The organism is Paraburkholderia humisilvae, assembly GCF_902859855.1.
GTDB classification, from domain to species: Bacteria; Pseudomonadota; Gammaproteobacteria; order Burkholderiales; family Burkholderiaceae; genus Paraburkholderia; species Paraburkholderia humisilvae.
In genome coordinates, this window is the sequence record NZ_CADIKH010000027.1 from 57048 (window position 1) to 103101 (window position 46054).

General features: G+C 63.7%; 40 protein-coding genes, 1 other RNA gene and 1 pseudogene (1 of these 42 running past the window's edge). 29 read left to right on the top strand and 13 right to left on the bottom strand.

Annotated elements, in window-relative coordinates:
• From HV796_RS25460 to HV796_RS25470, 3 genes are all read left to right on the top strand, one after another.
• Positions 1–110, top strand: the end of a protein-coding gene (locus tag HV796_RS25460; protein WP_175229267.1) for a cation:proton antiporter. The gene continues 1648 nt to the left of window position 1, outside the view; only the last 110 of its 1758 coding nucleotides appear in the window; its start codon lies beyond the left edge, outside the window; its stop codon occupies positions 108–110.
• Positions 111–323: 213 nt separating this feature from the next.
• A complete protein-coding gene (locus tag HV796_RS25465; RefSeq protein ID WP_175229268.1) occupies positions 324–1847 on the top strand; it encodes a gamma-glutamyl-gamma-aminobutyrate hydrolase family protein in 1524 nt (507 codons plus the stop codon).
• Positions 1848–2056: 209 nt separating this feature from the next.
• Entirely contained in the window at positions 2057–2689 is a 633-nt protein-coding gene (locus HV796_RS25470) for a DUF2968 domain-containing protein (protein WP_246356036.1), read from the top strand.
• Between the two features lie 163 nt (positions 2690–2852).
• On the opposite strand, the gene HV796_RS25475 is transcribed toward HV796_RS25470, so the two are convergent.
• The 3 genes from HV796_RS25475 to HV796_RS25485 form a co-directional block, all read right to left on the bottom strand.
• Positions 2853–4028: a hypothetical protein gene (locus tag HV796_RS25475; protein ID WP_175229270.1), complete on the bottom strand. Its 1176-nt coding sequence runs from the start codon at positions 4026–4028 to the stop codon at positions 2853–2855.
• A gap of 213 nt (positions 4029–4241) precedes the next feature.
• Positions 4242–4793, bottom strand: a complete 552-nt coding sequence (locus tag HV796_RS25480; RefSeq protein WP_175229271.1) for a GNAT family N-acetyltransferase — start codon at positions 4791–4793, stop codon at positions 4242–4244.
• A gap of 147 nt (positions 4794–4940) precedes the next feature.
• The gene (locus HV796_RS25485; RefSeq protein ID WP_175229272.1) at positions 4941–6791 is read right to left on the bottom strand and encodes a tetratricopeptide repeat protein; all 1851 of its coding nucleotides are present in this window, start codon (positions 6789–6791) and stop codon (positions 4941–4943) included.
• 441 nt (positions 6792–7232) lie between these two features.
• Between HV796_RS25485 and HV796_RS43445 the strand changes: the two genes are divergently transcribed.
• Complete coding sequence (locus HV796_RS43445; protein WP_246356032.1) at positions 7233–9110, top strand: FAD-dependent monooxygenase; 1878 nt, start codon at positions 7233–7235, stop codon at positions 9108–9110.
• A 119-nt stretch (positions 9111–9229) separates the two neighbouring features.
• Here the strand turns inward: HV796_RS43445 and HV796_RS25495 are convergent, their stop codons facing one another.
• The 4 genes from HV796_RS25495 to HV796_RS25510 are packed head-to-tail and all read right to left on the bottom strand — an operon-like array spanning position 9230 to position 14497.
• Positions 9230–9475 carry a formate dehydrogenase subunit delta gene (locus tag HV796_RS25495; protein ID WP_175229273.1) on the bottom strand — a complete coding sequence of 82 codons (246 nt, stop codon included), beginning with the start codon at positions 9473–9475 and terminating at the stop codon, positions 9230–9232.
• Between the two features lie 8 nt (positions 9476–9483).
• On the bottom strand, positions 9484–12417 hold the full coding sequence (gene fdhF, locus HV796_RS25500; protein WP_175229274.1) for a formate dehydrogenase subunit alpha: 2934 nt from the start codon (positions 12415–12417) through the stop codon (positions 9484–9486).
• 26 nt (positions 12418–12443) lie between these two features.
• Positions 12444–14000: a formate dehydrogenase beta subunit gene (locus HV796_RS25505; protein ID WP_175229275.1), complete on the bottom strand. Its 1557-nt coding sequence runs from the start codon at positions 13998–14000 to the stop codon at positions 12444–12446.
• The gene (locus HV796_RS25510) at positions 13997–14497 is read right to left on the bottom strand and encodes an NAD(P)H-dependent oxidoreductase subunit E (RefSeq protein WP_175229276.1); all 501 of its coding nucleotides are present in this window, start codon (positions 14495–14497) and stop codon (positions 13997–13999) included. The genes HV796_RS25505 and HV796_RS25510 overlap by 4 nt, the downstream gene beginning before the upstream one ends.
• Before the next feature lie 135 nt (positions 14498–14632).
• On the opposite strand from HV796_RS25510, the gene HV796_RS25515 reads away from it, so the two are divergent.
• Both HV796_RS25515 and HV796_RS25520 read left to right on the top strand, forming a co-directional pair.
• Positions 14633–15724, top strand: coding sequence for a substrate-binding domain-containing protein (locus HV796_RS25515; RefSeq protein WP_175229277.1), 1092 nt, complete (start codon positions 14633–14635; stop codon positions 15722–15724).
• 179 nt (positions 15725–15903) lie between these two features.
• The gene (locus HV796_RS25520) at positions 15904–16173 is read left to right on the top strand and encodes a hypothetical protein (protein WP_175229278.1); all 270 of its coding nucleotides are present in this window, start codon (positions 15904–15906) and stop codon (positions 16171–16173) included.
• A 159-nt stretch (positions 16174–16332) separates the two neighbouring features.
• On the opposite strand, the gene HV796_RS25525 is transcribed toward HV796_RS25520, so the two are convergent.
• Positions 16333–16692: a COG4315 family predicted lipoprotein gene (locus HV796_RS25525; protein WP_175229279.1), complete on the bottom strand. Its 360-nt coding sequence runs from the start codon at positions 16690–16692 to the stop codon at positions 16333–16335.
• A gap of 245 nt (positions 16693–16937) precedes the next feature.
• On the opposite strand from HV796_RS25525, the gene HV796_RS25530 reads away from it, so the two are divergent.
• The gene (locus HV796_RS25530) at positions 16938–17129 is read left to right on the top strand and encodes a hypothetical protein (RefSeq protein WP_175229280.1); all 192 of its coding nucleotides are present in this window, start codon (positions 16938–16940) and stop codon (positions 17127–17129) included.
• A gap of 133 nt (positions 17130–17262) precedes the next feature.
• On the opposite strand, the gene ssrA is transcribed toward HV796_RS25530, so the two are convergent.
• From ssrA to ompA, 4 genes are all read right to left on the bottom strand, one after another.
• Positions 17263–17632: a transfer-messenger RNA gene (gene ssrA / locus HV796_RS25535) on the bottom strand.
• 134 nt (positions 17633–17766) lie between these two features.
• Positions 17767–18480, bottom strand: coding sequence for an HAD family hydrolase (locus HV796_RS25540; RefSeq protein WP_175229281.1), 714 nt, complete (start codon positions 18478–18480; stop codon positions 17767–17769).
• A 35-nt stretch (positions 18481–18515) separates the two neighbouring features.
• Positions 18516–19214 carry a bifunctional 2-polyprenyl-6-hydroxyphenol methylase/3-demethylubiquinol 3-O-methyltransferase UbiG gene (ubiG, locus tag HV796_RS25545; protein ID WP_175229306.1) on the bottom strand — a complete coding sequence of 233 codons (699 nt, stop codon included), beginning with the start codon at positions 19212–19214 and terminating at the stop codon, positions 18516–18518.
• A gap of 216 nt (positions 19215–19430) precedes the next feature.
• Entirely contained in the window at positions 19431–20078 is a 648-nt protein-coding gene (gene ompA / locus HV796_RS25550) for an outer membrane protein OmpA (RefSeq protein ID WP_175229282.1), read from the bottom strand.
• 587 nt (positions 20079–20665) lie between these two features.
• Here ompA and gyrA point away from each other — a divergent pair.
• The 17 genes from gyrA to cysM all read left to right on the top strand — a co-directional run bounded on the left by gyrA (position 20666) and on the right by cysM (position 40317).
• A complete protein-coding gene (gene gyrA / locus HV796_RS25555) occupies positions 20666–23311 on the top strand; it encodes a DNA gyrase subunit A (RefSeq protein ID WP_175229283.1) in 2646 nt (881 codons plus the stop codon).
• A gap of 136 nt (positions 23312–23447) precedes the next feature.
• Positions 23448–24080, top strand: a complete 633-nt coding sequence (locus HV796_RS25560) for a DUF2059 domain-containing protein (RefSeq protein WP_175229284.1) — start codon at positions 23448–23450, stop codon at positions 24078–24080.
• Positions 24081–24236: 156 nt separating this feature from the next.
• Positions 24237–25319, top strand: a complete 1083-nt coding sequence (gene serC / locus HV796_RS25565) for a 3-phosphoserine/phosphohydroxythreonine transaminase (protein WP_175229285.1) — start codon at positions 24237–24239, stop codon at positions 25317–25319.
• 57 nt (positions 25320–25376) lie between these two features.
• Positions 25377–26459 (top strand): prephenate dehydratase, encoded by a 1083-nt coding sequence (gene pheA / locus HV796_RS25570; RefSeq protein WP_175229286.1) that lies wholly within the window; start codon positions 25377–25379, stop codon positions 26457–26459.
• Between the two features lie 104 nt (positions 26460–26563).
• Positions 26564–27676, top strand: coding sequence for a histidinol-phosphate transaminase (hisC, locus tag HV796_RS25575; RefSeq protein ID WP_175229287.1), 1113 nt, complete (start codon positions 26564–26566; stop codon positions 27674–27676).
• A 64-nt stretch (positions 27677–27740) separates the two neighbouring features.
• Positions 27741–28688 carry a prephenate dehydrogenase gene (locus HV796_RS25580; RefSeq protein WP_175229288.1) on the top strand — a complete coding sequence of 316 codons (948 nt, stop codon included), beginning with the start codon at positions 27741–27743 and terminating at the stop codon, positions 28686–28688.
• A 21-nt stretch (positions 28689–28709) separates the two neighbouring features.
• Positions 28710–30014, top strand: coding sequence for a 3-phosphoshikimate 1-carboxyvinyltransferase (gene aroA / locus HV796_RS25585; protein ID WP_175229289.1), 1305 nt, complete (start codon positions 28710–28712; stop codon positions 30012–30014).
• 66 nt (positions 30015–30080) lie between these two features.
• A complete protein-coding gene (cmk, locus tag HV796_RS25590; protein ID WP_175229290.1) occupies positions 30081–30764 on the top strand; it encodes a (d)CMP kinase in 684 nt (227 codons plus the stop codon).
• Between the two features lie 259 nt (positions 30765–31023).
• The gene (rpsA, locus tag HV796_RS25595) at positions 31024–32754 is read left to right on the top strand and encodes a 30S ribosomal protein S1 (protein WP_175229307.1); all 1731 of its coding nucleotides are present in this window, start codon (positions 31024–31026) and stop codon (positions 32752–32754) included.
• Between the two features lie 22 nt (positions 32755–32776).
• Positions 32777–33109: an integration host factor subunit beta gene (locus HV796_RS25600; protein WP_175229291.1), complete on the top strand. Its 333-nt coding sequence runs from the start codon at positions 32777–32779 to the stop codon at positions 33107–33109.
• 324 nt (positions 33110–33433) lie between these two features.
• Positions 33434–33727 (top strand): LapA family protein, encoded by a 294-nt coding sequence (locus HV796_RS25605; RefSeq protein ID WP_175229292.1) that lies wholly within the window; start codon positions 33434–33436, stop codon positions 33725–33727.
• Positions 33728–33791: 64 nt separating this feature from the next.
• On the top strand, positions 33792–34967 hold the full coding sequence (gene lapB, locus HV796_RS25610; RefSeq protein ID WP_175229293.1) for a lipopolysaccharide assembly protein LapB: 1176 nt from the start codon (positions 33792–33794) through the stop codon (positions 34965–34967).
• A 182-nt stretch (positions 34968–35149) separates the two neighbouring features.
• A complete protein-coding gene (locus tag HV796_RS25615) occupies positions 35150–36565 on the top strand; it encodes a UDP-glucose dehydrogenase family protein (RefSeq protein WP_175229294.1) in 1416 nt (471 codons plus the stop codon).
• Positions 36519–37538: a D-glycero-beta-D-manno-heptose-7-phosphate kinase gene (gene rfaE1, locus HV796_RS25620; RefSeq protein ID WP_377692862.1), complete on the top strand. Its 1020-nt coding sequence runs from the start codon at positions 36519–36521 to the stop codon at positions 37536–37538. The genes HV796_RS25615 and rfaE1 overlap by 47 nt, the downstream gene beginning before the upstream one ends.
• Positions 37539–37640: 102 nt before the next feature.
• A complete protein-coding gene (gene rfaD, locus HV796_RS25625) occupies positions 37641–38633 on the top strand; it encodes an ADP-glyceromanno-heptose 6-epimerase (protein ID WP_175229295.1) in 993 nt (330 codons plus the stop codon).
• 107 nt (positions 38634–38740) lie between these two features.
• Complete coding sequence (locus tag HV796_RS25630) at positions 38741–39103, top strand: ComEA family DNA-binding protein (protein WP_175229296.1); 363 nt, start codon at positions 38741–38743, stop codon at positions 39101–39103.
• Between the two features lie 311 nt (positions 39104–39414).
• Positions 39415–40317 (top strand): cysteine synthase CysM, encoded by a 903-nt coding sequence (gene cysM / locus HV796_RS25635; protein ID WP_175229297.1) that lies wholly within the window; start codon positions 39415–39417, stop codon positions 40315–40317.
• A gap of 119 nt (positions 40318–40436) precedes the next feature.
• Here the strand turns inward: cysM and mltB are convergent, their stop codons facing one another.
• Positions 40437–41690, bottom strand: coding sequence for a lytic murein transglycosylase B (gene mltB, locus HV796_RS25640; RefSeq protein ID WP_175229298.1), 1254 nt, complete (start codon positions 41688–41690; stop codon positions 40437–40439).
• A 213-nt stretch (positions 41691–41903) separates the two neighbouring features.
• Here mltB and HV796_RS25645 point away from each other — a divergent pair, with 213 nt between their 5' ends.
• The 5 genes and pseudogenes from HV796_RS25645 to HV796_RS25665 form a co-directional block, all read left to right on the top strand.
• The gene (locus tag HV796_RS25645) at positions 41904–42827 is read left to right on the top strand and encodes a histone deacetylase family protein (RefSeq protein ID WP_175229299.1); all 924 of its coding nucleotides are present in this window, start codon (positions 41904–41906) and stop codon (positions 42825–42827) included.
• Between the two features lie 48 nt (positions 42828–42875).
• Positions 42876–43718, top strand: a complete 843-nt coding sequence (locus tag HV796_RS25650) for an enoyl-CoA hydratase (protein WP_175229300.1) — start codon at positions 42876–42878, stop codon at positions 43716–43718.
• 180 nt (positions 43719–43898) lie between these two features.
• Positions 43899–44933 carry a methionine ABC transporter ATP-binding protein gene (locus HV796_RS25655; protein ID WP_175229301.1) on the top strand — a complete coding sequence of 345 codons (1035 nt, stop codon included), beginning with the start codon at positions 43899–43901 and terminating at the stop codon, positions 44931–44933.
• Positions 44923–45576 carry a methionine ABC transporter permease gene (locus HV796_RS25660; protein WP_175229302.1) on the top strand — a complete coding sequence of 218 codons (654 nt, stop codon included), beginning with the start codon at positions 44923–44925 and terminating at the stop codon, positions 45574–45576. Before HV796_RS25655 ends, HV796_RS25660 begins: the two co-directional genes overlap by 11 nt.
• Positions 45577–45916: 340 nt before the next feature.
• Positions 45917–46054: pseudogene (locus tag HV796_RS25665) on the top strand (electron transfer flavoprotein subunit beta/FixA family protein); the annotation flags it as partial.

Here is a 46054-nt window from a genome sequence, read left to right on the forward strand (position 1 = left end):
TCGTGTGCGCGGCGGTACTGGTGACTGTGCTGTGGCGCTGGTTCGTGCGCATTCATGCATCGATGCAGATTGCGCTGCGCGAGACACTTGATGAGCAGCCCGATCCTTGACGGGGCGATTTCGGGTCGTGCTGCGGGTATGCGCTCGCGAGCTTCATGCGCCGGGCTACGGGCTTGCAGCGCGGTGACGCGATGTAACGTGTGGTGAACCCGGGTGTGACCGGATGTGACCAAATGTGTGCTGGTTTGCCGGTCACCGCGTGCTGGCGGATAATCAGGGTATATCCATTCGTTCGCGCGCCGCTGCGTGCCTGACATATCGTCATGAGCGAAAACAAGCCCGATAACGCCGGACCGTCCGGTACGCCATCCGCCACCATTCCGCCGGACGCTTCAACGTCCGCTACCCATTCCGCTTCGGCTTCAGGTTCCGCTTCGCCGGCCGGTTCACAGGCTGGTTCACAGACCGCTTCACAGGCTGCTCCACCGTCCGGTTCGAAGGACGAAGCAACGCCGGCGGCGTCCACCCCGCTGGCGGCCAAAGAAGCCGCCGCCACCGATGCTCCCGAAAGCGCGTCCAATGTGACACCGCAACGCGCGGCCGGCGCGGCGCAAACCGGTGCGATGTATCAGGGCCGTGCCGCGGCGAGCGGTGCGACGGTCGAGCGGCCGGCTCCGCTACGTGGGCAGCAATCGGCGTATGCAACCGAAGCGCCCCGGCCCGCGGTGGGTGCCGCGGCATCGCCTTTGAATGCTCCGCCGAGCCCGCAGCTAACTCCACAGCCGTCCGCGCCAAACCCGGCGGCCGTGGCGGCCGCTGCCGATGCCGCTAGCACGCAGGCCGCCGCGGCTGCCGCAAGCAGTGCCGCCGGCGAGGGCGCAGCGGCCGGCTCGCCACCGCCCGGCTTCGGCGCGGCGCCGGATTTCGGCGCCTACCATCCGCCGCCGCCGGGCTCGATTCCGCCGAACCCGGCGTATCTGCGGCGCAACGATTCGGCGTGGTCGGTATTCGGCCGTGTGCTCGCTGCGCGTGCACGGCGAATCTTCGATCGCGCGGGCCAGCGAATCACGCAACGTACCTTGCGCATCGGTGTGTCGGCGCGACTCTTCCACCCGGAACCCGGCGCGAAGGGACTGCGCGGCAAGACGCTGCAGTATCTGGAGGAATCGATCGCGCACTGGGTGATGTCGCGCGATGTGCTCGTGTTCATGATTCCAACCGTCGGCCACGAAGGGATGCTGCACCCGAGCAACATCCGTTTGCGCGACTATGCAAAGACTCTCGACGGACTGCTGCTGCAAGGCGGCGCGGATGTGTCGCCGCAGTCGTACGCGGAAACGTCGACGCGTCCCGAATGGCCCGGCGATCGCGTGCGCGACATGTACGAGCTCGAGCTGCTGCATGAGTTCGTCGAATCGGGCAAGCCGGTGCTCGGTGTGTGCCGCGGCTGTCAGCTGATCAACGTCGCGTTCGGCGGCACGCTGTATCAGGATATTGCGACCGATGTGCCGACGGCCGGCGTGCATGTGAGCGAGCAATACGATCAGCATCGGCACGCGGTTCACTTTCCGGAGGGTTCGACGCTCGCGAACATGTTCCCCGGCCGGCAAGAGGCGATCGTCAACTCGATTCACCACCAGGCGGTGAACGTACTGGGGCGGGATCTGAATATCGAAGCGGTGTCGGCGGAAGACGGCATCATCGAGGCGGTTCGCTACCGGCGCGCGCCGTTCGTGGTTGGCGTGCAGTGGCACCCGGAGTTTCACCGCGCAGGCGGCGCCGAACTGCTCGATTGCACGCCGCTGCTCGATACGTTTCTGCGGGTCGCGCGCGAAACGCGTTTCTGATGAGTCCTGGCGTTGCGGCGGGCGTGGCTCGCCGGTGACTGACCGGCCGATGCCGGTCGCCGCACGCCACTGATCCGTTGTTTTATCTCGATTTAAAGTCCCGTCAAACCTCGTTTTTTCACTGTCAAACCGCGCGATAATCCACGGCTGTTTTCTGGAATCGCATGGAGCATGCAGTGAACAAGCACCCGTTATCGGTTCGGCGCGCGATGCTGCTCGCAGTCGCCTGCGCGACGGTTCTGTCGCCGGGCGCCACCTTCGCAGCCTCCGGGTTCGACGCCGCGGCCAATATGGATCACGCAGGTATCGGCGCGAACCCCGCCGACGCTGGCGCGCACGGGGACGTCGCCGAACTGACCCGGCTGATTCAAAGCGCGTCGCTTAACGAATTGCGTACGACGTACAACGGCGGCTATGGCGCGTCGCTCTTTTTCCACGCGCGGGATCTAACCTACTACGTCGCGCTGTTTCAGGACAAACATTTCTGGCGCGTGATCAAGCTGCCGGACGAAGCGCGCGCGGAAGAGATCTACGTGAGCTTCGCGAAGCAGACTGAACAACTCGCCGACGTCGACATTCGGCGAACGAAGCTGCAGGCGCAGACCGCTTATATCGAACGGATGATCGGGCTGTCCGAAGACCGCGCTAAACGTCTGCAGGCGGATCTCGGCGTCGCACGCGATCAGCAGGCGAAGGTGGCCGAATATCAGCGCCAGGCGCGCAGCGAAGCGCTCGTGCTGCGCGATGAAAAGGAAAAGGCGCAATCGCAGTTGCGTCTGTTGCAGCAACAGGTGCAACAACTGCAGCAGCAGAGCGAAGCAGGGTTGCCTGCGGCAAGGTAGCGGGTAGCGCATCGGGTTGAGGCGTACCCTGAAACGTCAATATTCCGGTCGAAGTGCCGGGCTGCTGGCGGGTGGTGGTAAGAAAGCGCGTGTGCAGCCTGAGTGTGCTGTCTGATTGACGCGCCTCGTGCCGAGAAAAAGTGGGAGGGGCCTAAGACGATGGTTATCGGGAGAAGAGCTCCGGCACCTCGGTCACGCGCCGCTGCGACATGTGGTTCATCCACGAAGTGTCATTGGCGATCACGTTGTTGCCTTGTGGGCGTTGCGTTGGTGTGGCGTTTGCACCGGGGGTTGCAGCGGAGTTTACATGATAAGTGCGTGCAGACATCATCACCGATCCATAATCGTCGCTCGTAAGCGCAGACGGTGTCGGCGGCGAATACTCGCCCGCCGGTGACGGTTTCGCGTTCGTTTCCGCCGAACGGCTCACGGCCGACCGGGCCAACGCTACTGCGTCGCGGCCCGTCCATGTCGCGGTCTTGCTGTGGTGTGGGGTAACCGGTGCGGCTTCGCGTGACGCGACCTTGATTTTGAGTGGCGACGCAGTGGCCGAAGCGGCCGTCGCTTGCGGCGCATCGTCGTGCGCTGTGCTTGCCGTGGCTCGACTGCCGGCAGGCGAACCCGTCGCGTGCGCGTGGGCCGGCGCGACTGAACCCGGTTGCGACGCTTTTGCGAATGGTCTCGACGCGAACGAATCGACATTCGCGACCGTGCTTGTATCGACAGCATGAACGTTGTCGCGATCTGACTTGCCGACTCCGGTCGACCGGGTCTCGTGCGAAACCGGGTTGCCGGACCGGTTGACGCTCGCAACTGCCGCCACGCGCGGCGTTTCGATTTGGGCGGCGCGCGACGGCGCGGGCGTATGCGTCGCCGGGGCCAAGGTGTTTGTGTGTCCGCGTTGCGGAAGGTCGAGCACGATCCACGCAAGCATCGCCGCGCCGCCGATTGCCACTGCGCTGCCCAGTCGCAGGTTCGACGGGCCGTGCGACGCGCGCATAGCGGGCTGCACGGTCCGCATGCCGGCTGCCGATACACCACAAGAAGCCGCTACGCCGCCGGCTTGCGCTGCGGCATCCCCCTTCGCGGTAACAGGCGCGCTTGCCACGGCCCGCGCGGGGTGCGGCTCCCATTTGCACATTGAGCGAATCGCCTGTGACGACAGACAGAACGTGCGCAATATCGCCGCGTACAGCGCCTTTAGCTCGATGCGCAAGCTGACGTTAGGCGGCAGCAGCGCCCATTCGCGTCCAAACGATTCAGAGATGGCACCGAGTGGACGCAGCGAAGGCAGCGCCACGGCACCTTCGACCGGAATGAAAGGGATACTCGTGGACATCGCTCGGCAAGCCTCCGTCTGAAAAGAGATGCGTGGCCTTGCCGGGATCAGGAAGGGTTGGCTGGACACGCATGCCGGCCTTTGGGATCGACGGTGTCTCAAAATAGCCAGCGAGTGCGTGATGATGCCGTGGCCCGCGCGTCCGCACGATCGGACGAGTCCGAAAACGGGCGGCGCGAAGGCCGTGACTGGCCCGCGCGTGGGCAGCCTGCTTTATCTGTGTGGTGCGAGGCGCGGTGCGGCGTCGTCGAGGCGGTACAGATAGCGAAGCATCGTGATATCGACGCCGCCGACGCGATCCGGCTCCGTGCCTGACAGCCGCCAGCCGCGCCGCTCATAGAATGCGATCGCGGCGGTGTTGCCTTCGATCACATACAGGCACAGTTGCGTTTCACCCTGCTCGCGCGCCCAGCGCTGTACCGCGTGCATCAGCAGGCTGCCCGCGCCGTTGCGTTGATGGGCTGGCAACGCATGCAGATTGTCGAGCAACGCACCCCACGGCGAGCCGGGCTGGCGTTCGACGCACGCGAACGCGATCGGCTCGGCGCGGCGTTCGGCGATCAGCACAAGGCGCTGTTCCGCGCCGGGGGCGTTCATCCGTGCGTGCCAATAGGTCGCGCGTTCGCGAACCACTTCGCTATCGAGGAAATCGTCCGGCAGCAGCCCGCGATAGGTCGCCTGCCAGCTCGCCGCATGGATCGACGCGACGAGATCGGCGTCGGCTGCGCTCGCGGCGCGCAGCGAAAGTGAAGGGGTGGCATGCATCGAGCTGGGATCGAGCGGAAGTCCGGGACGAAAACGTGGGGCAGCGTGTCGAGACGCCCATACGACGATTCTATGGGCCGCGATGCGCCGCCGCCAGTTTCGTGTGCCCGCTGGTTGCGTCGATTTGCACGGGCGCGTCGCTGGGCGTTACACGTCGTCGCGTAGCGCGAGCGCGACGGCGCCGACCACCTCGTCCCATGCGCCGGGCCGTGGCTGACGCACGAGTCGTGCACCCGGATACCACGGGCTGCGCGTGTCGCCGGTGAACCAGCGCCAGTCTGCCGAAAACGGCAGCATCAGCCACAACGGCTTGCGCAGCGCGCCCGTCAGATGGGCAATCGACGTGTCGACCGACACGACCGCGTCGAGCCGTTCGACGACCGCCGCGGTATCGGCGAAATCGCCGATACGCGCGCCGAAGCAGTGGATCGACTTCGCGCGCGGGTGCGCCGCCAGCGCGGCGCGTTCGGCGTCGCTCAATTCAGGCTGCAGCACGATCCAGTCGATGCCGTCGAGGGCGAACAGCGGATCGAGTGCCGTGAGCGGCAACGCGCGATTTTCCTGCTTCTGAATGCGGCCGGACCACGCGAGACCGATCTTTCGCTTCGCGTGACCGCCGAGCGAACCGCGCCATTTGCGCCGGTAAGCGGTCGTCGCGCTGAGGTACGGCGTGCGCGCGGGAATCGTGTCGAACGTCGTGCCGAGCGCGAGCGGCAAGCTCAGGAGCGGGATTTGCAGATCGGTGCGCGGGCGCGGCACGCCTTGTGCGATCAGATCGACGCCCCATTGCTGCGCGGCGGGCGCAAGCAACGGGACGAGTTGCGGTTGCACTTCGAGCACGACGCGCGCGGCACGCTCCGCGGCGAGCGGCACGAAACGCACGAACTGCAGCGTGTCGCCGAAGCCCTGTTCCGCGTACACGAAGAGCGTGCGCGTGTCGGCCGGTTCGCCGCGCCAGCGCGGCAGCGCCGGGGCGCCCGGCTGGGTCGCCGATTCAAGCCGCCATTCGTACTCGGGCAGACCGCGCTCGAAATTGCCGAGCGTCAGATGCGTGACCGCGCGATGCAGATGCGCGAGGCCGAGATCGGGCCGCAGCCGTAGCGCTTCGTCGAAGGCGCGCAGCGCGGCCGCGTAGGCGCCGAGCGCCTGGTGCGCGGTGCCGAGGCCTAGCCACGCAAGCGCGAACTTCGGATCGAAACCAATCGCGCGCTCGAAACGCGGTAGTGCATCCGCATGCCGTCCCGACGCGGCAAGCGCATTGCCGAGACCGAATAGCGCCGGCGGCAACTGCGGCTGCAGCGCGAGCACCGCATCGAATGCGCGTGCGGCGTCGACGTAGCGGCCGGTTGCATGCAGCGTATTGCCCAGGTTGAAGTGCGCGGCGACGAAGCGCGGCTCGACGGCGAGCGCCGCGCGAAACTGCTCGATCGCCTGATCGGATTCGTCGAGCGCGTTCAACGCCATGCCGAGGTTGTTGTGCGCGCCCGCGTGGCCGGGCCGTAGTTCGAGCGCGCGCCGGAACGAGTCGATCGCTTCTTCGTGCTGGCCGAGCGCGTGCAACGCGTTGCCGAGATTGTTGTGCGATGACGCGTCGTCCGGCTGCAGGTCAAGCGAGCGGCGAAACGCGTCGGCCGCATCTTCATGGCGGCCGGCCGCGGCATAGGCATTGCCGAGGTTGTAGTGCGCCATCGGAAACGATGGCGCGAGCGACAGCGCATTGCGAAAACGCTCGATCGCATCGTCGAGCTGGCCCAGCGCCTTGAGCGTGTTGCCAAGATTGAGTTGCAGCGCGGCATCCTGCGGGCGCAGGTCCGCGGCGCGCTTGACAAGCGCGGCGGCCTCCGCGTGCTGGCCTTGCTGGTGGCGCAGCACGCCGAGCAGATGCAGTGCATCGACATGAACAGGATCGACTTCGAGCGTCGCGCGGTAGCCGCGTTCGGCGTCGTCGAGGCGGCCGTCACGATGCGCCGCGAACGCGCGGTCGAAAACTGGATGCATGACGGGTAAAGCGGGTTGTGCAGGCAAACGCGCATTCTCCCACACTCGGAAAGCACGACTGCAATTTGGCGGACGATACTGTTGCAAGTAACATATGAATGACCGCTTATATGATGGGTCTTCCATGCGACGGAGCATGGCGGTTCGGGCGACCCGGCGCATGCCGCACGTCGTCAAACCGTCACGGCTCATGCGAACCGCGCAGCGCACGATCATTCGGATGACGAAGCGCACGATCACAAGCGATCACCATCGCGACCACGGCGGTCACGGTGACCGCGGCCACACGCACCACAGTCTATGGACTCGCATTCCGCATCGCGCACGCAGTCGTGACGCGGTCCTGCAGGCGTCAATCCGCCTGATCGGCGGCGGCACTTGCGCGTCGTGCGCGAGGCCGGCGGCGTACACTAGGCGGCATGTTGATTTCCGGAGGTCTGCATGGCCGCCGTTTTCTTCGACATGCCGCCGGTGCTGATCGTCGGCGCGGGTCCCACCGGACTCGCTGCGGCGATGAGTCTTGCCCGTGCGCGCATCCCGGTGCGGCTTATCGACAAGGCGGCACGTCCCGATCCGCATTCGCGCGCGATCGGCATTCAGGCACGCACGCTCGAACTGCTCGAACAGCATCGGCTGATCGAACCTTTTCTCGAACTCGGGCATCGCGCACGGGCCGCGAATCTGTATTCGAACGGGCAACGGCTCGCGCGGCTCGACTTCGATCCGCTGCAGACCCGTTACCCGTATCTGCTGTTTCTCGACCAGTCGGTGACCGAGCGTCTGCTGACCGAGCATCTCGCAACGCTCGGTGTCGAGATCGAACGCGGCATCGAGCTTGCGATGTTTTCGCAGGGCGCGGCCGGTATCAATGCGACGCTGCAGCACTCGAATGGCCATACGGAGACGCTGCATCCGTCGTACATGATTGCCGCGGACGGTGCGCATAGCGGCATCCGTCATCGGCTCGGGTTGAATTTCGCGGGCAAAACGTTCGAGCAGACGTTTCTGCTGGCCGATCTGCTGGGCGATACCGACTGGCCCGACGACGAGTTCCATATCTTCGCGTCCGGCGACGGATTGGCCGCCTTGTTTCCGATGGGCAGCGGCCGCTACCGTTTGATCGCCGACCATCCGGCGCCGGGTGTCGGCGATAGCAAGACCGCGCCAGCGGGCGCAGCCGGCTCCCGTGATGCGCCGCCGCGGGCGGCAGAGGCCTCCGGCGGAGCGTCCGCGCAGGCCGCTGCGCGAACGATATCGCATGGGTTGCCGCATGCGTCGCCGCAGTCATCGGGCGACGCGCACGCCGCGTCCGCGCCGGCGACTGCCTCTCCGTCTGCGCCTCTCCCTCCACCGACGCTCGATGCATGCCGCACGCTGGCCGCGGCGCGCGTGCATCATCCGCTCGCGTTGACCGATCTCAAGTGGTCCGGGTACTTCCATCTGAATAGCCGGATCGTCGAGCAGTTACGTGTCGGCCGGGTGTTTCTCGCTGGTGACGCGGCGCACGTGCATAGCCCCGCGGGCGCGCAGGGGATGAACACCGGCATTCAGGAGGCCTTCAACCTCGGCTGGAAGCTCGCACGCGTGCTGGGCGGCGGCGCGCCGGACCGGTTGCTCGATACGTATCACCTCGAGCGCCATCCGATCGAGCGCGAAGTGTTGCGGCAATCGAGCTTTGTTACGCATATGGCGGAGGCTGACCATGGTCCGCTCAAACTGCTGCGCGATCGTGTGATGCCGGTGCTTGCGTCGCTCGGTCCGCTGCGCGATGCGGCGCGGGCGCAGATCAGCGAACTGGCGATCCAGTACCGGCGCAGTCCGCTGACGCTCGAACGCGTGCTTGACGGCGGTCCGCGCGCCGGAGAGCGCGCGCCCGATGCGCTGGTTCATGTGATCGATGGGCCGCTAGGCCGTGCGCCGGGTATCGGCTGTGTGTTCGATCTGCACGACCCCGCCTTTTTCTCGCTGTTCGTGCTCGTCGCGCCGGAAGAGACCGACGATGTGCCACTCGACAGACCCGAACTTGCGTTGCGCCGCAAGCCCGTGCGCGCGGAAGATCTCGATCGCCTGACAGCGGACGTCGATGCGCTGTTGCCCGGCGCGGTGCGTATCTGGCGCGTGACTGATGCGGTGGGCGATCGCGGACCGTTACTAGCCGAGTCGTATGGACGCACCCGGCCGTCGTTCTATCTGGTCCGGCCCGACGGCTACGTGTGCGCACGTGGGCGCGTGTCGTCGGATCTGCACGGCCTGCTGCGTCACTGCGAATCGTGGTTCGCGAAAGGCGCGGTGCCTGAGCCGCCGACGCCGCTGACGTAAGCGGGTTCGCGTGCGCGTTTCGCGGCGCGTGCCACGTTGCGGCGACGTAGAAAGCAGAAGGCCGCCCCAGCGATGGGGCGGCCTTCCGGTTAAAACTGCCTGACGGCGAAACGGGTCGCTTACGCCGCGGCGGGCGCCGCCGGCATCAGCTTCTCGCGATGGCAGGCCAGTGCTTCCCGCGTGAACGCGGTCAACGCGTCGGCCCGACCTTCGTCGAGCGCGACGATCAACTGCCGCCGCATGCGCGGCTCCCAGAAGCGGCGAATGTGATCGGCAACGCCGGCCAGCGCCTCTTCATGATCGGGCATCGACTCGAAGAAATCGCCGATCCGGTTCGCCATGTCGATCAGGTTATTTTCGTCCATCGTTCACCTCATTTCCCCGACGTCACGGCCAGTTCGCGCTTTCTCAACAGATCGAGCTGCTCGGTATTGAAGCGCGAGTAGTCCTTCTGCCATTGCGACGGCTGTTCGACCGGCATCACCTGCACCGCGGTCACCTTGTACTCCGGACAGTTGGTTGCCCAGTCGGAGCTGTCGGTGGTGATCACGTTCGCGCCGGACTCGGGGAAGTGGAACGTCGTGTACACGACACCCGGCTGCATCCGCTCGGTGACCTTCGCACGCAGCACGGTCTGGCCCGAGCGCGATTCGATACCGACCCATTCGTCGTTTTTAATGCCGCGCTCTTCCGCGTCGTGCGGATGGATCTCGAGCCGGTCCTCTTCGTGCCAGCGCGAGTTCTCGGTACGGCGGGTCTGCGCGCCGACGTTGTACTGCGACAGAATGCGGCCGGTCGTCAGGATCAGCGGGTATTTCTGCGTGACCTTTTCCGGCGACGCCACGAACTTCGTGATCACGAACTTGCCCTTGCCGCGCACGAATTCGTCGATATGCATGGTCGGCGTGCCGTTCGGCGCGTGCTCGTTGCACGGCCACTGGATGCTGCCCTGCTGGTCGATCTTCGCGAACGATACGCCATGGAACGTCGGCGTGAGGCGCGCGATTTCATCCATGATTTCCGACGGATGGTTGTAGTCCATCTCGTAGCCGAGCGCGCGCGAAAGCAGAATCGTCACTTCCCAGTCCGAGTAGCCGGCCAGCGGCGGCATCACCTTGCGTACGCGCGAGATCCGGCGTTCCGCGTTGGTGAAGGTGCCGTCCTTCTCGAGGAAGGTCGAGCCCGGCAGCAGCACGTGCGCATACTTCGCAGTCTCGTTCAGGAAGATATCCTGCACGACGATGCACTCCATCGACGACAGTGCCGCACCGACGTGCTGCGTATTCGGGTCGGACTGAACGATGTCTTCGCCCTGGCAATAGAGGCCCTTGAATGTGCCGTGTAGCGCCGCATCGAACATGTTCGGAATGCGCAGGCCCGGCTCCGGTTGGAGCTGGACGTTCCACGCGTCTTCGAACAGCGCGCGCGTGATCGGGTCGCTGATATGGCGGTAGCCCGGCAGTTCGTGCGGGAACGAGCCCATGTCGCACGAACCCTGCACGTTGTTCTGGCCGCGCAGCGGATTCACGCCGACACCTTCACGGCCGATGTTGCCGGTTGCCATCGCGAGGTTCGCGATGCCGATCACCATCGTCGAGCCTTGCGCGTGCTCGGTGACGCCGAGGCCGTAGTAGATTGCCGCGTTGCCGCCGGTTGCATAGAGGCGCGCCGCTTCGCGCACCTGCTCGGCGGGCACGCCGGTGACGTCCGCCGTCGCTTCCGGCGCGTTTTCCGGCAGCGCGACGAAGTCGCGCCACTGCTGGAATGCACGCGTTTCGCAGCGCTCGGCGATGAACGGCTCGTCCAGCAGACCTTCGGTGACGATCACGTGCGCCAGCGCGTTGACGATCGCGACGTTGGTGCCCGGACGCAGCTGCAGGTGATACGACGCCTGCACGTGCGGCGTATCGACAATATCGATGCGACGCGGGTCGACGACGATCAGCTTCGCGCCTTCGCGCACGCGGCGCTTCAATCGCGAGCCGAACACCGGGTGGCCGTCGGTCGGATTCGCGCCGATCACGACGATCACGTCCGCCTTTTCCACCGACGCGAACGTCTGCGTGCCGGCCGATTCGCCGAGCGTCGTCTTCAGGCCGTAGCCGGTCGGCGAGTGGCATACGCGCGCGCAGGTGTCGACGTTGTTGTTGCCGAACGCGGCGCGCACGAGCTTCTGCACCAGATATGTCTCTTCGTTCGTGCAGCGCGACGACGTGATGCCGCCGATCGAATCGCGACCGTACTTGTCCTGGATCTTGCGGAACTGCGACGCGGCATAGTTGAGCGCTTCGTCCCAGCTGACTTCGCGCCACGGGTCGGTGATCTTTTCGCGGATCATCGGCTTCGTGATGCGGTCCTTGTGCGTCGCGTAGCCCCATGCAAAGCGGCCTTTCACGCACGCATGGCCTTCGTTCGCCTCGCCGTTCTTGTTCGGCACCATCCGCACGACCGTGTTGCCCTTCATCTCGGCCTTGAACGAGCAGCCGACGCCGCAGTACGCGCAGGTCGTCACGACCGAGTGCTCGGCCTGACCGAGCATGATGACGGTCTTTTCCTGCAGCGTCGCGGTCGGGCATGCGGCGACGCACGCGCCGCAGGACACGCACTCGGAGTCCATGAACGGCTGGTTTTCGCTGGCCGCCACGCGCGACTCGAAGCCGCGGCCGGCAATGGTCAGCGCGAACGTGCCTTGCGTCTCTTCACACGCGCGCACGCAGCGGTTGCAGACGATGCACTTCGACGGGTCGTACGTGAAGTACGGGTTTGACTCGTCTTTCCTGTCCTTCAGGTGGTTCTCGCCTTCGTAGCCGTAGCGCACTTCGCGCAAGCCCGTGACCCCCGCCATGTCCTGCAGTTCGCAGTCGCCGTTCGCGGGGCAGGTCAGGCAGTCGAGCGGGTGATCGGAGATATACAGCTCCATCACGTTGCGGCGCAGCGACTGCAAGCGGTCGGTTTGCGTGCGCACCTTCATGCCGGCTTCGACGGGCGTCGTGCACGATGCCGGGTAACCGCGCCGGCCTTCGATTTCGACGAGGCACAAACGGCACGAGCCGAACGGCTCGAGCGAATCGGTGGCGCACAGCTTCGGTACGTTGACGCCGGCCTCGATCGCCGCGCGCATCACCGACGTGCCGGCCGGCACCGTGACGGACTCGCCGTCGATCTCGAGCGTGACGTCGACGTCCGCGTGACGCAGCGGCGTGCCGTAGTCGGTGTCATCGAAGGGCGAACGGTTCATCGCCTGCGATTTACAGCTGCAATTACCGGAGCCGCAGCCGCCGGCGGAAGGATTGAGCGCGTCAGACATGGTTGGGGCTCCTGGTGTCTCGTGGATCAGGCGGCCGCTTTCGGTGCGGACGTCGCGAGACCGAAGTCTTCGGGGAAATGGTCGAGGGCGGATACCACCGGAAACGGCGTCATGCCGCCCATCGCGCAGAGCGAACCGGACACCATCGTATCGCACAGATCGCGCAGCAATTGCACCTGCTTCGCCGACGTGTCGCCATTGCGGATGCGCTGGATCACTTCGACGCCACGCGTCGAGCCGATCCGGCACGGTGTGCATTTGCCGCACGATTCGAGTGCGCAGAAGTGCATCGCATATTGCGCGAGGTCGGCGAGGTTCGCGGTGTCATCGTGAACGACGAGGCCGCCGTGGCCGACCACCGCGCCGACTGCCGCGTACGCTTCGTAGTCGAGCGGAATGTCCCATTGGCTTTCCGGCAGATACGTGCCGAGCGGGCCGCCGACCTGCACCGCGCGCGCCGGCCGGCCGCTTGCCGTGCCGCCGCCGTAGTCGAACATCAGCTCGCGCAGCGTCACGCCGAACGCGAGTTCGACGAGACCGCCTTGCTTCACGTTGCCGGCGATCTGGAACGGCAGCGTGCCGCGCGAGCGGCCCATGCCGAAGTTCTTGTAGAACGCGGCGCCCTTCGCGAAGATGATCGGCACCGTGGCGAGCGTGATCACGTTGTTGATCACGGTCGGCTTGCCGAACAGGCCTGCGAGCGCCGGTAGCGGCGGCTTGGCGCGCACGATGCCGCGCTTGCCTTCGAGCGATTCGAGCAGCGCGGTTTCTTCACCGCACACATAGGCGCCCGCGCCCTTCGCGACGAACAGCTCGAAGCGGTGCTGCGAACCGAGCACGCTATCGCCGAGCCAGCCGGCGGCGCGCGCGTTGCCGATCGCGGCTTTGAGCGTCGCGATCGAATGCGGATACTCGCTGCGCACATAGATATGGCCGACGGTCGCGCCCGTCACGATACCCGCGATGATCATCCCTTCGATCAGCACGTACGGGTCGCTTTCCATCACGAGGCGGTCGGAGAAGGTGCCCGAGTCGCCTTCGTCCGCGTTGCAGACGATGTACTTCTGATCGGCTTTCGCGCCCAGCACGGTGCGCCATTTGATGCCCGCCGGGAATGCCGCGCCGCCGCGGCCGCGCAGGCCCGATTCGATCAGCGCGGCGCAGGCGTCGGCGCCGTCCATCGCAAGCGCGTTTTTCAGGCCTTCGATACCGCCATGGGCGATGTAGTCGTCAGTCGACAGCGGATCGGTGATGCCGATGCGTGCGAACGTGAGGCGCTGCTGCTTCTTCAGATACGGAATGTCCTCGACGAGGCCGACACCGCGCGGATGCGCTTTGCCTTCGACGAAGCCGGCATCGAACAGCGACGCGACGTCGCTCGCGTCGACATTCGCGTAACCGACGCGGCCGGCAGGCGTTTGCACTTCGACCAGCGGTTCGAGGTAGAGCAGGCCACGGGAGCCATTGCGGATCAGCTCGATCGCGACGCCGCGCGCGCCGGCTTCCCGGACGATCGCGGCAGCGAGTTTGTCGGCGCCGAGCGCGAGTGCGGAAGAATCGCAGGGAACGTAGATGCGCGTCATGCCGGCTGCTCCACTTGTTTCATCGCTGCGGCCAGCAGCATATCGAACTTTTGCGGCGTCACTTTCGCGTGCAACTCGCCGTTGATCATCAGCGCCGGCGACAGCGCGCACTGACCCAGGCAGTAGACCGACTCGAGGCCGACCGTACCGTGCTCGTGGCCGCCAGCGCCGTGCTTGTGCGCATCGAACTGACAGCCGGTACGCGATTCGATATGCTTCGCGAGCGCCTCGGTACCCATGCTGCGGCAAGCTTCAGCACGACAGAGCTGTACCGTGACGGGCGCGGCCGGCTGCTGGCGGAAGTGGTGGTAGTAGGTGATCACACCATGCACTTCCGCGCGCGACAGATTCATCGTGCGTGCAAGCGGGACGACCGTGGCGGGCGGCACGAAGCCGACGTCATCCTGAATCGCGTGCAGCACGGCAACGAGCGACATGCCCGGCCGCGCGTGACGCTGTACGAGATCGTCCGGCGCAATGGCGGTGGATGATTCCACAGTGGGGGCTCCTCCAAAGTCACATATGCACTTGTGTTTCATAAAGTGTGCATCTATGCTTTGCTTGTTCAGTATGAATAGAGCGAACGATAGGCGTGTGACCCGCCTTTCGCAATAGGAACAAACGCGCCATATATGATCCGAATTGAATGTGAGGCACAGCTAATCGTGCGCGATCAGGAAGGGCGAAGCACCAGCCTGACTGACGTTGTGCCACTTTTAGCGCTCGTCGCCGAGACGGGCAGTATTGCGCAGGCTGCGACGCTTAAGGGTTTGTCCTACCGTCACGCGTGGGGTTTGCTGCGCAGCATCGAGACCCATCTTGGCGGTGCACTGGTCGAGAAAGAGCGTGGCCGCGGTTCCGTGCTGTCGGAACTCGGCCACGCGGTGCTGCGCGGACAGCGTCTGTGCGGCGAGCGGCTCGACGGCAATATGCAGGCGCTCGCGAGCGAAGTCGCGAGTGAGCTGAACCGCTGGCTCACTCCGCCGCGCGACGACGTACGCATCCACGCGTCACATGGTTATGCGGTGGCCACGCTGGTGACCGCGCTTGTTGCGGACGACGTACCGCTTGACATCAAGTATCGCGACAGCGCCGAAGCGATCGTCGCGCTCGCGCGCGCAGAGTGCGACCTTGCCGGTTTTCACATGCCGCGCGGCGAGTTTCGCGAGGCGTTCAGCGAGAAGTACCGCCAATGGCTCGATCCGCAGCGCCATGTGCTCGTGCATCTGACGCGCCGCAAGCAGGGCCTTTTTCTTGCGAAAGGCAATCCGAAGAAGATCGCTGGCCTAAGTGATCTTGCGCGCGACGATATTCGCTTCGTCAACCGGCAACCCGGGTCCGGCACGCGCATGCTGCTCGATCTGGCGCTGCGGCAGCTCGGCGTCGATCCGGACCGGGTGAACGGTTATGCGTCGACTGAACTGACACACTCGGCGATCGCGGCCTTTGTCGCGAGCGGAATGGCGGACGTCGGCTTTGGCGTCGAGCCGGCCGCTCACCACTTTGGGCTCGATTTCGTGCCGATCGTCGATGAAGACTATTACTTCGCCTGCGAGCGCGCGCGACTCGAGCGCGCGCCGCTCGCCGCCGTCATTGAAGTGCTGCGCGGCGAATCGTTCCGGCAGCGCGTCGCGCAGCTCGATGGCTACGATCCGCAGGATTGCGGCAAGCTCGTCGAGCTCGATCAAGGGTTGACGAGCAGCGCGGTTGATACGTCAGCGTGAGCGGTGCTGCGGCGCACAGCGGTGAGCGACGGGTGTCGCACCGGTGAATGTGAGCCTGCGCGGTAAGAGGGTGTAATAGTCGGATGCGACTCAAAGGTGCGTCGGGCGGTACTTTGCGCTAATCTTTACAATTCCGTATTACGTTTGATGCGCGGTTTATGCGCCGCGCCCGATCCGACATGAAATATCTGATTCAGGGTATCGTAGCCGCCGCCTCGGCTGGCGCACTTCTCGCCACGGTTTCCGTGGCGTTCGCTCAGAATTCGCCGGGCGTGCCCGGTGGCATCCTGTCGGACGAATTCCACTTGCAGGAACATCCGCAGATGCCATTTGCCGCGTCGGCGCCCTCGAAGAAGTATCAGCGCGGCGCGCCGTCGAAGCTGCGCAAGCGGGGTGACGATGGCGACCCGGACGGATGCAATCTGAAGTGCCCGGACGATCCGAGCTGAGCAGCGCGCTCGCCGCGTGGTTTCGCTTCGTGACGTGCGCTGACCGATCGCGGTACAGCGCGTTGTTCGGCGCATTTTTCGGCGCATTTTTCTGCGCATTTTTTTGATTGACCGGCCAGGACTCATTCATGCGCCGCCGTTCGGCGGCGCGTCACTTTATTACGGCTTTGCGATGTGCCATACCTCGCGGAAGCCGTCGCCAGCCGTGTCGCCCGGTTTCTTGTCGTCGGCAAAGCGGTAGAGCGGATGGCCCTTGTAGGCCCATTGCTTCGCGCCGTCGGCGCCGTTGATCACCGTCCAGTCTCCCATCGCCTTGTCGCCCGCGCTGGCTTGCGCGGCCGGCCACTTCTTCGCGCAGCCGCCGCTGCAGGTGCTCTGGCCCGGTGTCGTGTCCTTGTCGAACGTGTACAGCGTATAGCCTTCGGCGTCTACGAAACGGCCATCCATGGTCTTCGGCATGTCGGCGAATGCTGTCTGCGAGAGTGCGGCGGCAACGAGAAAAAGAAGAGTCTTGCGCACGATGCTGCTCCTGTTATGAACGTTGTGTGCTGGAGTGTCTGCGTTGAGTGATTGCGCATGAGCCGGGTTTCGGCCGCATGCGGGCAATAAACGAACGGCGGCGCATGATTATTCCGCGCATGTTCAATCGTTGCGCATGGCATCCGTCACCCACGATGACGCGAAAATTCAGCAGGACCGGGTGGACAAATACGAAACGCGTTAAATGATGTCAAGCGCGATTTTTTGCGACAGAAGCGGCATCTATGATCGTCGTGGTTCGTCAGATACGGAATCTGTCTGACGGGCCGTTATTTAACTCGCTATTCAAAGGTATTCAAATGCAAAAAATCGACCCTAACCAGTTGGCAAAATCGACCGTCGCAGGCGGCTGCAACAAGAGCAGCACCACGGTGAGCAACAACTTCAATAATGTGGTTCCGGTTTCGCGGCGCTAAATACTGAGCTCGCGCGAAAGGTGAAAATGGCCCCGTCCGGGGCCATTTGTGCGATTGATGTTGCCGCGGAAGATGCGCGCTTTACGCGCTTGCGTGCGCGGCTGTCGCATTGAAATGCGCGCGCGAAAAATGATGGTGGAGGCGGCGGGAATCGAACCCGCGTCCAGTAGCGCTCTACGACCAGTTCTACATGTTTAGTTCTGTCATTTGATTTAACCGGAGCGACGCGGACGAACACGCTGCGCTACAGCGATTCACTAGATTTTCGACCCTGATGTCGTGACGCCACCCGGGCTTAACTGACGTAAATGACCTCTGGCGGTATTGCTACCGGTCTTGCGACGCTAGCCCGTCAGTGAGCCAGGCAGAGGACGGCGGCCCTTAGGCTGCCAGTGCGAACGTATCGTCGTTTGCAGTTACGTTTTTCCCATTGATTAACGAGGTGACGGGTCCTCGACATGCCCTGACCGCTTCGCAACCCCTGTCGAAACCAGGTCGCCCCCGCAGTAGGAAAGACCCACAACACAAGTGTGGGTCCAAGCTGATTCTACAGTAGCGGGGGTGTCACGTCACGGACATATCGACATCACGCGCCACGCGGCGCGACGAATCGCTCTGGCCGCCGACCTTCGGGTGTTTAGCAGATGTCGCGTAACAACTGCTGCAGTTCCGCAGGCGATCGAACCACGTGCTTCGCGTGCCATTGCGTGGGCGGCAGGTCGTTACCGCAATAGCCGTATGCGGCCGCGACGGTGACCATGCCGGCCGCAAATCCCGCCTGGACATCGCGCAGGTCGTCGCCGATATAGACGACCCGCTCAGGCGGCAAATTCAACTCCTTCGCTGCGTGCAGCAGCGGCGCCGGGTGCGGCTTCGAATGCGGCGTGGTGTCGCCGCTGACGACACACCCCGCGCGCGTGCCGAGTCCCAACTGGGCGACGAGCGGCTCGGTCAGTCGCGCGACCTTGTTGGTCACGATGCCCCAGCGCACGCGTCGCTCGTCGAGGTCGTCGAGGAGTTCGTCGATACCGGGGAAGAGGGTTGTTTCGATGCAGAGGTCGGCTTCGTAGTTGGCGAGAAACTCGTCGCGCATCGACGCGAACTGATGGTCTTGCGGGCCGATGCCGAATCCGCCTGCCAGCAGGCCACGCGCACCCGCCGACGCGAGCGGCCGCAGCCGCTCGAGCGGCACCATGTCGAGCCCGCGCTCGTGACGCATCTTGTTGACGGCGGCGGCGAGGTCGGGGGCCGTGTCGGCAAGCGTGCCGTCGAGGTCGAACAAAATGCCCTGGCAGAGACCGACTGACGTGTCGTCGTCTTCGCGTTGCGGCAGAGGAGTGGGATCGCTCATGAAGATGCGGGGCAAGGGTTGTTCAGGCGCCGCGATCAGGCATCGCGACGGCAGGCAAGCATATAGTTCACGCTCGTGTCGGATGACAGCGCGAAGTGCTTGCCAAGCGGGTGATAAACGACACCCTTGATCTCCGTCGTGGTCAGGCCCGCGGCGCGCACAAAGCCGGCCAGTTCGGACGGACGGATAAAGCGGGCGTAGTCGTGCGTGCCTCGCGGCAGCATCCGCGCGATGTACTCGGCGCCAATCACGGCGAACAGGTACGACTTCACGTTGCGGTTCAGCGTCGAGAAGAACACCCAGCCGCCGGGTTTCACGAGCGTCTTGCAGGCCGCAACGATTTGCGATGGGTCCGGCACGTGCTCGAGCATTTCCATGCAGGTGACGACGTCGAAGCTCGCCGGCTCGCGTGCGGCCAGCGCCTCGGCGGCGATTTCTTCATATTCGACGGTAATGCCGCTTTCCAGGCTATGCAGGTCGGCCACGCCGAGCGCTTCATGGGAGAGGTCGACGCCCTTCACCGACGCGCCCAGTTGCGCCATTGACTCGGACAGGATCCCGCCGCCGCAGCCGATATCGAGCACGCGCTTGCCGGCAAGATGCGCATGCCCGTCGATCCAGCCGAGCCGCACAGGGTTCAATTCATGAAGCGGTTTGAATTCGGCATTGGGGTCCCACCACCGGTGCGCGAGATCACTGAATTTCTGCAGTTCGTGGGGATCGGCATTGGTCATGTTCATGCGGCCTTGATGGCGGATGAGCAGGTCAACGAAGACAAGCCCTGAGTATATAGGTCACCGCCAGACGCAGCAAAAAGCCCGCCCGATGCGCCCGCCGATCGTCCCCGGGGGGCGCTCGCCAGCCGGACCCGTGTCCCGTGGCGGTGCGCATCACATTGGATAAAAAAAGCCCCGCCGTAGCGGGGCTTTGATACTGCGGTAATTTGACGCTTACTGCTTCGCGGTACCGACCACTTCGACTTCCACGCGGCGATCCGGTGCGAGGCAGGCGATAAGTGCTTTGCGGTTCTTCTGGTTGCAGCCCGTCGTGACCGGGTCGCGCTTGCCCTTGCCTTCCGTGTAGATACGGTTGGCGTCGACGCCCTTGCTGACGAGGTACGCCTTCACAGCTTGAGCACGGCGCAGCGACAGACGGTCGTTGTACGCGACCGAACCGATACGGTCGGTGTAGCCCGTTGCGACCACCACTTCGAGGTTCAGGCCCTGGATACGCGTTGCCAGTTCATCCAGTTTTTCCTTGCCAGCCGGCTTCAGGATAGCCTTGTCGAAGTCGAACAGCGTGTCAGCCTGATAGGTAATCTTTTGGCTCGTGATAGCCGGAGCGACCGGCGCCGGTGCCGGCGGGGTCGGAGCCTGTGCGACGAGTGCGCCGTCGCACTTTGCATTAGCCGTTGCCGGCGTCCAGAACGCGTCGCGCCAGCAAAGCTCGTTCGTGCCGTTCATCCACACGTATTCGCCGGTGCCGTTCACCCAGTTGTCGTTAACAGCCTGTCGCGACGCCGGCACCGACTGTGCCGACGCCGATGCAGCCATCACTGCGGTAGCTGCAATGAACGCGAGCTTTGAAAGTTTATTCATATTTCTCCTCTCGAAATTGAGATTACCGCAGGTTTACTGCGAGCTTGTTGACTTTAGACACGTCATACATTGCTCGAAGTATAACATCGGTGCGGAACAAAAGACGCGCTGTCTAGACTTCGAGCAGTGTCTGACTTTGTGCGTTGGCATTTTGCCATATCGTTCCCTTCCGACGATAAAAAAATCCCTCCCCTATATCCAGCCTCGTTCGAATGTGGTGCATGCGCAACAAAAGCCGCGCCGCGCCTGGCTCGGCGGGAAGCAGAGCAGAAATCGGACCTGCCGATTGATGCGAAAACGGATGCAAATGCGTAGGTGCAAATGCGGGTGCAAATAGGGATGCAAATGCGGGTGCAAGCGCGAGTATAAGACGGTGGCCGAAGCCGTTCCCGCACATCTCACTAATAGGTATACACAGGTCGGAGGCGCGGTTGCGCCGCATGGTAGAATCGCGTGATGCGCTGAGATCGCGGCGCCGCCGCGGGGTCCCATTTTACAGTTTTCTTTCGAAACCTGAACTGCGCGAAAACGGCAGGAAACTGCACCGTGAACGTCAGTTGGGCCGCCGCATGTAAACGACACGGACAATGGATCAATTCGCCAAAGAGACTCTGCCAATCTCCCTAGAGGAGGAAATGCGCCGCTCGTACATCGAGTACGCGATGAGCGTGATCGTAGGGCGCGCGCTTCCCGATGTCCGCGACGGCCTGAAGCCGGTGCACCGCCGCGTGCTGTTCGCGATGCACGAGCTGAACAACGACTGGAACCGCCCGTACAAGAAGTCGGCGCGTATCGTCGGCGACGTCATCGGTAAATATCACCCGCACGGCGACACCGCGGTGTACGACACGATCGTCCGGATGGCGCAGGACTTCTCGCTGCGCTACATGCTGGTCGACGGGCAGGGCAATTTCGGTTCGGTCGACGGCGACAACGCCGCGGCGATGCGGTACACCGAAATCCGCATGGCGAAGATCGGCCACGAACTGCTCGCCGACATCGACAAGGAAACGGTCGATTTCCAGCCGAACTACGACGGCAGCGAAAACGAGCCCGCCATTCTCCCGGCGCGCATCCCGAACCTGCTGATCAACGGCTCGTCCGGCATTGCGGTCGGCATGGCGACCAATATCCCGCCGCACAACCTGAACGAGATCGTCGACGCTTGCCAGCATCTGCTGAAGAACCCGGAAGCGACGCTCGATGAACTGATCGAGATCGTGCCCGCGCCGGATTTCCCGACCGCCGGCATCATCTACGGCGTGTCTGGCGTGCGCGACGGCTACCGCACCGGGCGTGGCCGCGTCGTGATGCGCGCGCTCACGCACTTCGAGGAAATCGACCGCGGCCAGCGCATGGCGATCATCGTCGACGAGCTGCCGTATCAGGTGAACAAGCGCTCGCTTCTCGAGCGCATCGCCGAGCTCGTCAACGAGAAGAAGCTCGAAGGCATCTCGGACATCCGCGACGAGTCCGACAAGAGCGGCATGCGCGTGGTGATCGAGTTGAAGCGCGGCGAAGTGCCGGAAGTCATTCTCAATAACCTGTACAAGGCGACGCAGCTGCAGGACACCTTCGGCATGAACATGGTCGCGCTCGTCGACGGCCAGCCGAAGCTGCTGAATCTGAAGGAAATGCTGTCGCATTTCCTGTCGCATCGCCGCGAGGTGCTGACGCGGCGCACGATCTACGAACTGCGCAAGGCGCGCGAACGTGGCCACGTGCTCGAAGGTCTCGCGGTCGCGTTGGCGAACATCGACGAGTTCATCAGTATCATCAAGGCCGCGCCGACGCCGCCGATCGCGAAGCAGGAGCTGATGGCCCGCTCGTGGGATTCGTCGCTGGTGCGCGAAATGCTGCAGCGCGCCGAAGCCGAAAACGCGGCCGCGGGCGGTCGCGAAGCCTATCGTCCGGAAGGGTTGAATCCGTCATTCGGCATGCAGGCCGACGGCCTGTACCACCTGTCCGACACGCAGGCTCAGGAAATCCTGCAAATGCGCCTGCAGCGCCTGACCGGCCTCGAGCAGGACAAGATCATCAGCGAATATCGCGAGGTCATGGCGCAGATCGCCGACCTGCTCGACATCCTCGCGAAACCCGAACGCATTGCTAGCATCATCTTCGACGAACTCACCTCGATCAAGGGCGAATTTGGCGACAAACGTCGCTCAAAGATCGAAATGAATGCGACCGAGCTGAACACCGAAGACCTGATCACGCCGCAGGACATGGTCGTGACGATGTCGCACACCGGTTATGTGAAATCGCAGCCGTTGTCGGAATATCGGGCCCAGAAGCGCGGAGGTCGCGGCAAACAGGCGACGTCGATGAAGGAAGACGACTGGATCGACGCGCTCTTTATCGCGAACACGCACGATCACATCCTGTGCTTCTCGAACCGCGGGCGCGTCTACTGGGTGAAGGTCTACGAAGTGCCGCAAGGTTCACGCAATTCGCGCGGCCGGCCGATCGTCAACATGTTCCCGCTGCAGGAAGGGGAGAAGATCACCGTGGTCCTGCCGGTCAAGGAGTTCTCGGCGGACAAGTACGTGTTTATGGCGACGGCGCTCGGCACGGTCAAGAAAACCCCGCTCGAGCAGTTCAGCCGGCCGCTGCGCAAAGGGATCATCGCGGTCGGTCTCGACGACGGCGATTACCTGATCGGCGCGGCGATCACGGACGGCGAGCATGACGTGATGCTGTTCTCCGATTCGGGTAAGGCGGTGCGTTTCGATGAAAACGACGTGCGGCCGATGGGACGCGAAGCGCGCGGCGTACGCGGCATGCAACTCGACGAAGGGCAGCAGGTCATCGCGCTGCTCGTTGCCGGCGATGAGCAGCAGTCGGTGCTGACCGCAACCGAAAACGGTTACGGCAAGCGCACGCCGATCGCCGAATACACGCGCCACGGCCGTGGCACGAAAGGAATGATTGCAATCCAGACGTCGGAGCGTAACGGCAAGGTGGTCGCCGCGACGCTCGTCGACCAGGAGGCGCAGATCATGCTGATCACCGACACCGGCGTGCTGATCCGCACGCGCGTATCGGAGATCCGTGAAATGGGCCGTGCGACGCAAGGTGTTACACTCATCAGCCTTGATGAAGGCACCAAGCTTTCCGGTCTGCAGCATATTGCCGAGGCGGAAGCCGATGTAGACGTCGACGCCGACAATGGCAACCATGGCGGCGGTGATGACCACGGTCCTGACGGCGACGCAGGCGTGTCGGCCTGATTCCCCGGTCTGAACCGTTCGGATGCTTTCCTTGTAACCAGTATGAATCGCACGCGCGTGAGCCGGCGCATCGGATAGACCGATGCCCGGATCCGCGCGGCGGGCATGTGAATCAAATTTCTCTTAGGGAGTAGTGATGCAAAATCGATTCAAACTGTGGATGATGCTGGCCGCTTTCGTGCCGACCTTCGCGATGGCGCAGGCGCTGCAGAACCAGCAGCCGGCCGCGCCGGGAGCGGGCGCTCCCGCGGCGCCGATTGCCGCGCCGGTCGATCCGGCCAAGCAGGCCGCGATCAAGGATCTGCTCGCCGCGATCGACGCGCAGAAGCTGGTCGGCGCGATCGGCAACAGCGCGCAAATGCAGGCGAAGCAGCTCGTGCCGGCCATCCTGTCGGACGCGCTGTCCGAGAACAAGACGATGACGGACAAGCAGAAGCAGGCATCGGTGCCGACGCTGCAGAAGAACGCGGTGCCGAAGCTGGTTGATTCCGCGGGCCAGGTGTTCGCGACCGACGCGTTCCGTCAGGATGCGATGCAAGCGCAGTACGACGCGTATGCGAAGTACTACTCGACGCAGGAAATCAAGGATCTGACCGCGTTCTACAACAGCCCGACCGGCCGCAAGTTCATCCAGGTGCAAGACCAGGTGGGCCGCGACGTCGTGAACGGTCTGATGCAGAAGTACATGCCGCAATCGATCAAGGCAACCCGCGACCAGGCAGACAAGGAAGTTGCTTCGGTCTCGTCGGCCAAGCCGGGCACCAAGTAAGCGGTAGCGTGAGCTGACGGCGGGCCGCCGGCGTGGCGGGTTCCCGGCGTCGATGCGATAATGGCTGTTTGCGCAAGGGCGCGGACGGCCATTATCTTTTTTGCGTGCGATTTCGGTCTTTTTACCTTCCGCGCGCCCGTTTCCGGAATTCTCTCAATGCGCGTCTTCAATTTCTCTGCCGGCCCTGCCGCGTTGCCGGAAGAAGTGCTGCGCCAGGCGGCCGACGAAATGCTCGACTGGCACGGCAGCGGCATGAGCGTGATGGAAATGAGCCATCGCGGCAAGGAGTTCATGTCGATCCACGAAGAAGCGCTCGTCGATCTGCGTGAGTTGCTCGCGGTGCCGTCGAGTCATCAGATCCTGTTCCTGCAGGGTGGCGGGCTCGGCGAAAACGCGATTGTGCCGATGAACCTGTTCGGCACGAAGCCGCGCGCGGACTTCGTTCTCACCGGCTCGTGGTCGCAAAAGTCGTTCAACGAAGCGAAGAAGTACGGCACGGTGCACCTTGCCGCGAGCGGTCAGACGGCCGACGGCTTCACCCGCGCGCCGGCACATGCCGAATGGCAACTGTCCGCGGACCCGGCTTATGTGCACCTGTGCACGAACGAGACGATTCACGGCGTCGAGACGTTCGACATTCCCGACCTCGGCGACATCCCGCTCGTCGCCGATGCGTCGTCGCACCTGCTATCGCGCCCGATGGATGTCGCGAAGTACGGCGTGCTGTTCGGCGGCGCGCAGAAGAACATCGGCATCGCCGGCGTGACGGTCGTGATCGTGCGCGAAGACCTGCTGGATCGCGCGATGTCCGTGTGCCCATCGGCGTTCGAATGGAAGACCGTCGCGCTGAACAATTCGATGTACAACACGCCGCCGACGTACGCGATTTATATCGCGGGGCTCGTGTTCAAGTGGTTGAAGAAGCAGGGCGGCTTGCGCGCGATCGAAGCGCGCAATGTCGAAAAGGCGAAGCTGCTGTACGACACGATCGATGCCGGCAGCTTCTATAAGAACAAGGTCGAGCGCGGCGCGCGGTCGCGGATGAACATCCCGTTCTTCCTCGCTGACGAATCGCGCAACGACGATTTCCTGGCCGGCGCGAAAGCACGCGGGCTGGTGCAGCTGAAGGGCCACAAGTCCGTCGGCGGCATGCGGGCGTCAATCTACAACGCGGTAGCGCTCGACGGCGTCAAGGCGCTCGTCGAGTACATGAAAGAGTTTGAACGACGCGGCGCGTGACCGGATGTCCGGTTTCCGCGCGCGCATGGAACGAAATAGCCGCGGCAAGTCACTAGCATGGACGACGAACTTAACTCACGACTCAAACCGCTGCGCGACCGCATCGACGCGATCGACGCGCAGCTGATCGCTTTGCTCAATCAGCGCGCCGCAGTCGCGCTCGAAGTAGGCGAAGTCAAGAAGCATTTCAACGCGCCGGTGTTCCGCCCGGAACGCGAGCAGCAGGTGATCGCGCGGCTGCAGGAGATGAGCGACGGACCGCTCGTCGACGAGCATATCAGCGCGATCTGGCGCGAGATCATGGCCGCGAGCCGCGCGCTCGAAAAGAACACCCAGGTCGCGTTTCTCGGGCCGGTCGGCACGTATAGCGAGCAGGCGATGCACGAGTACTTCGGTCAGTCGATCGAAGGACTCGCGTGCCCGTCGATCGACGAGGTGTTCCGTTCGGTCGAAGCCGGGAGCGCCGAGTTCGGCGTCGTACCGATCGAGAACTCCACCGAAGGCGCGGTGTCGCGCACACTCGATCTTTTGCTCCAGACGCAACTGGTGATCGGCGGCGAACTCGCGCTGCCGATTCATCACAATCTGCTGACGTTAAGCGGTGGCCTGACCGACATCCAGCGCGTGTGCGCCCATCCGCAGGCGCTCGCGCAATGCCAGCGCTGGCTGTCGACGCATGCGCCGCATCTCGAGCGCCAGTCGGTGTCCAGCAATGCGGAAGGCGCGCGGCTCGCGGCGCAAGACCCGACGGTCGCCGCGATCGCCGGCGACCGCGCGGCGTCGCAATACGGCCTGCAGATCGCGTACTCGCTGATCCAGGACGACCCGCACAACCGCACGCGTTTCGTGATGATCGGCAAGCAGCCGTCGGACCCGAGCGGATACGACAAGACATCGCTGGTGGTATCGGTCGCCAACGAGCCGGGCGCGATGTTCAAGCTGCTCGAGCCGCTCGCGCGCCATGGCGTGTCGATGACCCGATTCGAGTCCCGTCCGGCGCGCGTCGGAACGTGGGAGTACTACTTCTACATCGATCTCGAAGGTCATCGCGACGACCCGGCCGTGTCGGCCGCGCTTGTCGAACTGGATCAGAAAGCGGCGTTCCTGAAGATTCTGGGTTCGTATCCGCGCGCACGCTAACGCGCTTGCGCTTGCACGCGCACGGGCCAACGCCGATACGCCGGATGTGCGCCCGTGCTTTATCCAACTATTCAGACAGTCGATTCGTCGACCCGGAGATAACCATGACTACGTCCTACGGCCCTTCGTATGTGCGCGCGATTGCGCCCTATGTCGCCGGCAAGCCGATTTCGGAAGTGGCCCGCCAGTTCGGTCTCGACGAAAAGCGTATCGTCAAGCTCGCATCGAATGAAAATCCGCTGGGTATGCCGGAATCCGCGCAGCGTGCGATGGCGCAGGCGGCGAGCGAACTCGGCCGTTATCCGGATTCGAATGCGTTCGAACTGAAGGAGGCGCTGTCCGCGCACTACGGCGTGCCGGCCGAATGGATCACGCTCGGCAACGGCAGCAACGACATTCTCGAAATGGCGGCGCATGCGTTGGTCGAGAAGAGCCAGTCGGTGGTCTATTCGCAGTATTCGTTCGCGGTGTATGCGCTGGCGACGCAAGGTCTTGGCGCGCGCGCGATCGTCGTGCCGGCCATGAAATACGGCCACGATCTCGACGCGATGGCGGCCGCGATCGCCGACGATACGCGACTCCTGTTCGTCGCGAACCCGAACAACCCGACTGGCACGTTCGTCGAAGGCCCGAAGCTCGAGGCGTTTCTCGCGAAGGTGCCTCGCCATGTGGTCGTCGTGCTGGACGAGGCCTACACGGAATACCTGTCGGTGGACAACCGTTATGACTCGATTGGATGGGTCCGTCGGTATCCGAACCTGCTCGTGTCGCGCACTTTCTCGAAGGCGTTCGGGTTGGCCGGCTTGCGCGTCGGTTTCGCGATTGCGCAGCCCGAACTGACCGATCTGCTGAACCGTCTGCGCCAGCCTTTCAACGTGAATACGCTCGCGCAGGCCGCCGCGGTCGCCGCGCTCAATGACCGCCCGTTCCTCGAAAAGAGTGCGACGCTCAATGCGCAAGGCTACCGGCGCCTCACCGAGGCTTTCGACAAGCTCGGTCTCGAGTATGTGCCGTCGCACGGCAACTTCGTGCTGGTACGGGTGGGCAACGACGACAAAGCCGGCGATCGCGTCAATCTGGAACTGCTGAAGCAAGGCGTGATCGTGCGCCCAGTCGGCAGCTACGGGTTGCCGCAATGGTTGCGCGTGACGGTGGGTCTTCCGGAAGAAAACGAAGCGTTTCTCGCGGCGCTCGAAAAGACGCTTGCTGCGGTCTGAGCGCTTCACGTCGATCCGTCGCCGGTGCTGAACGGCTTCCGGCGCGCTTTTTATCTGGGCTCAAGTGGCTGCGTTCTCTTTTGACAAACTGGTGATTGTCGGCGTCGGGCTGATCGGCGGGTCGCTCGCGCGCGCGCTGCGCGAGCGCGGCAATACGGGTGGCGATACGGGCGGGGCGCGCGAGGTGGTCGGTGTCGGCCGCACCGCCGCTGCGACCGCGCGCGCGTGCGAACTCGGCGTGATCGACGGCGCGGCCGCGCTCGACGACGACCGCGCGCTTGCCGCCGCGCTCGCCGGCGCTGACATCGTGCTGCTGGCCGCGCCGGTCGCGCAGACGCGTCCGCTGCTCGAGCGCATCGCGCCGTTTCTCGACGCCGCGACCGTGATCACGGATGCGGGCAGTACGAAGGCGGACGTCGTTGCGGCCGCGCGCTCGGCGCTCGGCGCACGTATCGGGCAATTCGTGCCTGGGCACCCGATTGCCGGCCGCGAAGCGAGCGGCGTCGAGGCGGCCTTGCCCGATCTTTATGTCGATCGTAACGTGGTGCTGTGTCCGCTACCGGAGAACGCGCCGGCGGCGGTCGCGCGCATCGAGGACATGTGGCGCGCGGCAGGCGCGACCGTGCACGAGATGGCGCCGCCGCAGCACGATCGCGTGCTCGCGTCGGTCAGCCATCTGCCGCATGTGCTGGCGTTCGCTTACGTCGAGCAGATTCTGCAATCGCGGGATGCGGCGCTGCGTTTTGCGTTCGCGTCGGGCGGCTTTCGCGATTTCACGCGAATCGCCGCGTCGAGCCCGGAGATGTGGCGCGACATCTGCATCGCGAATCGCGACGCGCTACTCGAGGAGATCGACAGTTACACTGCGGTTCTCGCCGCGCTGCGCACGGCGATCGAAACCGGCGACGCCGCCGCGCTGGAAGCGGTGTTTACGCGCTCGCGCGCCGCGCGTGCCGACTGGCAACTGCGTGCGGCGCAGCCAGCGGCGGCCAACGGCGAACCGTCGAAATAACAGAAAACTGGACCACCCATCATGGACTATCTCGATCTCGGACCGTTTTCCCGCGCGTCCGGCACGGTTCGCCTGCCCGGCTCAAAGAGCATTTCGAACCGCGTGTTGCTGCTCGCGGCGCTCGCCGAAGGCGACACGACGATCACGAATCTGCTCGATTCGGACGACACGCGCGTGATGATCGCCGCGCTCGAAAAGCTCGGCGTGAAGTTGAAGCGCGATGGCGATGTTTGCGTGGTGACCGGTACGCGCGGCGCGTTCACCGCGCGTACCGCGGATCTGTTTCTCGGTAACGCGGGCACCGCGGTGCGGCCGCTGACGGCCGCGCTGGCGGTGAACGGCGGCAACTATCGCGTGCACGGCGTGCCGCGCATGCACGAGCGCCCGATCGGCGATCTGGTCGACGGACTGCGGCAGATCGGTGCGCATATCGAATACGAGGAGAACGAAGGTTATCCGCCGCTACGCATCCGCCCGGCGCACATCGCGGTCGATGCGCCGATCCGCGTGCGCGGCGATGTGTCGAGTCAGTTCCTGACCGCGCTGCTGATGACGCTGCCGCTCGTTCGCAACGGCAGCGGCGCCACGGTGATCGAGGTGGACGGCGAACTGATCTCGAAGCCGTACATCGACATCACGATCAGGCTGATGGCGCGCTTTGGCGTCGAGGTCGAGCGCGACGGCTGGCATCGCTTCACGGTGCCGGCGGGCGTGCGCTACCAGTCGCCGGGGCGGATCATGGTCGAGGGCGATGCGTCGTCGGCGTCGTACTTCCTCGCTGCCGGCGTCCTGGGCGGCGGGCCGCTGCGGGTCGAGGGCGTCGGGCGCGCCAGCATCCAGGGCGACATCGGCTTTGCCGACGCGCTGATCAGAATGGGCGCGAATGTGCTGATGGGCGACGACTGGATCGAGGTGCGTGGCGTCGGCCGCGACGACGGCAAGCTCGAGCCGATCGACATGGATTTCAATCTGATTCCGGATGCCGCGATGACAATCGCGGTTGCCGCGCTGTTCGCCGACGGCGCGACGACGCTGCGCAACATCGCGAGCTGGCGCGTCAAGGAAACCGACCGGCTCGCCGCGATGGCGACCGAACTACGCAAGGTGGGCGCGAAGGTCACCGAGGGCGACGATCACCTGATTGTCGTGCCGCCGGCGAAACTGACGCCGCATGCCGCGATCGATACGTACGACGATCACCGGATGGCGATGTGCTTTTCACTGGTGAGCCTTGGCGGCGTGCCGGTGCGGATCAACGACCCGAAATGCGTTGCGAAGACCTTCCCCGATTACTTCGAGCGCTTTATCGCGCTCGCCCAGCGATAACTCCGCGATAATTTCACCGGGACCCGCATCCCAATCGAGCTGACGCGCGACTGACCATACCATTAGATGAAATCGACCCGTCCCTTTCACCAGACGCCCGTCATTACGATTGACGGCCCGACTGCCTCCGGCAAGGGCACCGTGGCCGCCCTGGTCGCCGCTCAGCTCGGCTTCCATCTGCTGGATAGCGGCGCGCTGTACCGGCTTGCCGCGCTCGCCAGCATCCGCTACGACATCGTGCCCGAGGATGCCGACTCTCTTGCGAAACTGATCGACGATCTGCATATCACCTTCCGCGAGGGCATTGCGCAGCTGGACGGCGTCGACGTGTCGGCCGAGATTCGTGCCGAAGCGATCGGCAACCGGGCGTCGGCGATCGCCATCCACGCGCCGGTGCGAGCCGCGCTGGTCGCGCGGCAGCGCGCATTCCGCAAGGTGCCCGGGTTGGTCGCCGACGGCCGCGATATGGGCACTGTGATCTTCCCCGATGCGGGTCTGAAAGTGTTCCTGACGGCAAGCGTCGAGGCGCGTGCGGCGCGCCGACATAAGCAATTGATCCAAAAAGGATTTTCTGCTAATATGGATGACTTGCTCCGGGATTTGCGCGAACGCGACGAGCGCGATAGTCAGCGCACCGCCGCGCCGCTTAAGCCCGCGGCCGATGCGAAGCTGCTGGATACGTCCACGCTGTCGGTCGACGAGGCTGTCGATCAGGTCGTCCAGTGGTACAAGGCTGACGTGAAAGCGTAACAAGCGCACACGAGCGGCTGGAGGAAAACCCGGGTTCGGTCGAACGCCGGGTTTGCCCGGGTTTCAAAATTCGCATCGAACGACCGTAGTAGACCGTAGCAACGTTAGCAAAGTAGTAGGAAGCTGGTGTTTCGCCTGTGTGGCGGAACGTGTAACTAACCCCTTAACCCCGTGTGGCATTCGAATCTCGCCGCAGTTTCCGGATCCTTGCCGACTCTTCTGACTCTCCCGGCAACACCGGTCAGGCACCGCGGAAGCCATACAAATTCTGATTTTTATGTCCGATCTGCAAACCTCTACCCCGAATACCGAATCCTTTGCGGCTCTGTTCGAAGAGTCGCTGACCAAGCAAGACATGCGCGCCGGCGAAGTGATTTCCGCCGAAGTCGTGCGTGTGGACCACAACTTCGTGGTCGTCAACGCTGGTCTCAAGTCCGAAGCCTACATCCCGCTCGAAGAGTTCCTGAATGACGCGGGCGAGGTAGAAGTGCAGGCGGGCGACTTCGTTTCCGTCGCGATCGACGCGCTCGAAAACGGCTATGGCGACACCATCCTGTCGCGCGACAAGGCGAAGCGTCTGGCTTCGTGGCTGTCGCTGGAAAAGGCGCTGGACAACAACGAACTCGTGACCGGCACGATCACCGGCAAGGTCAAGGGCGGCATGACCGTGATGGTCAACGGCATCCGCGCGTTCCTGCCGGGTTCGCTGGTCGATACGCGTCCGGTCAAGGACACGACGCCGTACGAAGGCAAGACGCTCGAATTCCGCGTGATCAAGCTCGACCGCAAGCGTAACAACGTCGTGCTGTCGCGCCGCGCAGTGATCGAAGCGACCCAGGGCGAAGAGCGCGCGAAGCTGCTCGAGACGCTGAAGGAAGGCGCGATCGTCGAAGGCGTGGTCAAGAACATTACCGACTACGGCGCATTCGTGGACCTCGGCGGGATCGACGGCCTGCTGCACATTACGGATATTGCATGGCGCCGTGTGCGTCACCCGAGCGAAGTGCTGTCGGTTGGCCAGGAAGTCACCGCGAAGATCCTCAAGTTCGACCAGGAAAAGAACCGCGTTTCGCTCGGTATCAAGCAACTGGGCGACGATCCGTGGGAAGGCATCTCGCGCCGCTACCCGTCGGGCACGCGTCTGTTCGGCAAGGTCACGAACATCACCGACTACGGTGCGTTCGTCGAAGTCGAGTCGGGCATCGAAGGTCTCGTCCACGTGTCGGAAATGGACTGGACCAACAAGAACGTTGCGCCGTCGAAGGTCGTTCAACTGGGCGACGAAGTCGAAGTCATGGTCCTCGAGATCGACGAAGACCGGCGCCGTATCAGCCTCGGCATGAAGCAGTGCAAGCCGAATCCGTGGGATGACTTCAGCCGCAACTTCAAGAAGGGCGACAAGATTCAGGGCGCGATCAAGTCGATTACCGACTTCGGCGTGTTTATCGGTCTGCCGGGCGGCATCGACGGTCTGGTTCACCTGTCGGATCTGTCGTGGAGCGAGAGCGGCGAAGAGGCCGTGCGCAAGTACAAGAAGGGCGACGAAGTGGAAGCGGTCGTGCTCGGCATCGACGTCGAGAAGGAACGCATTTCGCTCGGTATCAAGCAGCTCGAAGGCGATCCGTTCAGCAACTTCGTTGCCGTGAACGACAAGGGTTCGATCGTCGACGGCACGGTGAAGACGGTGGACGCGAAGGGCGCGGTGGTGGCGCTCGGCGCGGACGTCGAAGGTTACCTGCGTGCTTCGGAAATCGCGCAAGACCGCGTGGAAGACGCTCGCAACGTGCTGAAGGAAGGCGACAAGGTCAACGCGATGATCATCAATATCGATCGCAAGTCGCGCGGCATCAACCTGTCGATCAAGGCGAAGGACTCGGCCGAACAGCAGGAAGCGATGCGCGGCCTGCAGGCTGATACCAACGCGGCGGCCAGCGGCACGACGAACCTCGGCGCGCTCCTGAAGGCCAAGCTCGACGGCCAGAACCAGTAAGCCTTAAGAGGTCTGCTGCAGAATGACCAAATCGGAATTGGTCGCCCAACTGGCCACGCGATTTCCGCAGCTTGTGTTGAAAGATGCGGATTTCGCGGTGAAGACGATGCTCGATGCGATGTCGGAGGCACTTGCCAATGGCCATCGCATCGAAATTCGCGGCTTTGGCAGCTTCGGCCTGAATCGCCGCCCGTCGCGAGTCGGGCGCAATCCGAAGTCGGGTGAAAAGGTGCTGGTGCCTGAGAAGTACGTGCCGCACTTCAAGCCCGGCAAGGAACTGCGTGAACGGGTCGACCGGCGCGCCGGCGAGCCGTTGAAAGCTGAAACGCCTGACGGGCCGGACGACGATCAGTAACGCGCTTCGTACGCGTCACAACGCGCGTACGATCCGTTCCAGACCGATCGGACCGGCCGCCCGCAAGCGAGTGTTCAGCGCACGGGCGAGGCAACACGGCAAAGACCAGAAAGCGCCCCCAGGGCGCTTTTTTTCGTTCGCGTCGACGTCCACGCGCATGGCCGCGACGCAGGCGGACAGAATCGATTAGCCGCCCGAGGCAGCTTGCGCGCATGGACGGGGGCTTCATTTACAATACGGGTCACTTCGGCGCGGGCAAACACCGTGGCGCGATGCGTCATCAAGCCGGCGTCCTTCCCGCAACCGCCGTCAAGAGATCCGTAAATGAAATTTATCGTCTGGTTGATCCGCGTGCTGGTGTTCGTGCTGCTGCTGGTGCTCGCACTATCCAACACGCAACCCGCCACGCTGAATTTCCTCGCCGGTTACGCGTGGCCAGCACCGCTGATTCTGATCGGGCTCGCGTTTTTCGTGGTCGGCCTGGTCGCGGGGCTCGTGTCGGCGTTGCCGGGGGTATTCCGGTTGCGGCTCGAAAACGGACGGCTCAAGCGCGAGTTGCGCGCCGCGCGCGAGACGCCGGTGGTGGTCGAAGAACCGCCGCTGCCGCCGCTGATTTAGGCATTCACGCGCCGTGCGCGTCGCGCGCGCGGCATCCGCTTTTGCGCATTTCCGCTCATTTCGCATGGATCTGGACTTCTGGTGGCTGCTCGTCATTCCCGTCGCATTTGCGTTCGGCTGGATTGCCGCGCGTTACGACCTCAAGGCGCTGTTGTCTGAAAGCGCCAATCTGCCGCGTTCGTATTTTCGCGGCCTGAACTTTCTGTTGAACGAACAACCGGACCAGGCCATCGATGCGTTTATCGAGGTGGTCAAGCTTGACCCGGAGACGATCGAACTGCATTTCGCGCTGGGCAACCTGTTCCGTCGTCGTGGCGAGACGGACCGTGCCATCCGGGTCCATCAGAATTTGCTGGGCCGCTCGGATCTGCCGGTTACCGAGCGCGATCATGCGCTTTACGAACTGGGTCAGGATTTCCTGAAGGCGGGTCTGCTCGACCGCGCCGAAGAAACCTTCCGCATGTTGCAGACGGGCGACCGCGCACTCGGTGCGCAGCGCGCGCTGCTCACGATCTACGAGATCGAAAAGGACTGGCACAAGTCGATCGACACCGCGCAGCGCCTCGAAACGATGGGCGCGGCGTCCCTTGAGAAGGAGATCGCACAGTTTCACTGCGAGCTCGCGCAGGAAGCGCTGCAGCAGAAGAAACCAGACGAAGCGCAACGCCAGCTCAACCTCGCGCTGAAGGCGAACGTGCAGAACGTGCGCGCAACGATCCTGTCCGGCGACGTTGACGCGGCGGCCGGCGCATATGAACAGGCGATCGCGCAATGGCGCCGTGTCGAGGCGCAGAACCCGGCGTATTTGCCGCTCGTCGCCGAGAAAATGATGAAGGCGTACGAAGCGCTGTGCCGCCAGGAAGAAGGCGCGGACCTGCTGACGCAGTGGGTCGACGACTATCCTTCGAACGATCTGCTCGATGTCGGTTACCAGCATGTCGCAGCGTTGCGCGGCCTCGACGCGGCGCATGCGCTCGCCCGCACGCAGATGCAGAAGTCGCCGAATGTCGCCGGTATGATGCGGCTGCTCGAAGCGCAGCAGGCAACGGCCGAAGAGCCGCGCCGCAGCGAGCTCGAACTGATGCGCGCGCTGATCCGCCAGCGCACCAAAAATCTGCCACGGTATACGTGCCAGAATTGCGGCTTCAGGGCGCGGCTTTTCTACTGGCAGTGCCCGGGTTGCAGCGGCTGGGAGACGTATGCGCCGCGCCGGGTCGAACCGATTACCGCGTCGAATTGAGCGCGCGGCGGCGGCCGCGGCGGCCGTGACGATTGGCCCATCGGCCTGCCGGCATTCAGCGTCATGGATGGCAAACAGAAATAGCAAACAGAAAACCGCATCAGCATCACAGCATCACCTGATGAAATCGCGCTCCGGCCTGCCGCCGGATGCGCTCACCGGACCCAACTACCGGAAAGCGTATGAAAGTCACCATCATCGGCACGGGTTATGTCGGCCTTGTCACAGGCGCGTGTCTCGCGGAGATCGGCAACGATGTGTTTTGTCTCGACGTCGATCCGCGCAAGATCGACATCCTGAACAGCGGGGGCGTGCCGATCCACGAGCCGGGTTTGCAGGAAATCATCGCGCGCACGCGCGCAGCAGGGCGGATCACGTTCTCGACCGACGTCGAAGCGAGCGTGCGCCATGGTGACATCCAGTTCATCGCGGTCGGCACGCCGCCGGACGAGGACGGCTCGGCGGATCTGCAATACGTGCTTGAAGCGGCGCGCAATATCGGCCGCCATATGGACGGCTTCAAGGTGATCGTCGACAAGTCGACGGTGCCGGTCGGCACCGCGGCACGCGTGCGCGAAGTGGTCGGCGAGCAGTTGTCCGCGCGCGGTCTTGCGGGCAGCCTGCAGCACGCGTTCTCGATCGTGTCGAACCCGGAATTCCTGAAGGAAGGCGCGGCCGTCGACGATTTCATGCGCCCCGACCGCATCGTGATCGGCAGCGACGACGACGTGCCCGGCGAAAAGGCGCGCGAGCTGATGAAGCGGCTCTACGCGCCGTTCAACCGGAACCACGAGCGCACGATGTACATGGACGTGCGCTCGGCCGAATTCACGAAATACGCGGCCAACGCGATGCTGGCGACGCGCATCTCGTTCATGAACGAGATGGCGAATCTCGCGGAACGGGTCGGCGCCGATATCGACGCGGTGCGGCGCGGCATCGGCTCGGATCCGCGCATCGGCTATCACTTTCTGTATGCGGGCGTCGGCTACGGCGGCTCGTGCTTTCCGAAAGACGTGCAGGCGCTGATCCGCACCGGCAGCGAGTCGGGTCACAATCTGCGCATTCTTGAAGCAGTCGAAGCGGTGAATCACGAGCAGAAGGCAGTGCTCGTGCGCAAGATCACGCAGACGCTCGGCGACGATCTGACCGGCCGCACCTTCGCGGTCTGGGGCCTTGCGTTCAAGCCGAATACCGACGACATGCGCGAAGCGTCGAGCCGCCGGCTGATCGCAGCGCTGCTCGCCCGCGGCGCGACCGTGCGCGCGTACGATCCGGTCGCGGTCGACGAAGCGCGCCGCGTGCTCGCGATCGATCTGCATGATGTACCGGAGCACCTGAAGCGTCTGCAATTCGTCGGTACGCAGGACGAAGCGCTGACGGGCGCGGACGCCCTCGTGATCGTGACCGAGTGGAAAGAGTTCAAGAGCCCGGATTTCGTGCATCTGAAAGCGGCGCTGAAGTCGCCGTTGATCTTCGACGGCCGCAATCTGTATGAACCGGACGCGATGACCGAGCTCGGCATCGACTACCACTCGATTGGACGCCCTTATGTCGCAGCAACCGAACTTACAACCGACGGCGCCCGCCGTGCGTGATTCCATCCTCGATACCGCGACGCCGGTGCCCGAAGCAGGCGTGGTGCCGCGCGAGCAGCTCGCGCGGGCGCGCGTGCTGGTGGTCGGCGATGTGATGCTCGATCGCTACTGGTTCGGCGACGTGAACCGCATCTCGCCGGAAGCGCCGGTGCCGGTCGTGCATGTGCAGCGGCAGGAAGACCGCCTGGGCGGCGCGGCGAACGTCGCGCGCAATGCCGCGGCACTGGGCGCGAAGGCGGGCCTGTTGTGCGTGGTCGGACACGACGAGCCCGGCGAGCGGATCGTGCAACTGCTCGGCGACAGCGGGGTTGACCCGTATCTCGAGCGTGATCCCGCTTTGCCGACCACCATCAAGCTGCGCGTGCTGTCGCGCCAGCAGCAGCTGCTGCGTGTCGACTTCGAGAATCTGCCGGCGCATGAAGCGCTGCTCGCGGGTCTCGCCCGCTTCGATGCGCTGCTGCCCGGGCACGACGTGATCCTGATGTCCGATTACGCGAAGGGCGGCCTGACGCACGTGACGAAGATGATGGAAAAGGCGCGCGCAGTCGGCAAGCCGGTGCTGGTCGACCCGAAGGGCGACGAATGGGAACGCTATCGCGGCGCCACGCTGATCACGCCGAACCGTGCGGAACTGCGCGAGGTGGTGGGCCAGTGGAAATCGGAAGCGGACCTGCTTGTGCGCGTGACGAAACTGCGCGCTGAACTCGACATCGCCGCGCTGCTGCTGACACGTTCCGAAGAGGGCATGACGCTCTTCACGAACGACGGCGTGCTGCACGCGTCGGCGGTGGCACGTGAAGTGTATGATGTGTCGGGCGCAGGCGACACCGTGATCGCGACGCTCGCGGTGATGCTCGGCGCGGGCCGGCCGCTCGTCGAAGCCGTATCGCTCGCGAATCGCGCAGCGGGCATCGTGGTCGGCAAGCTCGGTACCGCGACAGTCGACTACGACGAACTCTTTCACTCACACTGATGCCGCGCGCTACCGCACACGCCGCGTCGAACCCGACGCGCACGGTGGCGCCCATCCGCTCATCACCATTGCCCCATTGACATTCATCAGGCAGGGACGACCATGACTCTCATCGTCACCGGCGCGGCCGGCTTTATCGGCAGCAATCTCGTCAAGTCGCTCAACGAGCGCGGCGAACACCGGATCATCGCCGTCGATAACCTGACGCGTGCGGACAAGTTCAAGAATCTCACCGACTGCGAAATCGACGACTACCTCGACAAGACCGAGTTCGTCGAACGCTTTGCGCGCGGCGATTTCGGCAAGGTGCGCGCGGTGTTCCATGAAGGCGCCTGCTCCGACACGATGGAGCACAACGGCCGCTACATGATGGACAACAACTTCCGCTATAGCCGCGCGGTGCTCGATGCGTGTCTCGCGCAGGGCGTGCAATTCCTGTATGCGTCGTCGGCGGCGACGTACGGCGGGTCGGACCGCTTTGTCGAAGAGCGTGAGTTCGAGCGGCCGCTCAATGTGTACGGCTATTCGAAGTTTCTGTTCGATCAGGTGATTCGCCGCGTGCTGCCCACCGCGAAATCGCAGATTGCCGGGTTTCGCTATTTCAACGTGTACGGGCCCCGCGAATCGCACAAGGAGCGGATGGCGTCGGTCGCGTTCCACAACTTCAATCAGTTCCGCGCCGAAGGCAAGGTCAAGCTGTTCGGCGAGTACAACGGCTACGCGGCCGGCCAGCAAACGCGCGATTTCGTGTCGGTCGAAGATGTCGCGAAGGTGAACCTGTTTTTCTTCGAGCACCCGGAGAAGTCCGGCATCTTCAACCTCGGCACCGGCCGCGCGCAGCCGTTCAACGATATTGCGTCGTCGGTGGTCAATACGCTGCGCGCGCTGAACCATGAGCCGGCGGTGTCGCTCGCGGAACTGGTGCAACGCGGGCTGATCGAGTACGTGCCGTTTCCGGACGCGCTGCGCGGCAAGTACCAGTGCTTCACGCAGGCGGACCTCACGAAGCTGCGCGCAGCCGGCTACGACGCGCCTTTCCTGACCGTGCAGGAAGGGGTCGATCGTTACGTGCGCTGGCTATTCGGCCAGGTGTAAATCCTTCGCATACCTCTCTAAACTAGCTCCTGCGGTCGGTGATCTTCGCCGGCTGGCAGTTGAAGTCGATTGAGTCAGTTGAGCAAGTCGAGTTAGGGAGGTTTCACATGCTTCGAAAAATTCTGGTTACCGCGGCCATGCTGGCCGCGTTCGGCCACGCGTACGCGGTTGTCGACGTCAACACCGCGAATGAGGAAGCGCTTCGCACGATCAAAGGCATCGGTCCGGCGAAGGCCAAGTCGATTCTCGATGAGCGCGAAGCGCATGGGCCGTTCAAGGATGGGCCCGATCTCGCGAAGCGCGTCAAGGGTATGGGCGGCCACACCGTCGAGCGCCTCCAGGCGGAGGGACTCGCGATCGGCGCTAGCGCGCCGGCTGTCGCTGCTTCTGGCGCGCAGAATGCGGCTTCTGCAAACACGAAGGTCGCGCCGGCCGGCAAGACCGAAACGGCCGTGGTCGTGAAGAAATAGCCGTCAGGGCACGCGTGCGGCCGTGATGCACGCGTGCCTCAGCGCCACATTATCTGTTTTCTGGTGAGAGCAGACACGCGTCCACTCCTTCAGCTGTCATTTCGGATGACTGGCTCCCGCGGCTTCGGCTGCGGGCTTTTTGCGTCGACGTCTTGCGTCGACTTTTGCGCCCGCCTTCCTGCACACACTCCTTGCACCGATCAGGCGGGCCGCGAACTTCCGCCCTGTGCCGCGCGCCGGCAGGCTCGCGCAGCGTGGTTTAGAATCGGTCCATCCCAGTCCCTACGCGCACCATCCGTACGCAACCCGACATGACTTACAAAACGATTGAAGACACGATCGGCAACACGCCACTCGTGCAACTCGTGCGCCTTGTCGACGACGATATCCGTAGCCGCAACAACGTCGTTCTTGGCAAGCTCGAAGGCAACAATCCGGCGGGTTCGGTGAAAGACAGGCCGGCGCTGTCGATGATCAGAAAAGCGGAGGCGCGCGGTCGCATCAAGCAGGGTGATACGCTGATCGAAGCGACGAGCGGCAATACCGGTATCGCGCTGGCGATGGCCGCGGCGATGCGCGGTTACAAGATGCTGTTGATCATGCCGGAAGACCTGTCGCTCGAGCGCAGGCAAAGCATGGCGGCGTACGGCGCGGAAATCCTGCTGACGCCGCAGACCGGTGGCATGGAGTACGCACGCGATCTCGCCGAACAGATGCAGCGCGAGGGCAAGGGCATCATCCTCGACCAGTTTGGCAATCCTGACAATCCGCTTGCCCACTACGAAGGGACAGGTCCGGAAATATGGCGCGATACCGAGGGACGCATCACGCACTTCGTGTCCGCGATGGGCACGACCGGCACGATCATGGGTGTGTCGCAGTATCTGAAGGAACAGAATCCGAAAGTCGAGATTGTCGGTGCGCAGCCTGAAGAGGGTTCGCGCATTCCGGGTATCCGCAAATGGCCGGAAGCGTATCTGCCGAAAATTTTCGATCGCAGCCGCGTCGATCGCGTTGAGAACGTAAGCCAGGCTGCGTCTGAATCGACGGCGCGCCGGATGGCGGCCGTCGAAGGTATCTTTTGCGGGATCTCGTCAGGCGGTGCGTGCGAAGTTGCGCTGCGCATTGCGCGGCAGGTCGAGAACGCGACAATCGTATTTATTGTCTGCGATCGCGGTGACCGTTATCTGTCGACGGGCGTATTTCCCGCCTGAGTCGTCGACTTGGGGTATCGATCAAGTCGGCTGAAAAAATGCCTGCAGCGAGGTCGCTGCAGGCTTTTTTCATTGACCGCGCCAGCCAGGCCGCGCGGCGCGCCCGTGGCGCGTGAAGGTCACTGCACTGCGGGCGCAGGCGCCGGTGCGCCGATCCCGTTCGAATTCAGATCGCTGGTGGCCGCAAACTGCGATTTGACGCGCTCGCCCAGTTGATAAACCGCAAGTGCGTAGAAAAAGCTGCGGTTGTAACGCGTCAACACATAGAAGTTCTTGAGCCCCAGCACATACTCGGTCGGACGCCCCGGCGACGGCAGATCGACCACCGTCACGGGGGTTCCCGCTTCGGCCGCTGTATCCAGCGATGGCTCGTTCATCAGCATGCCGGCACGCAGCAGTTGCTCGAGCGACCAGTGCGGCTCGGGCTGGCCGTTCGCCGCGGCCTGCGCGATGCCCAGACTGCCGACATCCGACGCGATATTCCACACCACGGGCCGGCCCGTTTCCCAGCCGTTCTGCTTCAGATAATTCGCGACACTGCCGATCGCATCGGCCTGGCTTGTGCGCAGATCGATCGAACCGTCGCCATCGTAGTCGACTGCATACTGGATGATGCTGCTCGGCAGGAACTGTGGAATGCCGATCGCGCCGGTGTACGAGCCGAGCACCGATGTCGGATCGATCTGCGAGTCGCGCGTCCAGACGAGAAAGTCTGCGAGATTCTTGCGGAATGTCGTCTCACGCTCGGCGCGATTTGGCGTGCTCGGGTAGTCGAACGTGAGCGTGGTCAGCGCGTCGAGCACGCGGAAGTTGCCCATATAGCGGCCGTAAATTGTTTCGACGCCGATGATCCCGACGATCACCTCCGGCGGCACGCCGAACTGCTCGTACGCGCGCTGCAGCGTGGCCTGATTGGCGCGCCAGAATTTCACGCCAGCATTGATCCGCACCGTGTCGAGAAAGCGCGCCTGGTACGCGCGCCAGTTCTTGACCGCCGGTGTGGGCGCGGGCGTAACCAGCTTGACCGCGGTGGCCGAATAGCTGACACGTGAAAACAGGTCATGCAGCATCGCCGGGTCGAAGTCGTAGCGCGCCACCATTTCGTTGATGAACGCGTCCACGTCGCCGTTGTTCGCGTAGCGCTGCGGGATGATCTCTTCCTCGAACGTCTGTCCTTGCTGCACCGGCGGCTGCGGCTGCGCTTGCGCGATGGTGAGGCGCGGTCTCTGCGACGGGCTTGCCGCGGGCGTTTGCGCTGCGGCCAGGCCGGCTCCCGCGAACATGCACGATGCGACGATGGATAGTGCGGCGAGGACGCTGGTGCGTAGCCGGTATCGTGCGAGCAGAGCGGGCAGGGCAGGCTTATCGGTCATAAGGTCGAGGTGTGCGATGCGGATTTGACAGATCAGTGACGAAGCATGCGTGGATGCACGAATGTGTGCGAAAGCGATCCGGGGCAGTATACCCGACGATGGTCAGGCAAAATCATGCAAGAGCATTGCGGCAAGCGGCCCGATTGGCGGCTGTGGTAACTTGGTCATAGGCGGCGCCGCGTGGCGTCGCGGCGCGTTACAGGGCAACGACTCATGGCAACTGGTTTCTATACCCATGCGGACTGTCTGCGGCACGAGATGGGGAACTGGCATCCGGAATGTCCGGCGCGGCTGCAGGCGATCGAAGATCAACTGATTGCAGGCCGTATCGACGCGTTGATCGAGCGCGAGTCGCCGCCGCTGGTCGATGAAGCGGATCTGCTGCGGGTTCATACGCAGGCGCATATCGACCATATCCGCCGCGCTGCGCCAACCGAAGGCTATGCGGCGATCGACCCGGACACGTCAATGAACCCGCATTCGCTGCAGGCGGCGTTGCGTGCGGCGGGCGCGGCGGTCGCGGCCACCGATGCAGTCATCGCCGGCCGTTTTGACAACGCGTTCTGCAGCGTGCGGCCGCCCGGACACCATGCGGAGCCGGCTCGGGCGATGGGCTTCTGCTTTTTCAATAATGTCGCGATCGCGGCGCGCCATGCGCTCGATGTGCATGGGCTTGAGCGGGTCGCCGTCATCGATTTCGATGTGCATCACGGCAACGGCACCGAAGCGGCGTTTTCGGGTGACCCGCGCGTGCTGATGTGCAGCATCTTTCAACATCCGTTCTATCCGTACAGCGGCACCGAGAACCAGGCGAAGAACATGGTCAACGTGCCGATCGCGGCCCGCTCGAAAGGCGATGTGGTGCGCGAGGCGGTCGATCTGCTGTGGTTGCCGCGGCTACACGAGTTCAAGCCGCAGATGCTGTTCGTGTCGGCGGGGTTCGACGCGCATCGCGAAGACGATCTCGGCAACCTGGGGCTCGTCGAGGACGACTACACGTGGCTGACCGAACAGGTTCGCCAGATCGCGGCCCGGTACGCCAACGGGCGTATCGTCAGTTGTCTCGAAGGCGGGTATAACCTGTCGGCATTGGGGCGCAGCGTCGTCGCGCACGTGAAGGCGCTCGCCGGACTGTGAGCCGCGGGTGCGTATGCATCCCGGTGCATGCATACCACGGAGGCCATCATGAGCGCGCAGCTTCAGCCGCAGTCGCATGCTCACCCGGCAGGCGCGACGGCGCCCGAGTCCGGCCCACTCGTCGAGGTCACGTACGATGCGTTCGGCACACCCGGCGTCGTGCGGTTGACGCTGAACCGGCCCGCGGCATTCAATGCGCTGTCCGAGGCGCTGCTCGATGCACTGCATACGCAACTGACCGCGCTTGAAACGTCCGATGCGCGCGTCGTCGTGCTCGCGGGGGCGGGCCGCGCATTTTGCGCGGGCCACGATCTGAACGAAATGCGCGCGACGCCTTCGCTCGAGTACTACCAGGCCCTGTTCGCACGTTGCACGAAGATGATGCTTGCGATCCGGCGGCTGCCGCAGCCGGTGATCGCGCGCGTGCACGGCGTGGCGACCGCGGCGGGCTGTCAACTGGTCGCGATGTGCGACCTCGCGGTGGCCGCCGACACCGCGCGCTTTGCGACATCGGGCGTCAACCTTGGCCTCTTCTGTTCGACGCCGTCGGTGCCGCTGTCGCGCAATCTGTTGCCGAAGGCCGCGCTTGAGATGCTGTTGACCGGCGAATTTATCGATGCGCTGGCCGCGAGGCGGCAAGGCCTCATCAATCGCGTCGTACCGCTCGATGGGCTCGACGCGGAAATCGCCGCGCTTGCCAGCAGCATCTGCGCGAAGCCGCGCGATGCGGTCAGTGCGGGTAAGGCGCTGTTCTATCGTCAGCTCGAGATGGGCGCCGAGGCCGCCTATCAGCTCGCTGGCCAGACCATGGCGTGCAACATGATGAAGGACTCGGCGCTCGAGGGCGTACAGGCATTTGTCGACAAGCGGCCGCCGGACTGGCGCCGCTAGTGTGCGCACGCGTTGGGTCAGCGGCGTTGCGCTAATTCTGTATGGTTATGAAAAAATCGAAAACGATTATTAAAGCGCATGACGCCCGTACGGTAAACTTGCAGCTCCAATCCGAATAAGAGCAGCGGCGGAGATTGCCGGGGCGCACGACGCTCGCGGGCAATAGTCCGCCGTTTTTTCATGATCGAACTTCGCAATATTTCGCAGCGCTTCGCGGGACCGCGGGGCTGGGTCGAAGCGCTGCACAACGTCAATCTGTCCATTCCGGCGGGCGAGGTGTTCGGCATCATCGGGCGCAGCGGCGCTGGCAAGAGCACGCTGGTGCGGACGATCAATCTGCTCACGCGGCCGACCGAAGGCAATGTCGTGATCGGCGGCCGCGATCTGACGACGATGTCCGCGCGCGAGCTGCGCGAAGCGCGTCGCGAGATCGGCATGATCTTTCAGCACTTCAATCTGCTGTCGTCGCGCACGGTATTCGACAACGTCGCGTTGCCATTGGAGCTGGCGGGCCTGAAGCGCGCCGAGATCGAAGCGGCCGTGCTGCCGCTGCTCGATCTGGTCGGGCTCTCCGCGCAGAAGGACCGCTATCCGGCGCAGATCAGCGGCGGCCAGAAGCAGCGCGTGGGCATTGCGCGAGCGCTCGCGAGCAAGCCGAAGGTGCTGCTGTCCGATGAGGCCACCTCCGCGCTTGACCCGGAAACCACCCGTGCCATTCTTGATCTGCTCAAGCGTATCAATCGCGAACTGGGGCTGACCGTCGTGCTGATCACGCATCAGATGGACGTGATCAGGCAGGTGTGCGATCGCGTCGCGGTGCTCGATGCGGGGCGCGTCGTCGAACAGGGCAACGTGATCGATGTATTCCTTCAGCCGCATCACGAGGTGACGCGCGCGTTGATCGGCGATGTGATCGCACAAGAGTTGCCGCCCGCGATGAAGGCGCGTGTCGCCGAGCGTCTGCGGACCGGCAGCGGCCACTTGCTGCGGCTGGCGTTCAGCGGTTCGGGCGTCGATCAGCCCATCCTGTCGGAAACGATTCGCCGCTACGAGCTTGACTTCAACATCCTGCACGGACAGATCGACGAGATCCAGGGGCAGGCGTTCGGCTCGCTCGCGGTGCTCGCGGGCGGCGATCCGGCAAAGGTCGCGCAAGCGATTGCGTTTCTGCGCGAACAGCACGTCGTCGTCGAGGAGTTGGCGTATGTCGAGTGAAATGATCGATATGTTCGTGCAGTCGTTCTGGGAGACGCTCGTGATGGTCGGCATTTCCGGAGCGATCGGCGCGCTGCTCGGTTTGCCGCTCGGCGTGCTGCTCTATCTGACCGACCGCGACGGCGTGCTGCAGAACCTGGCGCTCAATCGGGCAATGGGTGTGATCGTCAACGCGGTGCGCTCGACGCCGTTCATCATTCTGCTCGTCGCGGTGATTCCATTGACGCGGCTCGTCGTCGGGTCGTCGATCGGCACGGCGGCGGCAGTTGTGCCATTGACGATCGCCGCCGCGCCATTTATCGCGCGGCTCGTCGAAACAGCACTGCGCGAAGTCGACCGCGGCCTGATTGAAGCGGCCCAGTCGATGGGGGCGACCACCTGCCAGATCGTGTTCAAGGTGCTGTTGCCCGAGTCGCTGCCAGGCGTCGTCGCGGGGCTGACCATTACGTTCGTGTCGCTGGTCGGCTACTCGGCGATGGCGGGCGCGATCGGCGGCGGCGGGCTCGGCGATCTTGGCATCCGCTACGGGTATCAGCGCTTCTTGCCCGAAGTGATGGTGACGGTGGTCGTGATTCTGATCGTCTTCGTGCAACTCGTGCAGTCGTTCGGCGACTGGCTGGTGCGGCGTTTGGGCCACAAGTAACCGTCACCGGGATAACGCGTCGGCAGGGAACGGGAAGGTGATGCGATTCAGGTTTATCTTCGAACGGGTTGCTGGGCTGGGCTCGACCGTCTATTTCGCGGCCGTCGCTGCGTAGGCGGACCGGCTGTTAGAGGCGCCAGACCATTGCGATGCTGGCGTGCCGCCTATTTTTGAGATTAAATAGTACGATCGTTCGCTATTGTCGTCACACCGCTGGAGCGCGCTGTTCCTTGACATGCACCGCGTGGGGGCGGTCTTGCCGGACGCGCCGGCGGGTCGCTGAGGGGCTGTCGTTATAATGTCCGTCAGGTTGACGTATTCGTAACTTTGGAGCGTGTGCATGAAAATTCTGGTGCCAGTCAAAAGAGTGGTCGACTACAACGTGAAGGTGCGCGTGAAATCGGACCAAACGGGCGTGGACATTGCGAACGTGAAGATGTCGATGAACCCGTTCGACGAGATCGCGGTGGAAGAGGCG

Bases quoted from the DNA above. Each gene is read 5' to 3' on its own strand.
- HV796_RS25470 (WP_246356036.1), top strand. From the start codon at position 2,057: ATGCTGCTCGCAGTCGCCTGCGCGACGGTTCTGTCGCCGGGCGCCACC.
- cysM (WP_175229297.1), top strand. From the start codon at position 39,415: ATGACTTACAAAACGATTGAAGACACGATCGGCAACACGCCACTCGTG.
- HV796_RS25560 (WP_175229284.1), top strand. From the start codon at position 23,448: ATGCAAAATCGATTCAAACTGTGGATGATGCTGGCCGCTTTCGTGCCG.
- HV796_RS25485 (WP_175229272.1), bottom strand. From the start codon at position 6,791: ATGCATCCAGTTTTCGACCGCGCGTTCGCGGCGCATCGTGACGGCCGC.
- serC (WP_175229285.1), top strand. From the start codon at position 24,237: ATGCGCGTCTTCAATTTCTCTGCCGGCCCTGCCGCGTTGCCGGAAGAA.
- HV796_RS25615 (WP_175229294.1), top strand. From the start codon at position 35,150: ATGAAAGTCACCATCATCGGCACGGGTTATGTCGGCCTTGTCACAGGC.
- pheA (WP_175229286.1), top strand. From the start codon at position 25,377: ATGGACGACGAACTTAACTCACGACTCAAACCGCTGCGCGACCGCATC.
- HV796_RS25520 (WP_175229278.1), top strand. From the start codon at position 15,904: ATGAAATATCTGATTCAGGGTATCGTAGCCGCCGCCTCGGCTGGCGCA.
- HV796_RS25515 (WP_175229277.1), top strand. From the start codon at position 14,633: ATGATCCGAATTGAATGTGAGGCACAGCTAATCGTGCGCGATCAGGAA.
- ubiG (WP_175229306.1), bottom strand. From the start codon at position 19,214: ATGACCAATGCCGATCCCCACGAACTGCAGAAATTCAGTGATCTCGCG.
- HV796_RS25495 (WP_175229273.1), bottom strand. From the start codon at position 9,475: ATGGACGAAAATAACCTGATCGACATGGCGAACCGGATCGGCGATTTC.
- HV796_RS25605 (WP_175229292.1), top strand. From the start codon at position 33,434: ATGAAATTTATCGTCTGGTTGATCCGCGTGCTGGTGTTCGTGCTGCTG.
- rfaE1 (WP_377692862.1), top strand. From the start codon at position 36,519: ATGTCGCAGCAACCGAACTTACAACCGACGGCGCCCGCCGTGCGTGAT.
- HV796_RS25505 (WP_175229275.1), bottom strand. From the start codon at position 14,000: ATGACGCGCATCTACGTTCCCTGCGATTCTTCCGCACTCGCGCTCGGC.
- fdhF (WP_175229274.1), bottom strand. From the start codon at position 12,417: ATGTCTGACGCGCTCAATCCTTCCGCCGGCGGCTGCGGCTCCGGTAAT.
- HV796_RS25475 (WP_175229270.1), bottom strand. From the start codon at position 4,028: ATGTCCACGAGTATCCCTTTCATTCCGGTCGAAGGTGCCGTGGCGCTG.
- HV796_RS25655 (WP_175229301.1), top strand. From the start codon at position 43,899: ATGATCGAACTTCGCAATATTTCGCAGCGCTTCGCGGGACCGCGGGGC.
- gyrA (WP_175229283.1), top strand. From the start codon at position 20,666: ATGGATCAATTCGCCAAAGAGACTCTGCCAATCTCCCTAGAGGAGGAA.
- rfaD (WP_175229295.1), top strand. From the start codon at position 37,641: ATGACTCTCATCGTCACCGGCGCGGCCGGCTTTATCGGCAGCAATCTC.
- HV796_RS43445 (WP_246356032.1), top strand. From the start codon at position 7,233: ATGGCCGCCGTTTTCTTCGACATGCCGCCGGTGCTGATCGTCGGCGCG.
- aroA (WP_175229289.1), top strand. From the start codon at position 28,710: ATGGACTATCTCGATCTCGGACCGTTTTCCCGCGCGTCCGGCACGGTT.
- mltB (WP_175229298.1), bottom strand. From the start codon at position 41,690: ATGACCGATAAGCCTGCCCTGCCCGCTCTGCTCGCACGATACCGGCTA.
- hisC (WP_175229287.1), top strand. From the start codon at position 26,564: ATGACTACGTCCTACGGCCCTTCGTATGTGCGCGCGATTGCGCCCTAT.
- HV796_RS25630 (WP_175229296.1), top strand. From the start codon at position 38,741: ATGCTTCGAAAAATTCTGGTTACCGCGGCCATGCTGGCCGCGTTCGGC.
- HV796_RS25660 (WP_175229302.1), top strand. From the start codon at position 44,923: ATGTCGAGTGAAATGATCGATATGTTCGTGCAGTCGTTCTGGGAGACG.
- cmk (WP_175229290.1), top strand. From the start codon at position 30,081: ATGAAATCGACCCGTCCCTTTCACCAGACGCCCGTCATTACGATTGAC.
- HV796_RS25645 (WP_175229299.1), top strand. From the start codon at position 41,904: ATGGCAACTGGTTTCTATACCCATGCGGACTGTCTGCGGCACGAGATG.
- HV796_RS25650 (WP_175229300.1), top strand. From the start codon at position 42,876: ATGAGCGCGCAGCTTCAGCCGCAGTCGCATGCTCACCCGGCAGGCGCG.
- HV796_RS25480 (WP_175229271.1), bottom strand. From the start codon at position 4,793: ATGCATGCCACCCCTTCACTTTCGCTGCGCGCCGCGAGCGCAGCCGAC.
- HV796_RS25465 (WP_175229268.1), top strand. From the start codon at position 324: ATGAGCGAAAACAAGCCCGATAACGCCGGACCGTCCGGTACGCCATCC.
- ompA (WP_175229282.1), bottom strand. From the start codon at position 20,078: ATGAATAAACTTTCAAAGCTCGCGTTCATTGCAGCTACCGCAGTGATG.
- HV796_RS25530 (WP_175229280.1), top strand. From the start codon at position 16,938: ATGATCGTCGTGGTTCGTCAGATACGGAATCTGTCTGACGGGCCGTTA.
- HV796_RS25540 (WP_175229281.1), bottom strand. From the start codon at position 18,480: ATGAGCGATCCCACTCCTCTGCCGCAACGCGAAGACGACGACACGTCA.
- lapB (WP_175229293.1), top strand. From the start codon at position 33,792: ATGGATCTGGACTTCTGGTGGCTGCTCGTCATTCCCGTCGCATTTGCG.
- HV796_RS25600 (WP_175229291.1), top strand. From the start codon at position 32,777: ATGACCAAATCGGAATTGGTCGCCCAACTGGCCACGCGATTTCCGCAG.